This window comes from Tessaracoccus sp. OH4464_COT-324 (genome assembly GCF_003932855.1).
Lineage (GTDB): Bacteria > Actinomycetota > Actinomycetes > Propionibacteriales > Propionibacteriaceae > Arachnia.
This window is the reverse complement of the sequence record NZ_RQYZ01000018.1, coordinates 1-41,541: the sequence shown is the minus strand read 5'-3', so window position 1 is coordinate 41,541 and position 41,541 is coordinate 1. Positions and strand designations below refer to the sequence as shown.

Below are 41,541 nucleotides of genomic sequence, written 5' to 3'. Positions count from 1 at the left end.
CGTCATCAGCGATGACGTCAGTCGTGTCAGACACGGCCATCTCCTCTCGGATCAGGCCAGACCCTCACACACCGTTTTCCTTACAGTCTCCGCAAGAGCAGCGTCAATCAGGGCAGGGGACGTTCCCGGGTTAATCCGCCTGATTGCATCACGCAGCCGAGCCCAAAGGAAGACCTCCTCGTAGGAATCACGCTCCGCTCCCGATTCGCCTGGTGCGATGTCTGGGCCGTGCAGCGTTCCGTAGCCCAGTTCCCCGAAGTACTCCAGCGCTGCCAGCTCCACAGTGTTCTCGTTGAAGGCACTCACAGGGCGGTCTCCAGCGCTGACTCATCCACCCAGCGCGCTAACACGCTCAGCGCGGCCAAGTACTCCAAAGCCTGCTGTTCCGGCATCTCTTGGCCGGCCTCATGGGCAAGCGGGTTACGGATACCAGCGAACACTCCTTCGGCAAACGTCCGAGCACCCCGCTGAACGGACTTGAAAGTGCTGCTGCCGTCGTTCTTCATACGGTGGAGGCGAGGCTTACCCGCCGCGGGGTCCTGCTCACTGAAAGCCTCATTGAACAACTTCGTTTCGCTCACATCACGACGACCAAGCTTGTTCTGGGTCTCGGCGTTCAGCTTTCGAATCGCACCTTCCACAGCCTCGCGATAGTGTCTCGACTCCCACAGCGATGATGCACCACCCCAGACCCAAGGATGTAGCTTGGCTGCCGACAGCTCCGGGGCATCATCCCCAAGATTCTGCTCAATCTCTACCTTTCGTTCCAGCAGAGCTTTAGCCCGCAAGCAAAGCGGACGAACTTGTTTCCACTCACCCGTGGCGCTGCCCATCAAAGCCAAGTTCGAGAGCAGGTCAGTCGGGAGCACTCGGCGAACGATCATCACAACAATTTGCAGCTGCTGAGTGATCTCTTCGGAAGAGGCCACCGTCTCAAGGAAGACGATTCCAGACTCATTTACAGACTTCTCGACCGTCATTTCAATAAAGCGGTCAAGTTGCTGAATAGCCCACACAGCATTAAACCTGGTCATAGCAAAACATCTCCAACCGGCACGCTGGTACGACCCGAGAGTAACTCAGGGAGGAGAGCATCGCGCAGCCGCATGAGGGACTTCATCTCATCTCGGGCCTGGGTCACCTTACGGAACATCGGGACCGCGAAAGCATTGAATGCAGCCAGTCCAGCAGGGTCGGGCTTCCGAATACAGTACTCACCAAACCCACTCGCCTGAAATCGCCGACGACCAGATGACCCGGTCATTCTTCTTATCGCCCACTCACGGACCACCTCATGCCTCGTCAGCGCGTAGAGCCAAGGCGTAGAAAATTCTCCTCGCGGACTGAGCACAACGTATTCAGTTGACCCCCAGCCAACTTCCCCCTCACCGAGCATGTCCACAATTGCAGTCTTGCCATTCTCAAGACAAGGGGTAATGCGAGCCATGAGCACATCACCATTGATAAACTTCTGCCCACTTCCGAACGCTCGCTCCTCCCATTCCAGGACAACCGGCGAGAATTCAGGCAGCGAAGACATACCGAGGTAGGTCGCTTGCTCACCCCGAGCGAGCTTGCGGCGTGGATTGATTCCTACAAGTTCAGCAATAGCAATGCCATCACCGACTTGTTCAACGTCGAAATCACGGTCAAACCGTGCTCGCACTACCTCGTCGATAAGTTTTATAGTCCGCCGATTCGACTCGATCTTGTCATCGAGCGCCCCGAGCGTCGCGGCGATGACCTTCTGGGTCTCGAGCGGCGGAATCAAGACCGGCATCGCATAAAAGGCCTCCTTGCTCGTCGAGGGTATTGCACTACCCGAATCCATCGAGTTGATATCGTGAGTGAGTAGCTCATAGTACGCCCACCGAAGATCAAAGGGCTCGGTCGACTTAAGCCAAAAAGCGGTGTCAATCACAGCAAAAGGGGACTTCGTGAAATGGATACCTCGATACGCACCCTTACGTCCAACGATCACTCCAGGTCCTAGACTATGAGGCACGGAGGTTGCGTACCCGATAGGACCATTAGTCCCGAACACCTGGGTGACGCCACGACCCTCCCGGTAGTCACGGAGAGCCTTCCCGTACTCGAGTACAGCAATGTCCCCCCACTTCGCCTTTCTCCAGCCGTTCACGACGAAAGCCTCCCCAGCCGCCGCCGAATCTCATCCTCCAGTTCATGCCCGCGCTTGAACTCTGCGAACAACTCGTTGGTGAGTCGTTCGATCTTCTCGTCGATCGGTTCGTCGTGGACTTCTGCCTCTGCGGTGCCGACGTAGCGGCCCGGGGTGAGCACGAAGTCGTGCTTGGCGATCTCCTCGATCGAGGCAGCCTTGGCGAATCCGGGGGCATCCTCATATCCGCCATCGTGGTTGCGCCAGGAGTGGTAAGTGTCGGCGATTCTCGCGATGTCCTCGTCGGTCAGCACGCGCAGGCGGCGGCTCTCCATCCTGCCGAGCGTGCGGGCGTCGATGAACAGCACCTCGCCGCGCCGCTCCCGGTGCCCATTGCCGTGGCGGGCCTTGGACACGAACCACAGCGAGACCGGAATACCGGTGTTGAAGAAGAGCTTGTCGGGCATCGCGACGATACAGTCCACGAGGTCGGTCTCGACGAGTTTTCGGCGAATCTCGCCCTCACCCCCGCTTTTGGAAGACAGCGATCCGTTCGCGAGCACGAAACCCGCCGTCCCTCTGGGGCTCAGGTGGTGTACGAAGTGCTGCACCCACGCGAAGTTGGCGTTCCCCTGTGGCGGGGTGCCGTATTTCCAGCGCGGATCATCCGCGAGCTTGGCATCCCACCAGTCGGAGACGTTGAAGGGTGGGTTGGCGATAACGAAGTCGGCGCGCAGGTCCGGGTGCAGGTCATCGGTGAAGGAGTCCGCCGAGCGCGGCCCCATGTCAGCCTCGATGCCTCGCAGCGCCAAGTTCATCTTCGCGAGCTTCCACGTCGTGTCTGTGAACTCCTGCCCGTACACGGAGATGTCAGTGCGCCTACCACCATGCGCCTTTACGAACTCTGCTGACTGCACGAACATACCGCCGGAGCCAGCAGCAGGGTAATAAACTCGGCCCTTGTACGGCTCGAGCATCTCGACCAATGTCTTTACCACCGAACGTGGCGTGTAGAACGCCCCGGCTTCCTTGCCGGTCTCCTTGCCTGCGAACTGTCCGAGGAAGTACTCATACACCCGGCCGAGCACGTCATCGGCACCGTGGTCGTCTGTCTCCGTGAAGCCGATGGAGCCGATCAGGTCGACGAGCTCACCAAGCCGTCGCTTGTCGAGGCCGTCCCGCCCATAGTTGCGCGGAAGCACACCACGCAGCGACGGGTTCTCCCTCTCGATGATGTCCATGGCTTGGTCGATCTGCTGTCCGATCTCCGGCTGCTTCGCCACCGACCGGATGTAGCGCCAACGCGCCAACTCCGGCACCCAGAACACATTGTGGCTGGTGTACTCGTCGCGGTCTTCGAGGAAGTCTGGCAAACGCTCAGGCTTGATGCCCTCGGCGGCCAACTCAGCCTCCAGCGCAACGCGGCGCTCTTCGAAGCGGTCGGAGACATACTTCAGGAACACCAAGCCCAACACGACGTGCTTGTACTCACTCGGCTCCTGGTTGCCACGCAGCTTGTCGGCAGCCTCCCAGAGGGTCTGCGCGAGTGTCTTGGCCTGTCTCGGCTTCGCAGCACGTGCCATGTTGTACATCTCCTCTGCGCCGCAGAGCGCGATCTTGAGTTGTGCTCTCCGGTCGTGTCCTACGCTAGCGAGAACCTCTGACACTGCTAAATTGCCGCGCCGCATGCGATGTCAAGAGTATTCTCGTCAGACCGGCTCAAGCGAGCGTCACGATCCACTCCGGTTAGATCACGACCAGCCCCTTTCGTGGAGAATCGCGCCCCACACCCGCTTCGGCCACGTAGAGTTCTCCGTAAATTTGTGGATACGGCCCGCTGACACGGTTTGCCCCTCAGCGTCAGCGTCTGGGGGTGAGTGACGTTGTGCTCAAACGCTATCGGGCGTTCGTAGCCCGGCGCGGCGGTTGTAGACAACTTCAATCCAGTTCAATCCAGTTCAATCCAGTTCAATCCAGCGGGTAACTTCCCAGCGTGCTTCAGCCCCGGTGGGCCAGGAGCAATGGTGGTAGAACTCGTGTTTGAGGGTCGGCCAGAAAGATTCGGCCATCGCGTTATCGAGACACACCCCACTAGAGCCCGCATCGCCCGGTCCAACGCCCCCGGGCGTGGCCGGGACCCCGGTATACCAGATAAATGGCGGCGGTCATCGAGGTCTGACGTCCGCGCCAACATAAGCAAGTCGCCCATAGCTTGGCACGCCGTGAGGATTAGCTGACGTATGGGCTTAGGTTCGCGTCGAGTACCCAGAACCGCCGGAACGGATCAGCGCTGCGACAACCAATTAAAACCTGCGTCCTACGTCCAACTGACTTCGGCAACCCTGCTAGAGATCAGCCAGCTCACGAACGCCACCGGGACATGCGCCGATAACGCGATGAGCGAGTCGTCCTTCGCTTCCTCGAAGGCCACGCTCTGCTGTGGCGCAGCAGACCCACGCACGCCGCCAAAGCCCATCCCGAGGAAACCCGCTGAAGCGAGGCGGCCTGCCCCATCCCGCCATGCCCCGCGACCCCGCCAGTCGTTCTGCCCCTCCTCCGGTTCGCCCGTCTTGCGCGCACCTCGCCTGCCCCGCGAGGTGAGTGAGCCGGTCAGGCGGGGCCGAGTCGGAGACGGTCGTCGGCGGCGTGGGCGAGACCATCGTCGAGGAGGCTGGCGACGCAGCGCTCAAGTTGGGCGCGATCAGGCCACGCGATGTCAGGCAAGGCCACGCCCGCCTCGGCCCGGCGCAGGGCCCCCATGATGCGACCACGGCACTGGCGATCGGTGCCCACCCAGGCCTGCCCGCGACGTTCAGGCCCTTGCCAGGCGGGAGCTCCGGCCGCCAGCCAGACACAGTGCGCCCGCACCGGGCAGTCCCCGCACTGGGGCGACCTCGCTGTGCACACCACGGCCCCGAGTTCCATCACCGCCTCCGACCATGCCGCAGCCCGGTCGTCGTCATTTGGCAACCATTCCTCGGCTCGCGCGCGTTCGGCAGCGGTCTCGCTGCGTGCCGGAAACTCCTCGCCAACCGCTAGGCGTGCGAGAACTCGCCGGATGTTGGTGTCGAGCACCACGCTGCGACGGCGGAATGCGAAGGCCATAACCGCCGCTGCCGTGTAGCGACCGACCCCGGGCAGCTCCAGCAGCCGGGCCTCGTCGTCGGGGACCTCGTTGCCCTGCGCGGCCAGAGCCGTCGCGGCCGACGCGAGCCGAAGTGCGCGGCGCGGGTAGCCGAGGCTCCCCCAGGCCCGCAACACCTCGGCGGGCTCCACGGCGGCCAGGTCGGCAGGGGTAGGCCAGCGCGTCATCCAGGCCCGCCACGACGGCTCGGCTCGCGCCACCGGGGTCTGCTGGCTCATCACCTCGCTGACGAGCACACCCCACGGGCTGGTTCCCGGTTCCCGCCAGGCGAGCGGGCGGGCGTGGTCGCGAAACCACGCGACGACCTCGCCCCGAATCCGCTGCCTGTCCACCAGGCCACAGTAGTGCGCCTCCGCATCAGCGCCGCCAAGGCGAGGTCGACGAGTTTGAGGGCTGCCCGCGCCTGACTCGTCGATGTAGGCAGCCACCTGACTTCGCTCGCACCGCGCCCCGGTGCGCACCTCGTCGAGACGACCGCGAAACGTGTTCGGGCCCACCCCATTGATACGCTGAACCCCACCCAGGACCCTCGGGAGGAAGCGATGAGCAGGACAGCTGGCGAGTTCAGGGCCGTTACGTACTCGGGCAGCGGCCCCTACTGTTACTCGAACGCCCTGGCCATGACTCTTGGCCACCCAGTCGACGCACCGTTGATTGAGGCAATCACCGGGTCGGCCTACGGGTATCAAAGAATCGGGGAGTTTCCCCTGTTCGACCCACCCGGGTGGGACCCGGATAAGGGTATCGATCAGGCGCTGGGAATCATGGGCGTGGAAAGCCAGCGACGCACCTTTACAGACGAGAAGGAGGCGTTGGCGACGTTGCGCCGGCTGGCCAACCAGGGGCCCGTGTTCGTCGGGCCGCTGGATATGGGTTTGCTGCGGCATCAGGGACGCTCCGATCGCCCAACCGGGGCGGACCATTTCGTTGCGGTTTTGGATGTGAACGACGAGCGAGTCGTCATGCACGACCCCCAGGGGCACCCCTACGCGGCCTTGCCGGTGAGGGACTTCATGAAGGCCTGGGGATCGGATTCCATCGGCTATGCTGAGGGGAGATTCCCACTTCGCACCGGCTTCACAAAACCGGTTGGAACTGCGGCGCAGTGGGCGGCCGGTTCCCTTCCCCAAGCACTGAACTGGGCCCAGGGAGCCGAAGCGATCCCGGGCTTTCCCTCGGGAAACGAAGACGGGCTGCGCGAGCTTTCTGAAGAGGCCACCACCCGCGGCCTTTCGTTCGTCACGACCGCCGTGCTGCTCGACTTCTCTCTGCGGCTTGGCGCCAGGCGGCGCAGCGACACCGCAGATCTGCTCCGCGACTACCCCGAGCTAGCCAGCCTCCTGGCCCGCCAGGCGGCAGTCATCGGCGGCGCACAGATCAGCGTCATCGACTCGGATTGGGTTTCCCTTGCCCGGCGCCTCGACGACGCCAGCGCGCTGCATTCGGAGATCGTGGAAGAGTTGCGAAAGCTGGCCTGAGAGCTGGCGGCACCCTGCGATACTCCAACCGCAGAAGAACGAACAGCCCCGGTCGCGATCGCTGCGCCGGGCGGCCCGTCGTCGGTAGACCGCAACCCGGAAGACTGCGCAAGCGGACCCTGTCCTAACCTTCGAGATGCCTATAGGCTTCGCGCTGCGGAACGGTTCAGTCATAGGATTGGGTTGCGACGTTTCCTCGCGTCCGAGCAAACCCGACTGGAACAACCAAGGCGGAACCGTGGAGCACCTGCCCATGGCCTCGTGGAATCTGGCCAAAGCCAGCATCGACGGGCCTACCCTTGATAGCTTGATAGGAAGAACACCCTGCCACATGCTTGACACGGGACGGATGCAACTCGGAGCCATGCGGAACAGCTCTTCCGTGAGGCATCGCCAGCCCTGATGTCACGACAGTCTGAGAGACCACAATGACCCGGAAAAACAACGAAGCAGCGAAAGCCCTCACTCGGCTCTTGATTGACGGGGAGGGCGAGGTCGTCGAGTTCCGAGAGACTGCCACGCAGTTTTCAGTGGACAAGATCGGCGAGTACGTCTCCGCACTCAGCAACGAGGCGAATCTGCGGGGCAAACCCTACGGGTGGCTAGTGTTCGGCGTGTCCGACACCGGACGCGTGGCGGGCACGGATCACCCGCTTTCGGTGGAGCAACGACAAGACCTCGCCCATCAACTGCTTCAATCAATCGATCAGAAGTTGGCGATCCGCGACATCCACGAGATCCCTTACTTTGGCAAACGCGTGCTGCTCCTGGAGATTCCGGCCGCGCCGAGAGGGCTCCCGGTCTCCTGGCGAGGCAATTACCGGGCGCGCGCCGGACAGGATCTGGTGCCGCTTCCATCGGACAAGCTTGACGAGATCCGAGGCCAGGCGATCAACGACGACTGGTCTGCTGCCACAGTTCCCGACGCAACGATCGCCGATCTCGATCCGGCGGCGCTCGCCTGCGCGAGGCAGGGGTTCGCTGAGCGCCACGCTTCGCGCATTCCATCGGCTGAGATCGATGCGTGGGATGACGCTACCTTCCTGTCCAAGGCGGGACTCACCCGGGATGGTCTGCTCACCCGAGCCGCTCTTCTGCTGCTCGGCACCAGTTCCTCATCCCGGCTGCTCGCCCCGCACCCGGCGCAGCTGACCTGGAGGCTGGTTGGTGAGCAGCCGGCGGAAGAGCACTTCTCTCCGCCGTTCCTGCTCACCGCAGCCGCGCTGGTGAGCCGCATCGGCAACGGCCAACTCCTGCTCATGCCCCCCGACGGGCCGCCGCACCTGGAGATAAGCAAATACGTGGAGTCCAACCTGCTCGGAGCGCTCCACAACTGCATCGCGCACCAGGACTATTCCAAGAACTCTCGGGTCATCGTCACCGAACAAGCCGACCAGGTCACGTTCGAGAACGCCGGAGGGTTTTACGACGGCGTACCCTCCGATTACATGCTTTACGGGCGCACGCCCAGGCGATATCGCAATCCCTTCCTGGTCGAAGCCATGCTTGAACTGAACGTCGTCGACCGGATGGGCCACGCTATCCACCGGACAGTGCAAGACCAAATCAGCCGCTTCCTGCCGCTTCCCGACTACGATCTGAGCGCCCCCGACACGGTGAGGTTGACGATTCCTGGGACCGTCCTCGACGAGGCCTACTCCCATCTGCTCATGCAGAAACCTCGTCTCACGCTCGAAGACCTTCAAGCTCTGGACCGACTGCAGAGGCGGCTGACCATTGAGGAAAGGATGGTGCACCGCTTGCGCCGACGCGGGTTCGTCGAGGGACGCAGGCCGTATTACCACGTAAAGCCAAGGACCGCCGCCCCAGCCCCCGGGCTAGCCAGCTACGCGCGTAATCGTTCCGCCAAGGAAATACGCTATGCGATGCTACTCATCGATTTCATCCGGGAGCGCGGGCATGTGGATCGCCGCGAGGCGGAGAAGCTGATGTTCCCCCTTTTCAACGAAGCCTTCACCGACGAGCAGAAGTCGAACAAGACAGCGAGGCTGCTCACGATGTTGCGCAAGCACGGCGCCATCGTCAATCACGGAACCCGGCAAAAGCCGCTGTGGAAACTTTCTGAAGCGGTTGGCGAGGCCGCACACCCAGGGGCTGCGGAACAAGGAGACGATCGTGGCGGGGCGGCTCCACAACGGCCAGACCCGGCCTGAGCGCCGCGCTGCGCCCCGGGGCGCGACGGATGCTCCCGCGCAAAGCGCCCCCGCGACCCCGCCTGCGGCGACGAGGGTTCCGCGCCTTCGGGTTTCATGGCGGTCGCTAATCGGTGCGCGCCAGCCTCACCCAGCGGAGACACCCAGTTCCGTTTCGGCTTGCATTCGAGCGCGCTCGAAGTCGTAGCCTGCCTGACATGGATGCCGAGAGACTTGCCCATGCGCTGCGGCTCGCCGTTGATCCGCCGGGCGGCGTCAGCGTCGAAGCTCTTCAAGACCTCGTGCACGACGACCGCTCCACCAGTTGGGATATCACCACGACGGCGGCCCACCTTCGCGTTAGTCCGCACTCCCTGCGCTACTACGAACGCATCGGCCTGCTCACCGTGGCTCGTGACCGTGCAGGGCATCGCCGATACGACGCGGCGTCCGTGCGACGTCTGGTCTTCATCACGCGCATGCGGGCCTCGGGCATGTCGATTGCGGAACTGAAACGCTACATCGAGCTGGTTGATTCCGGGCCGGAGACCGTGTCGGAACGAGTTGACCTTCTGTTGAGCCACCGTGACGCGTTGCGCCGCCAGATCGCCCAGCTCCAACTCTCTTTGGCCGCCACCGAGTACAAGATCGCCGCCTACGTAGAAGGACCTCTGCCATGACCGCCGCCCAGCACGACATCAATACCCCAGAGAACATCTCCCGCAGACTCCACGGCCTAGACGTCCTCTCTCGCATCGATGGCCAGCAGGGCGAGGCTGTCATCGAAGCGCTGGCGGATATCAGCCCTGCGCTCGGTCATCACGTCGCCGCGTTTGCGTTCGGCGACGTCTACGGCCGTCCGGGCCTGGATCCCCGCAGCAGGCAGCTGGTGACCCTCGGCATTCTGACGGCGTTGGGCGGGTGCGAGCCGCAGCTCAAGGTGCACATCGGCGCGGCGCTCAACGTGGGCATAACCCTTGAGGAGATCACCGAGGCCATGCTCCACGCTGTCGTGTACTGCGGGTTCCCTAGGGCACTGAACGCTACTTTCGTGCTCCGGGAGGTGCTCCAGGCCCGGGCACGGAAACGAACCTCCTAGCCGGAGCGGGCGGTTCGCTGCTCGGCCCGCCACACCGGCGTAGGCACGCCGGGTCTCCGCGCCCGTCGGAAGCCATGGCCCGTTCGACGAGGTGGTCGCCGGATCGACGCCCCTCGCGTCGCGCGAGGGACGGCGGAGAACCGCCGCGTCCCGGCCGGTGACGCCAAGAGGATTCGCGCCGTCGTGAACCGCGACGACCGATGAGCATTCCCGCTTCAGGGGGTCCTCGGCTCGCGTCCGATCTCCTGCCACAGGGGACGGATATACCTCGCGTAGCGCAGCGCTGCGTCGGGGCCGAGGATCCGGGACCACGCGAAGAGGGGTTGGACGGCCGCCAGCTGCACGGCAACCGCTAGGGCCTCGCGAAGCTCAGCGGGTTCTCCCCAGCTTCACAGATAGGCGTCAGTCTTCGCCGCCCGTCGGGACCCCGAATACCCGGTCGAGCCAATCAAACATGACGAGGTGCGCGAGCCTCAGGTTGTTGACTTGGCAGTGCGCGTCCCCCTCCTCCCGGCAGAATCGACGCACGGTGACGTCATGCCCCGCTGCCCGCATCGCCGAGGCGAGGGCGGTCGTCTGCCTCTTGAGCTCGGCCGCTTCGCCGTCGCCGAGCAGGAACAGCGCGGGGCAGTCGATCGACCCGGGCGCGACGACGGGTGCCTCGGCCCGCACGCGACGGGCCACCTCCGCGAGGCTCGACGAACCGAACTGCCAAGCGTATTTCTTCTGTACGACGTTCCGGAGGTCGCTGACTTTCCCGATGATCCCTGCCGCAAAGTCGATCAGCCAACCGGGTGTACGCAACGCAGCGCCCATCTCCCGTTCGAATACCAGCCCTACGTCAGTGATTGGGGTGCTCGCAATCCACGCGTTGATTCGCGGGTCGACGGCGACCGCCTGCGCGGTGAGGTAGCCACCCCCGCTGAGTCCCTGGACCGCGATCTGGCTGCTGTCGAATCGCGAATTGGCCGCCAGCCAGTCCAGGCAGGCACTGATCGGCTCGGCCGCGTCGGCGCGAAAGGTCAGCCCCGAGGCGGGTGTGTTGCCCTGGCCCGGCAGATCCACGAGGAGGACGTTGTATCCGCGCTGCCAGCCCGGGTATCCGCCAAAGTAGAAGAGGTCTTCCCTAAACGTGTCCCCTCCCCCGATCACCAGCAGCGTCGGCCGCGACCGCTCGGTCGATTCCAGGTAGTATCCGGGCAACGAGTGTCCCTCGAATGGCACGCTCACTGCACGAACGGGGATGGACCAGCGGGTGGCGCCGCGCTCAAACTCGCGTTCCATCGCGGCGACGGTCGAGTTCCAGGTCGACGACGCCGGGTCCGCGAAGTGTAGCGACGCTCGCCGCGCGTACGTCGCGCCGAAGGCGCAGTGCCCAGCGGCTTCCGGATTCCCCTCGCGGTCGAAGGTGTCGGCAAGCTGGCTCAGGTGGTCGCCCTGGCGCTGGAATGCCGCCCGCCAGCTCCGGGGGTCGCCGTCTCTGATGGTGGACGCGGTGGCGAGCACTTCGCCCGGGCCCATTCCGATGATCTGGCCGATGCCGAGCACCCAGCTGAGGGCGAAGTCCATGTCCTCGTTCTTGAACTTGATGCGCGATGATTGCCGTTTGAGCAAAGCGTCCTGCCTACTCATGTCCGCCTCCCCGCGTCAAAGGTTTCGCTACAATAGTAGCACTACTATCGCAGCGACAGGAGGAGGAAACGCCGATGCCCCGCCAAACCAATCGTCGCGAAGTGCTTGCCGATGCCGTGATCCGAGTCCTAGCCCGCGACGGCGCGCACGGCCTCACCCATCGGGCTGTCGACGCAGAGGCGCAGGTGCCCGTCGGTACTACCTCTCGGTACTTCCGGACGCGCTCCGCGCTGCTCGAAGTCGCCGCGGAGACGGTTCGCAATCGCCACACGGCCTACGTGCAGCGAATCGCCGAACCGGTTGGCCGGAATCGTGCCGGCCTGATCGACGCGCTCGCGGCGCTCATCGCCGACTCGGAGACCACAAACCGTGACCTGTACGTCGCCCGCTTCGAACTCATCCTGGCGTCCCTGCGCAGCGACCGGCTCCGCGCGATCATGGGCGAGGTTCGCTCCGCCAGCCTGGAGGCCGCCGGTCGATTCATCCGGGCCGCCGGAATCGAACTGCCCAAGGAAAGCATCGACCTCCTCGGCTCCCTCCTGGTCGGCATCTCCCTCGACCGCATCACGCTGGAGAGGCCACACGTCGCCGACGAGGCGATCGCGGAGCAGCTCGTACAGGCCCTCATTCCGACGACGGGTCGGCCAGCGGAGTCGGCGGGTTGACGGACTCGCCCGCACGCCGTCGGGATGCCGACTCGCCGACCGTTTCCGCAGCGGTCCCCCCGGCCGCCCGCACCCGCTTCGCAGCCCTCAGAGGGTGCACAACATGACGCCGCCGCTCTCCCGCCCGGGCACGTCGGCGAACCCCTCGCTGAGGTAGAGCCGTTTGGCATAGTTGCCCTCCTCGACGGAAAGGCTCACCCGGGCGATCCCGCGCGCCCTGGCCTCGTCGAGCAGGCTGCGCAGCAGTGCCCGCCCCACCCCTCTACCCCGGTTGGGCTCGGCCACCCACAGGCTGAGCTCCGGAGTCGCTTCGTCGATAAACCCGTAGCCGGCATCGGTTTCCGGGAGAAACACCGCCCAGGCGACCCCCACCGCGTCGCCGTCTTCCGCCACGACGCCGAAGTCGCCCCTTTCGGGCACGATCCGGGTGTAGTGGGCGCAGTCGGGCAGGCTCAGGACCTCGTCGAGGCTCATCCGCTCCCCGCACCAGTTCATGTTGCCAAGGGTCGCCAGCTCCAGCAGGCCGGTCTCGTCGGGGCGAAGCGGACGGTATTCCATTCCCGGATCCTACTACCTCAAGCACCCCGGGCCTCGCCGGCCGGGTGCTGCGGGCCGGAGCAGCAGCGGACCTCTGCGATTACGCTCGACGCACCCCCAGCGCAGTGCTGGTCAAGCAGATGGCCGCGAGCCCCAGCATGCTGGCGAACGCACACTTTGCCCCCAGCTCAGAGGCAGCACCAAACTGAAGCGGGATTCCGAGCAGGGCAACACCGAGCGCCCCACCGATGTTGCGTGCCCCCTGGATGATGCCGGCTGCTTTGGATGCGTGCGCTTTGGTGGCGGCTCGCTCGACGAGGGCGAGTTGGGCAGGCAGACCCATCCCGACCCCAGCGGAGGCGATCGCGCTGCCGCTGGTGGCAGCCGTCGCGAAGGGAGTGCAAGCGAGCAGCAGGCCAGCCACGACGACGAGCCAGGAGACGCTGGCGACGTCGCGCCGCTCAGACAGCACACCGCCGATGACGGAACCGGCGGCGACGCCGATCAGTGTGGGCGTAGCCAGCACCGCGGTGTGGGCCAGATCGAGGTGGAACCGGTGTTGGAGCAGCAACGGCAGATATGTGGATACCCCGAAAGCGATAGCGGCCAGCAGCATGGTCTGGGCGACCGCGTGCTGTATCGTGGGCGATTTCAGGAGCCTCGTCGGCTGAGCCGCGGCTGGCTGCTGGGCGATCCGGGGAAGAGCGAACCAGCCAAGCAGGGCCGGGAGGGCGGCCACGGCAGCCACTATCTTGAGGGAATCTCTCCAGCCGAGATAGGCGCCCAGCCAGCCGCCGAGTGGCCCTCCCGCAAGGATGACGCTGGCTTGAACGCCCCCCATCAGGCCAACGAGCCGCCCGTACCGGTCGGGGTAGACAGCGGTGATAGCAGCGAATCCGGCGGGAACGACCGCGGCGGCCCCGGCCCCCTGTATCGCACGAGCCCCGAGGAGCCAGGTGATGGAACCGGATAGGGAGACCGCCCAGGTTCCCAGCGCCCAAGTGGTCATGCCTGCCACGTGGATGATGCGGGGGCCGAGCCGGTCGGAGAAGATTGCCCAAGGCGGGATGAAGAGGGTTGCTGTGGCTAAGTAGACGCCGGCGATCCAGCCATACCAGGACACGGCGTCGAGCTCGGTAGCCGCAGTGGGCAGGCTGACGGTGAGGAAGGTCTGCATCAGGCTGGACGCGACGGTGGAAAGCAGCACCGTGAGGACGCACAGCCCTTTGCGGGCGCTTCCCCAGCCGTCTGCCCCCGCTTTCATGACGTGGGCTGATCAATCAGGGTGGCGGTCCCGTTGCCCCCATCCACGAGAAGAGTTACGCCGTCGGGCAGGCTAGTGGCGTTTCCGGTGCCGAGCACCGCCGGGATGCCGTATTCGCGGGCGACGATCGCGGCGTGGGACAACGGCCCTCCCGAGTCTGCAACCACCGCCGCGGCCAGCGCGAACAGCGGCGTCCACGTCGGATCGGTATAAGGACAGACCAGAACATCGCCGACTTGGAGCCGATGGAACTCTTCGGGGGAACGAATCACGCGCGCGATGCCGGTGGCGCGCCCCGCGCTGGCCGGCAACCCACGCAATGTGCTGGCGTCGTCGACGGGGCGGCCGCGATCCCACCAAATCGCTTCGGCGGTGCCGCGCTTCAGCCGGCGCCGCAGCACGACCGGCCGGAGCTGCCGCCGGCTGCCTTGGAGAGCTTGCTCAACCTCAGGGAAGTACAGGAAACGAATGTCGCTGGGATCGTCCAACTGACGTCGGCTGACCATGCGACGAGCGGCCTCGTCCATGGCGGCACGGGCGGCGCAGAAAAACTCTTCGATCAGGTACACCGTCGCCTCGCGTCCCACGTGGCGGGCACGGAACCGGGCGGCATTGGTGCGCCATAGGCCGCGCAGGAACCGGGGCAGTCGCCGCTCCGTAACACCCACGGGGTCGACGGCGTGGTCCTGTTCCAGCGGTACCCCCTTAAGCGTGACCGCCAAGAGGGCATAAAGGGCTTCGGGATCTTCACGCCAGGAACGGTTCGAAAACGGCAAATATAGTCGCGCGGTACGGGCACCATGTGCGGCGAGGAAACCTGCCACCCGGGTTTGGAATCCCCGGCCAGCAGGCTCAGCCGCGAGCGCCCGTCTGACAGCGCCTTGCGGAGCCGAGACGATCGTCTCGGCGACACCGTCGTCGCGGGCCGCCTCGGCAAGGGCGATGATTGCTGCCGTGATGTCGGCGGTTTTGTAAGGCACACCGGCGAAAAGATCCTCAGGCGTGGTCGGCTGCCTGGAGCGCGACACCTTGATGAGCAGAAATGCCAAGAAGCGGTTGACAATCATCGGGGCGTTGTACTTGACGAACCTGTCCGAGGTGATGGCCGCGACCTGCCCGACGGCGTCACGAACGACGTCCAGGACCGCCTCGTCCTGTGCAGAACCCAGTTCACGGACTCTGACCTTCAGCTGATCAAGGTTCCGGCACCACGACATCTCTTCTTCGGGCCAGGCCAAAGGGTCGTGGCGCATCCCTGCGAAGAATAGGCGGGGAAGGCGCGTGAGAACAGTTGGGGTAAGACGCGGCGCGGCGCTGATGATGCGGATGATCCCGTCGTCGTCCCCCACGAGTAGTTTCGCGGCAGGGGCTGCGCGGAACCCCGCCGCGGTCATCAAGTCCTGGATCGCTCCCTGGACCTGATGCACGGCGTGCAGGTCCAACGGGAAGGGAGCAGGAAAGTGCTCAATCAGATCGTCGCGCAGCACGCGCTCAACGCGGTTTTTGACCGGGGAATGGCCCTCCACCGTCGTGGCTTTGGTGGTGATCGGACGCGCCTGGAGCAAATACAGCCTCTCGTCAGCGAAAGCCCACTCGATATCTTGACCAGCGCCGTAGTGGGTTTCGATTCGTTCACCGAGATCCGCGAGCCGCAGCAACTCGGCTTCGGTAAGGCTTTGCCTGGATTGGTCGGCCTTCGACACCTCGGTGGTCTTCGTCCCACCTTCAGGTTTCTGGTCTATCCGAGTCCGCTTTGAGCCAATTTCCCTGGCCACTACCGCTACGGGATCGCGTGAAAGCGTGAACATGTCTGGGGTGACCAGCGCCGCGACCACGGACTCCCCCAAACCATAGGAGGAGCTGACCAACAGCGACCCGCCATCGCCGGTGACGGGATCACGAGTAAATAACACCCCGGAAACATCAGCCGCCACCATCTCCTGTACCACCACGGCCAGCGCGAGGCCTTCGTCGGGCACGCCTCGCTGACGGCGGTACGCCACGGCTCGGTCGGTCCATAGCGAGGCCCAGCATCTCCGTACCGCATCCAGTACCGCCTCAACACCGACCACGCCCAGGTAGGTATCCTGCTGGCCCGCAAAACTCGCCTCCGCCAGATCCTCTGCTGTTGCGGAGGACCGCACAGCCACCGGCGGCTCGCCCAGCCGGGCGTAGGCTCTGCTGATCGCCGAGCGTACCGAATCGGGAAACGGGAGTTCCAGGATTCGCGCCCGGGCTGTGGCGGCATCGCCCCGCGCGGCTTCGGCCGCTAGGAGGCGACCAATTCCTTCAGTCGCCTCGCGATAGGCCTCGGTGCTCACACAGAAACCGGGCGGCACCGGCAGGCCTGCCCGAACGCACTCACCGAGGTTTGCGCCTTTGCCACCTACCAGTTCACCGTCACAGGCAGCCACATCGTCGAGCCATAGGATCATCGAACTCACCTCGCCAATCCTCTACGGTCGTAGAGCTCTTTCAGGATACTCTATGCTCGTAGAGACGGAGGTGGCCGTATCCGAAAGGAAGGTGGGCATGACCGAACGCCGCGCAGAGATCGCCGAAGCCGGGATCAGGATCCTGGCCGCACGCGGAGTGCGTGCGTTCACCCACCTGGGGATTGACCGCGAACTCGGCCTGCCCGACGGGTCGACCTCCTATTACGCCCGCAGCCGAAACGACCTGATCAACCTGGTGGTGGAACACCTTGCCGCGCGCAGCAGCGACGAGCTCACGGCACAAACCATCCCCGCGGAACTGACACCACCGATCGTGGCGTCGCTGGTGGTGGCAGGTCTCGACACGGCCATGCAGCGGGCCGACGACCACAGCGCGCGACTCGTGCTCCTGCTGGAATGTCGCAACAACGCAGAAATCCGAAAGGAACTCGTCACCCGGCCACAGGTAAGGAGCTCGTTCATCGCAATGGCCACCACCATGCTGCGGCGGTTGGGCATCCCCCATCCCGCAGAGCACGCCCACGACTTTGCGTCGCTGGTCGACGGGATGCTGATGCAGCGCATCCTTCGCGCCGCCCCCAGCAACGAGGCCGCAATCGTCACCGCATATCTCGACGGCCTCCTCGCCCGACGCGCCTGAACCCGGCTCCGGCTCCACCTCCCCAACGCGCGAGAGCCGAAACCCCGCCCAGCTACTCCGGCACCGAGACCAGGCAGAAGGGATGACCGGCTGGGTCGGCGTAGATGCGCCACGCCTTCGGCCCGGGATCCAGCACCTCGGTCAGCGCAGTCGCCCCAGCCGCCTCAGCCCTCGCACAGGCCAGCGCCAAGTCATCCACCAGCAGATCGAAGTGCAGCTGTTGGCTTCCGCCGCCGCCGGGCCAGGTGGGTGGCTCGTAGTCGGCCACCCGGTGGAAGGACAGCCTGCCGACCGGCGCCCACTCCAGGGTCCGCCACTCGTCGTCGCCTGTCGCCGGCGGGAGATCCAGCATCTGCTGCCAGAAGCGCGCCAGCTCGTGCGGATCGCCGCATTCGAGGATCAGCTGGACGAGGCTCCCAATCGCAGGCATACCCTCGATCCTAGCCGCCGCGGCGCGGCCCGCACTCGCCGGGAGAACGAGGCCGCCAACCGTCACTGCTGAAGCAGGCCGAGCAGTTCGTAAACCTGATCCGCCTCGACGCTCGCGCCGTACTCGGAGATCTCGTAGGCCTCCGCCGCAGAGGGGGTGCGCCCGTAACGCTCTCGCAGATGCGTCGCGTACTTTTCCGCGATTCGGTTGGCCTTCGACCGTTCACGCTGCCGCAGAAACTGGGTGCGAGCGGGTTCCTCAGCCGGCACATCGGCGGCGAACCCGTTGATGTGCGGCAGCCATTCGCGGACCTGGCTCTCGTGAGCCAGAATGGCGTCAATTTTTCTCTCCACTACCGGGTCGATATCGACCACGATGTCGGGGCGGAAGGGCCTCGGCTCGGTGAACGGGTCGTAGACGTGGAGGATGATCGGACGCTTTCCCGACACCGGAACGTCGGGAACGATGCCCGGCACCATGAGCAGATACCCCGCATCCTGCACCGCGGTCGCGATCGCCCGATGGTCGGGGTGGTAGTCGGAAGGGCGCGGGCACACGACGACGTCGGGCTCGAACGTTCTGATGGTGGAGATCACGGCCTCCCGCAACGCGCGATCGGCGAACAGCCACCCATCCGTGAATCCGAGGTTTGTCACGCTCGCCCGGACCACGGCGGCTCCCGCCTCAGCTTCCAGGCGACGACGCTCCACCAGCTCAGCTCCGGCCATCTGATGGTGCCCGCTAGAGCCATCGGTGGCGGAAACGAATCCGACGGTTCCACCCGCTTGGGTGACGAGGGCCGCCAAGCCGGAGCATTCGAACTCGCAGTCGTCGGGATGCGCCCCGAACATCAACACTCGCACACTTCTCACCGGTGAGTTCCTGCCTTTCTCGTTCCCGAGCATCATTCGTGGGGTGGCTCGGCCTGGCACAGCAGAGCCGCGCCGAAGAGCGAACCGTCCGCGACACGCCGGGAGACGGCCAGCTCAGGGGGGTAGGGGAAGCCTGCCACCATGTGGGCCCGGACGATGGGGGCCCAGCGGTCGAACGAGCGGGCCAAACCGCCACCGAACACGATGCGCGCCGGGTCCACCAGCGTGCACAGGTTCCCAAGCATCGTGGCCAGCAGCGCCGCCGCCTCACCGACGATGGCGCAGGCCAGCGGGTCGCGCGACGCGAATAATTCGTGTGCGCTGATGGCCTTGCCGAGCAGCCTCGACGCCCGCTTGGCCAGCGCGGGCCCGCCGAGGAGTTCTTCCAGGGGCGCGGGAGGCGTGCCCTCGTTCCTGACGGGGCTTGCCAAAGCGCCCGGACGCATGTAGCCGATCTCGCCCGCCGCCCGATGGGCTCCGACGACGATGCGGCCCCCGACGATCAGCGCGGCCGCCACGCCGGTCCCCAAGTTCACGTAAAGCCCCGGTTCGACGTCTCTCAGCCGCCCCGCGACCGCCTCACCGTATGCCGCGGCCCGCACGTCGTTCTCGAAGCGTGTTGGGAGGTCGCCGAGTTCTTCCCGCAACAGCCGCGCCAGGGCTGCGTCCTCCCAGGCTGGCGTGTTCGGGGACAGGTTGACCTCGTCGTGGTCCGCGAGCAGCCCGGGGCGCACCACGATGCACCGATCGAAGTGAGGGCCCCACCGCGCCGCGCGTCTGATGTGCCGCCTGAGTTCGCTTAGCGCAGCGTCGCGCGCTGTCATCGGCGCCGGCGTTGGGACCCGGAATGTTTCGCTGATCCGGCCACCGTCTTCCACCTTGGCGAACGCGGTTTTGGTGCCCCCGATGTCGATTGCCAAGGCGGGCGGCACCATCCGTGCTCGCTCCTGCGATGCCCCGCCCCGGGCGCCCGCCGGCGGGTGGGGCTCCTGCTGCTCGAGATCCATCGGAGTTGCTGTTCGATCAGGAGTTTCGCTCCGGGAGGCCCGGCACGGCCCTCCGGCACCCGGCAGCCGCAGCGTCGTAGAAGGCCCGGGCTGCGGCGAGGTTGCGCCAGGCGTCGCGGACGGTGCCGAGCGAGTTCTGTTCGCCCCGGATGCGGTCGATCAGGGGTTGGATCATGTCGGAGTCGTCGTCCAGCGGGGCGAGACGCTCCCAGCTGGGCCCTCCCTCTCCGCTGCTGAGTATCCGGATGCCCGGGTCTGTGGTGTCCATGGCCAGTGAGCCCAGGGTCCCGTTGATGGTGGTGGTGATCCGCCAGGCCCCGTCGGCCCCGGTCCAGGTGTCCTCCAACGTGGCGACGGACCCGTCGGAGAAGGTGAAGATGGCGTGCCCGTAGTCCTCGACGGGCAGCTCCGGGTAGCGCAGGTTGGCCACTGAGCCGAGCACTTCGATGGGCTCCGCCCCCAGCAGCCAGCGCAGTCGATCGATCTGGTAGATCGCGTGGTCTATCCAGCCACCGCCGGGTGCCTTGTCGGCTTCGACCCACCAGCCGGGCGATTCGGTGCCTTCCCAGGCCCTCGGCAGCACCCCGCACAGCGTGAAGTTGGCCGAGACCACCTGGCCCAGGCGGCCGGAGCGCACCAGTTCGAAGAGCCGCTGGTTCTGTTCAGTCATGCGCGAACGTGATTCTGCGGGGACGAACTGCACGCCGGCCTGTTCGACGGCGTGGACGATAGCGCTCGCCTCATCCAGGGTCCGCGCCAGCGGTTTGATGGAGACGATGTGTTTGCCCGCCGCGGCGGCCGCGATGCAGAGCTCCGGATTCCTGTCGACGCTGAAGAAACAGCCCACCGCGTCGATCTCGGCCGAGCCCAGGGCGTCTTCGACGGAGAGGGAGAAGGGCACCCCCAACTCGTCGGCGATGGTCTGCCCGCGCACTGGGTCGCGGTCGACGATGAGGCGCAGCGCGGCTTCGGGGTGCTGGTTCAGCCCCCGAGCCAGCGGCAGGGCGGAGTACCAGTGATCCAGCCCGACGATTGCGAAGTTGATGGTAGTCACGAGATTCACCTCAGGTAGTCGCCCCGTCCATGGGGCTTTTCTAAGGAGTATTCATTAATAGGCAAACTTTTGTCAAGAGGTGCCCTGCTGCAACCCCAACTCGAACGCGGAGTCACGAGCGACCCTAAGACCCAGGTCGATGGCCCCACGCAGTGTGGCGTCCGCATGGAGATCCGCGATGGCTAGGTCGACATGGAACGGGCTGCGCCGCGCCACGGCGTCGCCTATCTCGGCGACATAATCCTGAAGGCAGGTGCCGATGCCGCCGCCCAGGATGATGCACTCGGGGTCGAGCACGGCATTGATGGCGATCACGGCTGCCGAGATGCCCTCGATGAAGCGATCCATCACCCGTCTGGCCTTCGGATCTCCGGCAGCCGCCGATCGCAGCACGGCCTCCGGGGCGGGGTCCTCCAGCCCCACCTCCCGAGCCGACGAAGTGAGCGCTCGCGCCGAGACGATGTCCTCCAGCACTCGCACGCCACCGTCAGCCCCTGTCGTGGTCAGCAGATAGGCCAACTCGCCCGCAGCCCCATGAAAACCCCGGTGGAGCCTACCGTTGATGACGGTCGCTAGGCCTGCTCCGGTGCCGATGTGGAAGTAGGCAAAGGACTCGTAGCGGCTGGCCCGGCCGTGAATCGACTCGGCGAGAGCGGCCAGGTTTACATCATTCTCGATCTGCACCTGCATGCCCAGCTCCTCGACGAGCAGGCTGACGAGCCTGGGCCGATGCCAACCAGGCAGCTGGTCAGCGTAGTCCACCACCCCACGCTTCGGCGCGAACACCCCCGGCGAACCGATGACCGCATGCATTCGCCCCGGCTCCACCTGCGACTTAGCTTTGGCCTGGGACACCTCCGCAGAGATTAGCTCCACCAGGGAGGTCGCGCTTCTGGCCACGTTGCGCACGTCGTGACGGTAAAGCTCGCCGCCTGCAATGTCCACCACCGCCACTCGCACCCACACCCGACCGATGTCTATGGCGATCACCGACGCCGCCGCCGCATTCGCCTGGTAGAGCTTGGCCGGCCGCCCCAACTCACGCGCATCATTGCCCACCGGGACAACAAGTCGCGCCTCCACAAGCTCGTTCAGCGCAGCGATGACGGTGGGCTGGGAAAGACCCGACGCGCGCGCCAACTCCGGGCGCGTCGTTGGCCCCTGCCGCAGGAGCGAGTCGAACAGCACGCGCTGATTCATCTCGCGGATGAGCTTCGGGCCCTTGCCCGTCGGCTGGCCATCGGTCGTCGGCATGTCAATCCTCCCCGGGGTGTTGCCAACTCAAACGTCTTAGTTAATACTATTAATAATCTTGTGCAACGAAGCAAGGAGTGCCATGACCCAGCAAACGCCGCTAAGGTTCGGGATTCTCGGAGCCGGCATGATCGCGGGCGACGAGGACGGCTACCTGCCCAACCTCGGCCCCATTCGAGACAAAGTCGAGGTGGTCGCCGTGGCCGACGTCGTACCCCAGCACGCGCAACAAACCGCGCAGAAGTTCGGCATCGACACCGTCTACACTTCGCTAGCCCAGATGCTGCGCGACGACCGCGTCGAAGCAGTAGCAAACCTCACCCCCATTTCAGTGCACGCCGAGACCTCGCTGGAAATCCTGCGCAGTGGACGGCACCTGCTGAGCGAGAAGCCGTTAGCCACCACTGTGGCAGAAGCGAACGAACTCATTGAAGAGGCCACGCGACGAGACCTCGTCTTCGTGTGCGCTCCCCCAGACACACTCTACGCCCAATACCGCGAGGCCCGCCGCCTCATCGTCGAAGGCCGAATCGGGAAGGTGTGCTTCGCGCGCGTGCGCAGCTCCCACGGCGGCCCCGGGGGCGGGCCCGACGGCTGGCCATTTGACCCCACCTGGTTCTACCAGCCTGGCGGCGGCCCCCTGTTCGACATGGGTGTCTACGGCATCCAGGAAATCACCACGCTGTTGGGGCCGGCCCGGCGGGTCTCGGCGTTCGCCGGTATCACCGAGCCCGTGCGCACGGTGCGCGGCACTGGGCCTTTTGGAGGACTTGAGGTGCCCGTAACCACCCCGGACAACTTCCTTCTCATGCTCGACTTCGGCGAATCGACCTTCGCCGTGGTGGACGCGACGTTCAACGTACTGGCTTCGAAGGCTCCCAAAGTAGAGATTTTCGGCAGGCGCGGCGCGATGGCAATCTACCATCGCGATTCCGACCCGCTCGAAGTCTTCGTCCAAGATCTGACCCCCGGTGTCGACGGCTGGCTGGATCCGGGCGAACTGACGCAAGCCGACAACGTGCGAGAAAAGCAGCTGCACCGCGCGATGTTGATGGAACATTTGGTCGATTGCGTCCGCAGTGGCGAGCGCCCCGTCGCCGATGCCCACAAGGCCCGACACGCATTGGAGATCATGACCGCTGCCATCGAGTCTGCCCGCTGCGGGCAGGTCGTCGAGCTGAGCACTTCTTTCTAGCCCGACCATGTCTAAGCCAACCCGAGCAGACGACGCAGCACAGCTCAGCCCAGAGCTGGCGCGGGAATCCGGCGGGCCACCACGGCCCAGCCTCGGCCACCGCATCCGGCACAACTACGCCCTGGGCCGCATCCTGAAGAGCCTGATCACGATCTGGGCGGTGGCCACCCTGTCTTTCGTGTTGGTGCGTTGGATGCCCGGGGACCCGCTCCAAGCCTACGTGCAGCGGCTCATGAGTCAGCAGGGCCTGAGCCGCGAGGAGGCGCTGGCCCGCGCCTCGTCGCTGTTGTCCTACGATCCGAACGCCCCACTGCTGGAGCAGTACCTCGACTACCTCACCGGCCTGCTCAGGGGCAACTTGGGCCAGTCCATCGTCGCTCCCGGCACCTCGGTGACCGACTACATCCTGGCTTACCTGCCTTGGACGCTGTTCAGCGTCGGGCTCGGGCTGCTGCTGTCCTTCCTGATCGGGGTTGCGTTCGGCGTACTGATCGCTTACAAGCGCGGCAGTTGGCTCGACCACCTCGTCACCAACATCTCCTCAGCACTGAACGCCGTGCCCAACTATATGTGGGCCATGCTGGTGATCGTGGTATTCGGCGTCCAGTTGCGCTGGTTCAACGTGAGCGCTCTGCGTGGGACGGTCACCCCGGGAGTCCACCCTGGGTTCACGGCAGAGTTCATCGTCGATGCCTTGGCGCACGCGGCCCTGCCGATCGCCGTCTACACCCTCACCTCCGTCGGGGGATGGATCCTGCAGATGAAATCATCCACCACCCAGGTTCTGGAGGACGACTACGTGGTGAGCGCCAGGGCCCGCGGGCTCCCCAGCTCCCGCATCCACGTGAGCTACGTCGGCCGAAACGCCATCCTGCCGTTGTTCACCCAGTTCGCGGTTCAACTGGGCTTCGTCGTCGGCGGATCGACCCTGGTGGAGCAGATCTTCAAGTATGACGGCGTCGGCTACTACTTCTACGACGCGATCGAGGCCCGGGACTACCCCGTCGTTCAGGGATTCATCCTGATCATCACGGTTTCGGTGGTGTTAGCCAACCTGCTAGCTGATCTGCTTCTCTCCCGGATTGACCCCCGGATTCGCGTGGCGGGAGCCCATTGATGAGCCAGACATTCTTTCCGAGCGACGACCCAGCGGCCCGAGCAGGCGTCCCCCAAACAGGCAGGCACGGCGGCAGGTTGCGCACCGCGCTGCGTTCCAGCATCACCGGAACCGTCGGTGGGCTGGTGTTCCTGCTCATGTGCTTGGCGGCGCTGATCCTTCCCTGGTTCGTCGAGGTCCCGCCCGCCGACTCGAACCTCGTTTATACCCCGCCATCCGCCGAGTATCCGCTCGGTACGGACGCCGACGGGCGCGACGTCTTCACCATGATCCTGCTCGGCGGCAGAGACGTCATCATCGTCAGCGTCCTCTCCGCCACGGTGTCCACGGGTATCGCCGTTGTGCTGGGAGCTCTGGCTGCTTACCTGCGCGGCTGGGTGGATTCCTTGGTGATCCAGCTGACCGACTTCATGCTGACGATTCCCCAGTTCGCGTTGCTGGTAGTGCTGGCAGCCTACGTGCGAATGGACAGTCCGGTGATGCTGGCCCTCCTGCTCGGGGCCCTCGGCTGGCCGGGCCTGCTTCGCGCGGTTCGCGCCCAGGTGCTCTCCCTGAAGGAGCGGGAGTACGTAGAGGCCGCGCGCATCGTCGGGCTCTCGACCCCGGTGATTATCGGACGGGAAATCCTGCCGAACATGGCCAGCTACCTCATGATCCATTTCATCTTCGCGATGACGGGCGCCACGTATTCGATGGTCGGACTCTATCTGCTTGGGCTAGCGCCGATGACGGGAATCAACTGGGGAATCATGATCAACAACGCCTGGGCCAAGGGGGCTTTGTTCTTCACCAACGCCGCGTGGTCAATCATGGCTCCGCTGCTGGTGGTGAGCGTGCTCCAACTCTCCGCAATCTGGTTCGCCCGTACCCTGGAGCAGCTCCTGAATCCACGGCTGGCAGGACAACAACAATGAACACTTCGACGACTCGCGACCGGCCGCTGCTGGAGGTCTCCGGGGTGGAGATCACCTACACCGCCAACCGGAGCCCGGTGACGGCGGTGGAGGGTGTGAACTTCACATTGCACCCTCAGGAGACCTTGGTTCTAGCCGGGGAAAGCGGCTGCGGCAAGACCACCCTGGCACTGGCGATCCTGGGGCTACTGCCCAAGGGGGGCCGGGTGGCCGCAGGCAGCATCTCGTTCGAGACGAAGAACGGGCAGCAGGTGGAGTTGACCACTCTGTCCGGGGAGGCGGAGCGTGTCCTACGGTGGACAGAAATGTCGGTGGTGTTCCAGGGCGCAATGAATTCGCTGAATCCACTGCTCACCGTTCGCCAGCATTTTGTCGAGACTGCCCACGCTCACGCAGGTAGCCCAAAGGGCGCCGAGCTAGAACGATGGATGACCGAGTTGCTGGAGATGGTGATGCTGGAGCCCAAACGCGTCCTCGCCTCGTATCCCCATCAGCTCTCCGGCGGTATGCGGCAGCGGGTGCTGATCGCCCTCGGCCTACTGCTGTGCCCCCGGCTGGTGGTACTCGACGAGCCAACCACCGCGTTGGACGTCCTGACCCAGAAAGCCATCATCGGCATCCTGCGCTCGCTGCAGGAGCGCATCGGTTTCGCGATGATCTTCATCACGCACGACCTGGCACTGGCTGCGGAAATCGCCGACCGGGTGGCGGTGATGTACGGCGGCCACATTGTGGAGCTAGGCACCGCGCGGGAGGTGTTCACCCAGCCTGAGCATCCTTACACCCGCGCGCTGCTGGAGACAATCCCCCGCTGGGATGGAGAACCCGGTCGACTCCGGACCATCCGGGAGTCGCTGGCGGGCTATGGAATCGCGACTCAGGAGGGCTCGACCCAGCACATCACACCGGTGACGCGCTCAGCGGTGTGGCTGAGCGGCTCCCACTACGTCGCCTATCTCCCGAAGGAGTGTTCGGAGGAGCGTGACGATGGCTGAACAGCTGATGGAGATCCGCAACATCACACAGCGGTTCCGGACCGCCTCTCGCACAGTGACGGCGGTGTCGGATGTCACTGTGCAAGTCGATGCCGGGAGCGTGACCTGCCTGGTAGGCGAATCTGGCTCAGGCAAAACCACCCTGGCTCGGATCGCTGCCGGGCTTGATCGGCCCACCGCAGGCAGCATCCACTATCGCGGGCGAGACATCGCTTCGCTGCGGGGGGCAGACTTCTCCGGTTTCCGGCGAGAAGTGCAGTACGTGCATCAGGATCCCTACGCGTCGCTGAATCCCACCCGCACCGTCCTCAGCACGGTGCGGTCCGCGCTGGGCGCCCGACGAAACAGAACACGCCAGCGCGCGGCGGAGTTGCTCGAACGCGTCGAGCTGACCCCAACCGACTCGTTCCTGAACCGCTACCCCCATCAGCTCTCAGGCGGTCAGCGCCAGCGGGTGGCATTGGCCAGGGCGCTCGCCACCGATCCCGCTCTGATCATCGCGGACGAGACCACGTCGATGCTTGACGCCTCCATTAGGGGCAGCATGATAAACCTGCTGTCCGAACTGCGCGACGAGTTGGGCGTCGGTTTCCTGTTCATCACCCACGACTTCACTTTGGCACGGCATTTCGCCTGGGAGGGGCGTACTGCGGTGCTCTATCTCGGTCACTTGGTGGAGTACGGCCCCACACCCGAAGTCATGGATTCCCCCAGCCACGCGTACACTCGGGCGCTCATCGATGCGCTGCCCATGATCAGGTTCGACGACGGCCCGGCTGGGGGTACGTCGTGACCGGAGAGCTGGCCCGGCAGGCAATCGTGGCCGGGCTTTCGATCAGTTTCTTGGCGGGCATCAGCTTGCTGACGGTTCCCAGCGGAAGCGCCGCTGGGGTAGTGGCCGTCCTATCTCTCACGATCGGCGCACTGCTGGCTGGCTGTAGCGCGCTGCTCGTTCGACTCGGCGGACGAAGCTCGGCTAGTCCCAGGAAAAACCCCCGAACAGGAGAAGAACAATGACCCACACCTCACCACGACGAAGGCTCGGCCGCCGCATCGTTGCGGCGGTGAGCGCAGCGTTGGCTTCGTTGCTGCTGCTGGCCGGCTGCTCGGCTGGTGGCGGGACTGGCGACCGTGGAGACACCGCTGGCGGCGGAGGAAACCGCAACTTTGGCGCGGACCAGTCCTTCGACCTGCCGCCCAAGGGAAACTTTCACACCCTCTCGGGCGTGACCGGTTCGATCCCGACGAACCTCGGCTACCTCAAGGATCTGATCATGCTGCCCGGCGGCATCTACAACTGGGACAAGCAGGAGTATTACCACCTGCTCGCCGACGAGTCCTCGGCGCTGTCCGACGATGGGCTCACGTTCACGTACAAGGTACGCCAAGGCCTGAAGTGGAGCGACGGCTCGGCCCTCACCGCGAAGGACGTGTACGACACGTTCGCGATGCGCTATGCCATGCAGCAGCCAGTCTTCCACTACATCAAGGACATCGAGCTGGTCGACGATTCCACCGTGAATTTCATGCTGAACGCCCCGGCACCCATCGCGGTGTACTGGATCATGCGCGAACGACCAGCCGCGAGTGCCCAATACAGCGAGGTGGTGGACGAGGCCGTCCAACTGTTCAAGAAGAAGACGGCCGCGGACTCCCCCGAGGCGAAGGCGCTGACGGCCCGCATCGCGGAGATCAAGATTGAGACGCCCATCGTCTCCGGCCCGTTCACGATCAACACCTCCGCCATGACCAACTCGCAGTTGACTCTCGTGCTCAACAAGAACGGATATCGCGCCGATTCCATTGGATTCGACACCATCACCGTCTACAGCGGATCCACCGAAACCATCACGCCGTTGGTTCTTTCCGGCGATGTGCACTACGCAACCGACGGGTTCCCCGTCGCAACCACCAAACAGTTCGAGCAGCAGGGCTACCGGATCCTCCGCCCCCCGACCTACACCGGCCCGGCACTGTTCTTCAACTACGCCCAGCTGCCCGAATTCCAGGACAAGCGCGTGCGGCAGGCCTTCGCGTTCTTCCTCGACCGCGACGAAATGGGGGCGATCTCGCTGGGCGAGTCCGGCAAGGGCGTCCGTTTCCTGACCGGGCTGTCGGACAACGCAATCGAGAACTGGGTTTCGCCCGACGCCGCCAGCAAGCTGACCGCCTACGACCTCGACCTGAACCGGGCCGAGCAGCTGCTCAAGGAAGCGGGTTGGACCAAGAGCGGCGACCAGTGGATGACCAAGGAAGGCAAGCCCGCTCAGTACGATCTGGTCTTCCCCGGCGACTACGTCGACTGGGCCGCCGCGGGGCAGAGCCTGGCTGAGCAGGCGAACGCATTCGGCATCAGGATCACCCCCATAGGCGTGGACTCCAGTCAGCAGGAGGTGGATGTCCAGGACGGCAACTTCCAGCTGGCCATCCAGGCGTGGGGTGCGTCAAACCCCTTCCCGACGGACTCCTACAACGCGGCCTTGATCAACTTCAACTACCCGAAGCTCGGCGAGGGTAAGGGTATGGGCTTCAATCTGCAGGTGGAGACTGATGTCCTGGGCGCGATGGATCTGGAGAAGGAGGTTCGTGACAGCGCATTCGGCCGGCCGGAGGAGCAGGTGGCGAAGACCACCAGGCTGGCCCAGGCATTCAACGAGCTGCTGCCCGTGCTGCCGCTGGTGGAGAGGTTCGGCAACAACCCAGTGGTCACCAGCAAGGTGGCCGGGTTCCCAGAGCAGAGCGACTTCTATCTGAACTCTTTCTACTCCGACAACTTCGTTCCCGTGTTCATGTACGAAGGCAAGCTTTCGCCCGCGAAATAAGCCACGCAGGCCCCCGAACGCGGCGGGTGGCCGATCTGCCAATCCGATCGGCCACCCGCCGCACTTTCACGACTTTTCGACCGCCTCTCCCCCTCCTTGAGCAGCGCCCCGAGAGGCCCCGACGGCCAGGGTCGATAGCCCCGGGAGGGGCTAGAGTTGGGCTGACTGCCCGACGATTGCGAGGCCCGATGAGAGATGACGGACACGGCTTGCCCGTGGATCCACTAGAGATATTCAGCTACTGCCTGGCCACCATTGCGCTAAGCACGCTGATGATGACGCCGATCCTGTTGAAACTGATCGACGAAGCTGACGCAGGCGTGCTCGTGATGCTTGCCTACGCGAGCCCGCTGTTGACCGCACTGCTCATGGGGGCGGGGCGCGGCCGAGGCGATTTCATCGGTCACCTGGCCCTGCGCTGGTCCGGCAAGGGCGCGCTGCTCGCCGTCGGGATTGGCACACTGATCCCTGCACTCGACCTGCTCGCGCCTTTCCTATTCACGAGTTGGCGGTTGTCCTCCTGGCAGGAAGTGCTGCCCTGGCATCCGTTGATGCTGCTGGTCTTCGGGGCGGGCGCCGTGGCGGTGGTCATACCCGAGGTTGGCTGGTGGGGATGGCCGGCGAGCCGCACCGCGTCGTGGGGGTTCTGGCCAGTCGCGCTGCTCATGGGCCTGTCTTACGGCCTTTGGAAGCTGCCGATCGTGGCCGCCACAAGTCTGTCTCCAGTGGACCCGACGCGCCTGCTCCTGAACATTGGTGATGCGGTGTTCGTCGTCCCATTGCTGCTGGCGCTGCGCCGACGCTTTCACTCAGTCTGGCCTGCCGTGCTCGTGGTGATTACACTCCGCCTGTTCTCCGAGGTCATCGTGATCCGATTCCCCGATCCGTTGCTTCTCGCCCCATGGTGGCCGGTAGTTTCTTGGGCCTTCTACCTACTTTTCGCCTGGCTGGTCGCCTCTGGCGCCCCGAGAATCCCGCATGCCCCTACCGAAAGGACAGCCAGATGATCCAGTTCACCAGCGCGGTGGCGGTGCACCCGGTGAGCCAACTTCCGGCCGCGCTCGCCTGGTACTCGGCGCTGCTGGGCCGCGAGCCCGACGTGGTGCCGGCCGACGACACCGTCGAGTGGGAGATTGCGCCCAACGCCTGGCTGCACGTGTCGACATCGGATCGGCCGGGGAGCGCCTCGACCATCCTGGGGGTGCCCAGCCTCGACGATGCCCTCACCCACTGCGCCGCCGCAGGCCTCGCCGTCGGGGAGGTGGAGGACTACGGCGTAGTGCGCATGGTCACGCTGCTGGATCCGGACGGCAACCAGGTGCTGCTCGCCCAGGAGGTCGAGTAGCGATGGCCTCCACCGCGGACCACCTCGCGTGGGTGCTCGACCTGCTGCGCGAGCTCGACGGCGTCAGCAGCCGCAGGATGATGGGGGAATATGTCCTCTACTGCGACGGCAAAGTGTTCGGCGGCATCTACGACGACCGCTTCCTCGTCAAGGACATCCCCGCCGCGCGGGAACTCCTGCCCGACGCCCCTGCGGAGGAGCCCTACCCGGGCGGCAGCCCGATGCTGCTGGTGACCGTTGAGGACCCGACGCTCGTCGCGCAACTGGTAAGGGCCATGCTGCCGCAGCTTCCCTCACCGAAGCGGAGGCGCTAGCCCCACATCTCCACGTAGGGGTGCGAGCACAGCTCCAGCACCGTGCCCCATGGATCCTCCAGGTAGACGATGCTGTACCCGCGTTCCGGGTCGACGGTGAGCACTTCCGTCCGCGCCCGCCCTCCGGCGGCCACGATGCGCCGCGCCGCGTCGTGGATGTCGGGGGCGGTGAACCCGACGTGGTGGTAGCGGGCCACCCAGTACTCGACGTTGTTCTCGCGGGGTGCTGTGCTTCGCTGGAGTCGACTGGCCGTTGCTCGACGGCTGGCCCCGAACCCGCAGCGTGCTCGTTGCGCCGCCCAAGGACGTACGCAAGGTGCTCAGCGTCTCAACCGGCGATGTCGCCGCGGCCGCAGCTTGACCGGCGCTGGCCAGCCACTTCCCGTGGCCTGGACGCTACTGGCCTGCCACGCGCCGAAACGACAACGGGCGGGATTCCTCAGCTTCGGCGTCGGGGTGGTCTGCCGTCGGCACCAGGGGCATCGATTCCACTACCGGGCTGGACAGGTCGATGGTGCGCACCGTGCGCGGCAGGAGCGGCTTCTGCACGTAGGTGGGTGCCGTCACCGGCACTGGATCCCAGAACGATCCCTGCGGCACTGGTGCCGCGAGATCGACGGAGAACTCCGTCGAGTGGGTCTCCTCCGCCTCCACCTCAATGACCACGGTGTCCTCCTGCTCCTGGAACCCACGGTCCAGTGCGGCCGCGTAGGCGTCGAGTTTGCGGTGCATTTCCACCACCGTGAACCGGGCGATCCCGAGGAACACCACGCTCAACGTCACAGGGATCAGCGCGGACCACCAGGGCAGCCAACCGAAAGCGCTCACCAGCCCCAACACCGACGCGACCCCGAGGAGGGTGAGCAGCACCGTCAGCCGACGCCTCGCCGCCCGCTTAGCGGTCATCCGCAGGCCCTGCCGTTCCGCGGCGCGCGTCAGCGGCGTCGAGACGGCGCCCGTGTCACCCATCTCGATCGAATCCACGGGCACGATCCGCATGGAGTCCGAAAAACGCTCAGCGGTGGCGTCATCCTCGTACTCGTCAGCGCGTTGCTCGGACATCCAGGGGATGGCGACAACCAGGCCTCCGATGAGGAGGACGGCGATGAGGATCCCAGCGAGCATGTGCCAACGTTAAACAACAAGTCCAGTTTTGCACTCGTGACACGTCGGCAAGAGCGAAATCCCACAAAGTGTGTTCAGTTGAGTTCCCAGAAGTAAACATGCTGCCCGGTCGCGACGGACTGGGTGTCGGCGTCCAGCACCACGAGGACGTCTGTTTCCCGCAGCTCTGCCAGAGCGTGCGGGCGGGACACCTGAGTGACCCGATTGATGCCCGATTCGGTGGCCGTCGTGGCGCGCAGCAGGTGTGTGTGGCCCGGAACGGAACGAATGTTCATCGTGGTGATGCCACGAACCAGTTTCCGGCGCGGATCCGCACCCGCCAGCTTGCGGATGATCGGCCAGCAGAACGCTTGGAAGGTGACGTAGGCGCTGACAGGATTGCCGGGCAACATCAGGACGGGGATGCGGTCCTCACCGATCAGCCCGAAGGTCTGGGTGCGTCCCGGGGTCATCGCCAGCTGCGCGGAGTCAATCTGCCCCAGCGTGCCGAGCGCAGCCGCCATCGCCTCATAGTCCTCGCGCTTTCCGCCGGTGGCGGAGATCACCAGGTCGGCCCGGATCAGCTGATCGGTCACCGCCTGGGCGAGCGTCACCTCGTCGTTGGTGCCGACGATGGTGTGGAACACTGCGGCCCCAGCGGCCTTGGCGGCGGCCGCGATCAGGTACGAGTTCGCGACGCTGGCCTCGCCTTCGCCGCCCGCGCGCCCCGGCTCCGCGAGCCCCTCGCCGGAGCCGATCACCACCACCCTGGGACGCGGGCGCACGAACACCTTGTCGATGCCGCCGCTGGCCAGTAGACCGATGGCCCGGTCGTCGAGCACGTCTCCCCGGCGCAGCAGCGGCTGGCCGGCCGCGAGGTGTTCGCCCTTGCTGCGCACGTATTCTCCGTCCACGACCGTCTCGAAGACCCGCACCTGCTCACCTTCGAGCGCGACGTAAACCTCCGGCAGCACCGCGGTGGCGCCCGGCGGCAACCGATCGCCCACCCCGACGCGCTGGACCGCGCCGACGGGCAGCCGCCCGGAGAGCTGGAACAGGTGCATGGTCTCGACGCGCTGGCCTGACTCGTCGTGGAGATCCGCGGCCCGTACCGCGTAACCCTCAACGAGAGCGGTGGAGTGGGCGGGCACGTCGACGAGCGACTCGACGTCTTCGCAGATCACCTGACCCCAGGATTCGAGCAGCCCCATGCCGAACGGCCTGAGTGGCTCGACGAGACCAAGCAGGTACTCGGCGTGGTCCTGCATGGAACGCTGCCCGGCCTGATTCGTCGCGGGTGGCGGAGGCAACATCGGCTCCTCAACCACCTCTTCGGGGGCCGTGTTTTTCACTTTGTTCTTGCCAAACCAAGCCATGATCAAACGATAGTCGCCAACCTCGTTGCTGGATAGTCAGGGCACGCCAGCGCGTCGTAGCATTTCGCCATGCGATCCAAAGCTCAACTGCGGGAGGCCGTGCGGCTGGCCCGGGTAGATGCGGCGCTGGCGCAGGAGGATCGGGCGAGGCTCGCACACTTCAGGCCGTGGCTGGCCGAGGCCGGGATTGCTGCGGTCTACGCCAGCACCCCCGGCGAGCCGGGCACCACCGCGTTGGTCGACGAACTGTTCGCCGGCGGCTGGGAGGTCCGGCTGCCGGTGCTCACCCGGGAGCCCGACTGGGCCCGCTTCACTGGCTGGCCGGACACCCGCCCGGGCTGGCGGGGCATCCCGGAGCCGACGGGGCCGCGCCTGGGGTGTGGTTCCCTGGCCGAGGCGGGTCTCGTCGTCGTGTCCTGTCTCCTGGTGGATGTGGCGGGCTTCCGGCTCGGAGTGGGCGGCGGCTGGTACGACCGCGCGCTCACCCACCGCAGCCCGGGGTCGCTCGTCGTGGCGTGGGCCCGCGACGCTGAGGTGGTGGCGGAGGTGCCGCGCGAGCCGTTCGATCTGCCGTGCGACGGCTGGGTGACCGAGTCCGGCTGCCACGGGCCGGCGTTCACCAGTCGTTGATTCGCTCGGTCTGGGGCTACACTTGCCCAGGCCGTTTTAGCTTGTCTTGAGAGGTTCAATTGCCCAAGTACCAGTACCGCTGCGCCCAATGCGCGGGCGAGATCGAGGTAACCCAGAAGTTCACCGACGACCCGCTCACCGTCTGCCCGGAGTGCTCCGGCGAGTTGCGCAAGGTGTTCAGCGCTGTCGGCGTCGTGTTCAAGGGCAGCGGCTTCTACAAAACCGACTCCCGCTCCAGCCCCGCCGGCAAGTCTGCGGCTGCATCCTCGACGGTGAAGCCCGCCACCACCACTTCCTCGGCCCCCGCGGCAGCCGCGCCCGCTGCCGCCAGCTGACCGGGCTGTGGGAAACCGGGCGCCCGGGGTTTCGGGCCGCCAGTAATTGGGTATGCAACTGATTCCCCGCCTGGTTTCTTTCGTGCGCTGGCACCGGCGTTGGCTCGCCGCGCTGTGTGCTGCTGCGTGCCTGTATGCGCTGGGCTCGGCGCTGGTTCGTCCTGCCGAGCCCACGGCCACGCTTCCCGTTGCGGCTCGGCGGATCGCCGTCGGCGAGGCGTTCACACCCGACGTGGTGCGCGTCGAACAGGTCCCCCTGCGGCTGGCGGGCGACGGTGAGCCGCTCGATCTGGAGCAACTGGCCGGGGCGCACTCGGCGGTGCCGTTGAGCCCCGGACAGATCATCTACCGCTCTGCCGTATCTTTTCCCGGCCAAGCCCGCCCCGACCATGTGCTGGTCCCGGTGAGCATCCGCGACGATGGGTTGCGTGAGCTGCTCACCCCCGGTGCGCGCGTCGACCTCGTTGTGGCGCTGCACGAGACGGCGGAAGTGGTCGCTTCCGGCAGCATTGCCGCATCACCCGCTAGTTCTGGGTCCCCGACGCGGCTCACCGGGGCGGGTGGCATGGTGTTGGTGGAAATCCCAGCAAGCGAGGCAGCTGGCGTTGCTGTGCTGGGCCAATCCGGTCAGCTCTCCGTGGTCTTGACTCCAAGCTTAAGCAAGTAAAAAGCGCATTTTCCTCGGAGTTGGCGAAACCGCTGGTGTCTGCCCAGTGTTTGAACCGATAAGCAGGTATATTCCGCTGCGTTAAGGCGGTCGTCGGTTTGACGCGCCGCAACAGCTACCCCGCGGATCGCGGGTGGAAAGGAAGCACTATCATGCAGGGCTTCAAAGAGTTCATCATGCGGGGCAACCTCATCGAGCTTGCCGTCGCTTTCATCATGGGCACCGCATTCGCCGCGGTCGTTGACAGCTTCACCAAGCTGATCATGGACCTCATCGGTCTGATCGGCGGCAACCCTGACTTCTCCCAGGTGACCGTCGGCCCCATCAACATCGGCAACTTCATCACTGCGCTCGTCGGATTCCTGATCGTTGCCGCCGTGCTCTACTTCTTCGTGGTGAAACCGTACAACTTCGCCAAGACTCGCTTCATGAAGGCCGAGGAGGAGAAGCCTGAAGAGCCCACCGCCGAGGAGAAGCTCCTCGAAGAGATCCGTGACCTGCTGGCCAAGCGCAACGCCTGAGCAGCACCGTCAAAGCAACTGAATGGTGGGGAGGGGCAGCAAGCTCCTCCCCACTTCCCGTTTCCCTTCCCCCGGCTGCTGAAGGCCCGGAGGTCAGCCCCAGTGCGGCGGGCGTTCGGCACTCAGCCGCCGCTCGTCGGCGTTGAGCGGGCGGCGCGCCGGGCGCTGCAGACTCAACCCGGTAAGATCCAGCAACTCCTTGAGCTTGGCCAGCCGGGCGGAGAACACAGCGAACCCCACCTCGCTGACCACGTCACTACGCACGGGGAATGGCCAGGGCTTTCCGCTCTCCTGACGCTCGCGGCGCACAGCGGCCAACTGGTCCGGGCCCCAGCCGAGGTCGGCGAGTTCGCTCGTCAGATCCTCGGTTTCCGCAGTGGTCAGCGGCAGTTCCTCCCCCGTCAACGCTCGGCCTAATTCGACGCCGAACGCGGCAGGATCGTTCACTTCAGCTCAGCCCCGTCTTCGAGCACCCGTGGCGCGCCTTCGTCGGTGAGGGTTACGTCGCCCACGACGGTGACCCGGCCCGCGAAGGTCCAGTCGCCCTGCACAGCGAGCCTGGTGGCGTCCTTCAGCGACGGCGCAACCGGGAAGCGGGCAGCAAAGTCGTCGATCTTCTTGTAGTACCTGCCGTCCAGGCTGATCTCCGGCGACTTGTCGCCCTCAGCCACCAGGTGGCCCTCGTCGTCGAGGGAGTAGACGTCGGAGCGCAGCAGAAGAAGCTCGTTGGTGGTCTTCACCGGCTGGAAACGATCGCGGCCCACGCAGATCGCCGTCGCGCCCTCGAATACCTCGATCGCCGCACCCATGGCGGACTCCACCTGGATCACCGGAATGGAGGTGGGGTCGGTGGGGTCGACGGTCTTCTCGTTGCGGATCAGCGGCAGGCCTAGGACGGAGTTGCGTTCCCGCAGCGTGGCGCGCAGCACCTCCAGGTCGAACCACAGGTTGTTGGTGTGGAAGAACGGGTGGCGGTGTTCGTCGGTGAAGAAGTCCATTTCCTCAGGCGCGGTCTGGGCGGTGTCTCGCAGGATCAGCTGCCCGTCGGACTTCCGCACGGCCAGGTGCCCGCCCTTCTTGTCGTTGACGGTACGCAGACAAACCTCGGCCGCGTAGGGCGCGCCCGACTTCGCGAACCAACCGGCGAGGCGCGGGTCTGGGGAAGCGCCCAGGTTGTCGCCGTTTGAGACGCAGGCATACCGGAAACCCTCGTCGAGCAGCCTATCGAGGATGCCGGAGCCCTCCAGCGCGGTGTAGAGGTCGCCGTGGCCCGGCGGGCACCATTCGAGCGACGGGTCGGCCGGCCACTCAACCGGCGTCAGGTCGTCGGCCCGCAGCTTGGGCTCCTGGTTCTGCTGGAAGGTGAGCGGCAGGCCCGGGACCGGCAGCCGGTCGTATTTGCGCAGGAACTCGATCGTGTCCGCATCGGTGCGGAAGCTCGTCATGAACAGCAGGGGCAGCCGTGCGCCGTGGCGCTCCCGAGCGGACAGCACCTGTTTGGCCAACAGATCCAGGAAGGTGAGGCCGTCACGCACCTCAAGCAGCGTCTTGGCCTTGTCCAGGCCCATCGATGTCCCCAGTCCGCCGTTCAGTTTGATGATGACCAGCTTCCCGAGCGCGTCGCGGGCTTCCTCGTCGGAGACCTCCACCTCGTCGAGGTGGGGAACCTGTGTGAGCGGGCTGATCGTGTCTTCCCGGATGAGCCCGGTGGCACCCGATTCGAGCTGTCCGTAGAAGTTAGCGAAGACCTCAATGGCGGGCGAAGCCACCCCAGCGTCCGTCATCTTCTGCCGGGCGGCGGCGAGTCCTTCTCGCGACATTGTTTCCTCCTGAGCTAAGGGGACACGACAAACCTACCGTGTGCCCGCGGCCCTCGTCCCCCGGGGTGCCGCTGCCGATAGGGTGTGCCACGGGCTCTCGGGTGGTGAAGGAGGAAAGCGTGCTGCTACATCTGGTGCGACACGGTGAATCGACGTGGAATCTTGAACGCCGGCTCCAAGGCCAGACGATGCACGTGCCGCTGACACCGCTCGGCGTCGAGCAGGCCCAACGTGCGGCTGAGCGGCTGGCTGAGCACCCCGTCGCCAGCATCTGGACCAGCGACCAGCTGCGGGCGACCCAAACGGCGGAGATCATCGCGGCCCCCCACCGGCTAAAGCCCCTGCGCTCTCCCCTGCTGCGCGAGCAGGCGCTGGGCGAGCTGGAGGGCCGGCACGTGGACGAGCTGACCGAGCAACCCACGCCTCCCGGCCTGCACGTCACCGAGGTCGAGTGGGGTGGAGGTGAGTCGATCCGCCAGGTGCACGCCCGGCTGCGGGAGTTCTGCCAACGGCTGCTGGCCATACAGCAGCCCGGCGACGAGGTGGTCATCGTCTCGCACGGGGACACGCTGCGGGTGCTGCTGGCGGTGCTCGACGGGCGGGGCCACCGGGACGTCGTTTGGCGGCGCATCGCCAACGCGGAGGTGGTCAGCCGAAACCTGACCGGCCCCAGCCTCCCCGACGACGGTGTTGGTGGCGCACGCCACTCACAGGCTAGGATGTGCCCGTTGGCCCTGTAGCTCAGTTGGATAGAGCACCGCTCTCCTAAAGCGGGTGTCGGAGGTTCGAATCCTCTCGGGGCCGCGTCGGCCCGGAGCATCTCCTCGATGCCCCGGGCTTTTCCGTGGCTTTCTTCCCGGTACGGAGGATGCCGAGAACCGCCGTCCGGCAACGCGCCACACGGGCAACCCCCGAATGCGGCGACGTGGTGCCCGGCGGCGGTTCGCCCGCCTCGCTCTCCGGCCCGCTGTCGACGCGGGATCGAGGCGGCTACCGGCTCAGCTCCGCTTCTTGTTCGGCAACAGGGGGAACGCCAGCGGCGGCTGGTACACCTCACCGCGATCGTAGGCGCTCGGGGCGTTGATACCGGTGATAATCGCCAGCACGCCATAAACCATGCAGGACAGCAGCCATGGCAAAATCATGATTTCGCTGAACACCGCTGAACCCAGGAAAAGTCCGCCACACACGATCAGAGCGGTCAGGTGCAGGTTAGCGATTGAACGCAGGTTAGCGCGGGCGAGCCGGTTGCCGCCATGCGTGCTCAGGCAGCCAACCGCCCCGATCCAACCGAAGAAAATGGAGAGTATCCCAGAGGTCATCACAGCCGAGCGTCCCTGCGGCGTCGCCGGGCCGTATTCGCCACTCACCTGGGGCACAGGCTGGTACACGGGCTGCTGCTGGTAAGCGGCAACCGGCATCGGGGCGGGGGCAATCCCTGCACCGTAATCCTCTACCGGCGCCCCATAGGGGGCGGGCGCCAGAGAAGAAGCCGAGGTCAGTTGAGGGTCCAACGGCTGCGGGCCGAGAAGCTCTTCCTCGGCGTAAGGGTCGTAGCCGCCCTCGGGCTGCTTCATCGCGTCAGACATCCGCTCTCCTAACTCGGGCCGCTTTCCGGCGACGCCCACTAATCCTTGCTCACCTCCGCCCCCGCAGGCGCGGAAGCCGGGCTGGCGGCCTCCCGCGACGTGCCCCGCCACACAGAGATCGCCCGCATCACATGGTAGATCAGGATCGAAGCAAACGAACCCAAGGCGATGCCCTCAAAAGTCATCTCCCCGACGGCCCACGTGTAGTTGGCGATCGCCACCACCATCGCCACTGCGGCAGTGTTCAGATTCACCGGGTCGGCGAAACTGACCCGGTTCTGCACCCAAATCCGCACCCCGAGCATGCCGATCATGCCGTAGAGCACCGTCGCGGCCCCACCCAGCACGCCCGGCGGGATGGTGGCGATCAGGGAGCCAAACTTTGGCAGCATCGACAGCCCGACAGCGATTACCGCCGCCACCACATAGGCGGCCGTGGAGTACACGCGAGTGGCCGCCATGACACCAATGTTCTCCGCGTAAGTAGTGGTGCCAGAGCCGCCGCCGGAGCCGGCCAGCGCGGTGGACAGGCCGTCGGCCAACAGCGCACGGCCGGTCACGTCGTCGAGTTCCCTGCCAGTCATCGCTGCAACCGATTTGACGTGCCCGACGTTCTCCGCGATCAGCACCAGCACCACGGGAACGAACAGCCCCAGGAGGGTCACGTCGAAGGAAGGCGCGCGAAAGACGGGCAGCCCCACCCAGCCGGCGGACGAGATCGCGTCGAACTGCACCTCGCCGCGCACAATAGCGACGCCGTAGCCCACCAGCACGCCGATCAGGATGGAGAGCCGGCCGATGATCCCCTTGAAGAACACGGTCACGAACAGGATGGACGCGATGGTCACCACCGCCGTCACCGGGGCCTGCTTCACGTTATTCCATGCCGCCGGAGCCAGGTTGAATCCGATCAGGGAGACGATGGCGCCAGTGACGACGGGCGGCATCAGCTTGTCGATCCAGCGAGCCCCCGCGAAATGCACCACGCCGCCCACCAACGCCAGGGCCAGGCCCGTCGCGATCACCCCGCCCTGGGCCAGCGAAGCCTTCTCCGGGTCCAGGACCCCGCCCCCGCCCGCGACATAACCGGTGACCGCCCCAATCGGCGCCAAAAGCGCGAACGACGATCCCAGATAGCTGGGCAGCCGCCCGGCGGTGATCAGCAGGAAGAGGATGGTGCCGACGCCGGTGAAGAACAGCGTCGTCGCCGGATCAAAGCCCGTGATGAGCGGCACCAGGAACGTGGCCCCGAACATGGCCACGACGTGCTGGGCGCCGATGCCGACCGTCAGCGGCCAGGCGAGCCGCTCGTCGGGCTGCACCACCTCGCCCGGCGGAATATGCCTACCGTCGCCGTGAACCCGCCACCCGAACACGCCCATTCCTAAGCTCCTTCAATCGCTTCCGGCGGGAGTCTAAAACAATCCGACCAGTTGCCGCGCGCCGGGCGCAGAAACGCGCAACCGCAGCAGCCAATTCAGGCGCCTACGACAGCAGCCCGCGCACCGTCTCCAGCGCCGCCTGGGTGTCCGGAACCGCCAGCCGCATCGTGCCCTGCGGGGCCGGGGTCCTCGCCGGGTCCAGGTGATTTCCAACGACGATGGCGAAGGCCGCGCTGCCGAGCATGCCCAAATCGTTCTCCGAATCCCCCACCGCGAGCACCTCGCCCCAACCGATCCCGGTCTCGGCCAGCACCACGTCTCCGCCCTTGGCGGCAAACGCCTCCCGGGTCACGATGTCCGCGTAGTGTGGCCCCGACTGCACCAGCACCGTCTCCGGCGAGTGCACCAGTTCCTTCAGCTCGTCCAGCCGGTCCCCGGCGCCCAGAAACAGCATTTTCCCGATCCGCGGCGCGGCATGGAAGTCAGCCACCGTGGCACGGTCCTCCACAAGCCAGGTTTCGCGATCAATGATCGGTGTGTGGCGGGTAATCAACCACTGCTCGTCGGTGTACGCCCACAGGTCCAGCCCCAGTTCCCCGGCGACGCAGACGGCCCGTTCAATGATCGCCCGCGGCAGCGGGCGGTGCGCGACAAGTTCCCACCCAGCGCTCGCACGGCGCCACACCGCCGAACCGCTGGCTGACGCAAAGTAGCTCACCTCCGGCAGATCGGTTGTGATGCGCCGCATCGAGGTGGCCCCTCGCCCGGAGCACAGCGCCACGACGGCTCCTGCGCCGTGCAGGAGCCGGATCAGCTCCACCGCGCCGGGATTCCACTGCCTCCCTTGACGCAAGGTGCCGTCCACATCCAGCAGTGCCAGGCGAATTGGCATAGCGCCCCCTTTCCTCGCTGCAAGCCTACGGCCCATCCCGACGACGCACACAGCCCCTGCCGAACTTCACTCGGCGGCAAGGACAGAAAGGATCGGCCCGACGCACGTCGGACCGATCCCTGCGGCTTTGAGTGAGGCGTTACTTCTCGGCCTCCAGCTTCGCCGGATCCAACTCCTTGATCTGGGCCACCAGCGAATCCAGCTGGCTGCCATTCAACATCCCGGACTGGCGGAACACCAGTTTGCCCCCGCGGAAGCCCATGATCGTCGGAATCGACTGGATCTCCATCGCGCCAGCCAGGTCGCGCGCGTCCTCGGTGTCTACCTTGGCGAACACCACGTCGGTGTGCCGCCCAGAGGCGTCTTCGTAGATGGGGCTGAAGCGCTTGCAGGGGCCACACCATTCGGCCCAGAAGTCCACCAGCACCACGTCGTTACCCTCTACGGTCTCCACGAAGTTCTCGGCCGTCAAAGCAACAGTCGCCATAGTCTTTCCTTCCTGTTCTCTGAGGGCTACAACGCCGGTGGCCGAGAAGATATTCCCAACTCCTTGCTTCGAGAGTCACGTGGTTCCGGCAGGCCCGCACCGGGTCGGTTCCCCGACGAGTTGGCGGGCCCGCGATGGTGGCGGGGTCTGTCCGAAATTCGGTGTGTGGGGTCCGGCGGTTTTCATCAGTGAGTGGTTCTCTCGAACCGTCCGGCGAAGGTGATCGCGAAC

Annotated in this window: 45 protein-coding genes and 1 tRNA gene; 22 read left to right on the top strand and 24 right to left on the bottom strand. The window is 65.4% G+C overall.

The annotated features are described in order from the left end of the window. Nucleotides 1–51: 51 nt before the first annotated feature. From EII42_RS09730 to EII42_RS13520, 6 genes are all read right to left on the bottom strand, one after another. Entirely contained in the window at nucleotides 52–306 is a 255-nt protein-coding gene (locus tag EII42_RS09730; protein ID WP_199729850.1) for a type I restriction endonuclease, read from the bottom strand. Beyond that, on the bottom strand, nucleotides 303–1,034 hold the full coding sequence (locus EII42_RS09725) for a TIGR02391 family protein (protein ID WP_125171934.1): 732 nt from the start codon (nucleotides 1,032–1,034) through the stop codon (nucleotides 303–305). The genes EII42_RS09730 and EII42_RS09725 overlap by 4 nt, the downstream gene beginning before the upstream one ends. Further along, a complete protein-coding gene (locus EII42_RS09720; protein WP_125171933.1) occupies nucleotides 1,031–1,921 on the bottom strand; it encodes a restriction endonuclease subunit S in 891 nt (296 codons plus the stop codon). Before EII42_RS09720 ends, EII42_RS09725 begins: the two co-directional genes overlap by 4 nt. A gap of 215 nt (nucleotides 1,922–2,136) precedes the next feature. Further along, nucleotides 2,137–3,702, bottom strand: a complete 1,566-nt coding sequence (locus tag EII42_RS09715) for a class I SAM-dependent DNA methyltransferase (protein ID WP_125171932.1) — start codon at nucleotides 3,700–3,702, stop codon at nucleotides 2,137–2,139. Nucleotides 3,703–4,077: 375 nt separating this feature from the next. Next, nucleotides 4,078–4,206, bottom strand: a complete 129-nt coding sequence (locus EII42_RS13870) for a hypothetical protein (protein WP_370318116.1) — start codon at nucleotides 4,204–4,206, stop codon at nucleotides 4,078–4,080. Between the two features lie 523 nt (nucleotides 4,207–4,729). Next, entirely contained in the window at nucleotides 4,730–5,761 is a 1,032-nt protein-coding gene (locus EII42_RS13520; RefSeq protein ID WP_370318115.1) for an A/G-specific adenine glycosylase, read from the bottom strand. 45 nt (nucleotides 5,762–5,806) lie between these two features. Here EII42_RS13520 and EII42_RS13515 point away from each other — a divergent pair, with 45 nt between their 5' ends. From EII42_RS13515 to EII42_RS09685, 4 genes are all read left to right on the top strand, one after another. Beyond that, the gene (locus tag EII42_RS13515; protein ID WP_233558344.1) at nucleotides 5,807–6,742 is read left to right on the top strand and encodes a hypothetical protein; all 936 of its coding nucleotides are present in this window, start codon (nucleotides 5,807–5,809) and stop codon (nucleotides 6,740–6,742) included. Between the two features lie 428 nt (nucleotides 6,743–7,170). Continuing rightward, the gene (locus EII42_RS09695) at nucleotides 7,171–8,916 is read left to right on the top strand and encodes an RNA-binding domain-containing protein (protein ID WP_125171928.1); all 1,746 of its coding nucleotides are present in this window, start codon (nucleotides 7,171–7,173) and stop codon (nucleotides 8,914–8,916) included. Nucleotides 8,917–9,113: 197 nt separating this feature from the next. Further along, nucleotides 9,114–9,575, top strand: a complete 462-nt coding sequence (locus tag EII42_RS09690) for a MerR family transcriptional regulator (RefSeq protein ID WP_125171927.1) — start codon at nucleotides 9,114–9,116, stop codon at nucleotides 9,573–9,575. Next, entirely contained in the window at nucleotides 9,572–9,994 is a 423-nt protein-coding gene (locus tag EII42_RS09685; protein WP_125171926.1) for a carboxymuconolactone decarboxylase family protein, read from the top strand. The genes EII42_RS09690 and EII42_RS09685 overlap by 4 nt, the downstream gene beginning before the upstream one ends. A gap of 402 nt (nucleotides 9,995–10,396) precedes the next feature. On the opposite strand, the gene EII42_RS09680 is transcribed toward EII42_RS09685, so the two are convergent. Further along, entirely contained in the window at nucleotides 10,397–11,626 is a 1,230-nt protein-coding gene (locus tag EII42_RS09680; protein WP_125171925.1) for a S9 family peptidase, read from the bottom strand. Nucleotides 11,627–11,700: 74 nt separating this feature from the next. Here EII42_RS09680 and EII42_RS09675 point away from each other — a divergent pair, with 74 nt between their 5' ends. Beyond that, entirely contained in the window at nucleotides 11,701–12,291 is a 591-nt protein-coding gene (locus EII42_RS09675) for a TetR/AcrR family transcriptional regulator (RefSeq protein ID WP_125171924.1), read from the top strand. Between the two features lie 87 nt (nucleotides 12,292–12,378). On the opposite strand, the gene EII42_RS09670 is transcribed toward EII42_RS09675, so the two are convergent. From EII42_RS09670 to EII42_RS09660, 3 genes are all read right to left on the bottom strand, one after another. Continuing rightward, nucleotides 12,379–12,849 (bottom strand): GNAT family N-acetyltransferase, encoded by a 471-nt coding sequence (locus tag EII42_RS09670; protein WP_125171923.1) that lies wholly within the window; start codon nucleotides 12,847–12,849, stop codon nucleotides 12,379–12,381. 79 nt (nucleotides 12,850–12,928) lie between these two features. Beyond that, complete coding sequence (locus EII42_RS09665; RefSeq protein WP_125171922.1) at nucleotides 12,929–14,092, bottom strand: MFS transporter; 1,164 nt, start codon at nucleotides 14,090–14,092, stop codon at nucleotides 12,929–12,931. Continuing rightward, the gene (locus EII42_RS09660; RefSeq protein ID WP_233558345.1) at nucleotides 14,089–16,527 is read right to left on the bottom strand and encodes a PEP/pyruvate-binding domain-containing protein; all 2,439 of its coding nucleotides are present in this window, start codon (nucleotides 16,525–16,527) and stop codon (nucleotides 14,089–14,091) included. Before EII42_RS09660 ends, EII42_RS09665 begins: the two co-directional genes overlap by 4 nt. 52 nt (nucleotides 16,528–16,579) lie before the next feature. Between EII42_RS09660 and EII42_RS09655 the strand changes: the two genes are divergently transcribed. After that, entirely contained in the window at nucleotides 16,580–17,188 is a 609-nt protein-coding gene (locus tag EII42_RS09655; protein WP_125171920.1) for a TetR/AcrR family transcriptional regulator, read from the top strand. A 52-nt stretch (nucleotides 17,189–17,240) separates the two neighbouring features. On the opposite strand, the gene EII42_RS09650 is transcribed toward EII42_RS09655, so the two are convergent. From EII42_RS09650 to EII42_RS09630, 5 genes are all read right to left on the bottom strand, one after another. Then, the gene (locus tag EII42_RS09650; protein WP_125171919.1) at nucleotides 17,241–17,618 is read right to left on the bottom strand and encodes a VOC family protein; all 378 of its coding nucleotides are present in this window, start codon (nucleotides 17,616–17,618) and stop codon (nucleotides 17,241–17,243) included. A 62-nt stretch (nucleotides 17,619–17,680) separates the two neighbouring features. Continuing rightward, nucleotides 17,681–18,490, bottom strand: a complete 810-nt coding sequence (locus tag EII42_RS09645) for a PIG-L deacetylase family protein (RefSeq protein ID WP_158676474.1) — start codon at nucleotides 18,488–18,490, stop codon at nucleotides 17,681–17,683. A gap of 32 nt (nucleotides 18,491–18,522) precedes the next feature. Continuing rightward, complete coding sequence (locus EII42_RS09640; protein WP_125171917.1) at nucleotides 18,523–19,497, bottom strand: ROK family protein; 975 nt, start codon at nucleotides 19,495–19,497, stop codon at nucleotides 18,523–18,525. A gap of 16 nt (nucleotides 19,498–19,513) precedes the next feature. After that, nucleotides 19,514–20,551, bottom strand: coding sequence for a Gfo/Idh/MocA family protein (locus EII42_RS09635; RefSeq protein WP_125171916.1), 1,038 nt, complete (start codon nucleotides 20,549–20,551; stop codon nucleotides 19,514–19,516). 72 nt (nucleotides 20,552–20,623) lie between these two features. Next, nucleotides 20,624–21,805, bottom strand: coding sequence for an ROK family transcriptional regulator (locus EII42_RS09630; RefSeq protein ID WP_125171915.1), 1,182 nt, complete (start codon nucleotides 21,803–21,805; stop codon nucleotides 20,624–20,626). 82 nt (nucleotides 21,806–21,887) lie between these two features. Between EII42_RS09630 and EII42_RS09625 the strand changes: the two genes are divergently transcribed. The 9 genes from EII42_RS09625 to EII42_RS09585 all read left to right on the top strand — a co-directional run bounded on the left by EII42_RS09625 (nucleotide 21,888) and on the right by EII42_RS09585 (nucleotide 30,507). Further along, nucleotides 21,888–23,000: a Gfo/Idh/MocA family protein gene (locus EII42_RS09625; RefSeq protein ID WP_125171914.1), complete on the top strand. Its 1,113-nt coding sequence runs from the start codon at nucleotides 21,888–21,890 to the stop codon at nucleotides 22,998–23,000. Nucleotides 23,001–23,007: 7 nt separating this feature from the next. Beyond that, a complete protein-coding gene (locus EII42_RS09620; protein WP_125171913.1) occupies nucleotides 23,008–24,117 on the top strand; it encodes an ABC transporter permease in 1,110 nt (369 codons plus the stop codon). Then, nucleotides 24,117–25,031 carry an ABC transporter permease gene (locus EII42_RS09615; RefSeq protein WP_125171912.1) on the top strand — a complete coding sequence of 305 codons (915 nt, stop codon included), beginning with the start codon at nucleotides 24,117–24,119 and terminating at the stop codon, nucleotides 25,029–25,031. The genes EII42_RS09620 and EII42_RS09615 overlap by 1 nt, the downstream gene beginning before the upstream one ends. Further along, a complete protein-coding gene (locus tag EII42_RS09610; RefSeq protein WP_125171911.1) occupies nucleotides 25,028–26,026 on the top strand; it encodes an ABC transporter ATP-binding protein in 999 nt (332 codons plus the stop codon). The genes EII42_RS09615 and EII42_RS09610 overlap by 4 nt, the downstream gene beginning before the upstream one ends. Beyond that, complete coding sequence (locus EII42_RS09605) at nucleotides 26,019–26,819, top strand: ABC transporter ATP-binding protein (protein ID WP_125171910.1); 801 nt, start codon at nucleotides 26,019–26,021, stop codon at nucleotides 26,817–26,819. The genes EII42_RS09610 and EII42_RS09605 overlap by 8 nt, the downstream gene beginning before the upstream one ends. A 220-nt stretch (nucleotides 26,820–27,039) precedes the next feature. Continuing rightward, complete coding sequence (locus tag EII42_RS09600; protein ID WP_125171909.1) at nucleotides 27,040–28,848, top strand: ABC transporter substrate-binding protein; 1,809 nt, start codon at nucleotides 27,040–27,042, stop codon at nucleotides 28,846–28,848. 188 nt (nucleotides 28,849–29,036) lie between these two features. Further along, a complete protein-coding gene (locus EII42_RS09595) occupies nucleotides 29,037–29,855 on the top strand; it encodes a hypothetical protein (RefSeq protein WP_125171908.1) in 819 nt (272 codons plus the stop codon). Further along, nucleotides 29,852–30,193, top strand: a complete 342-nt coding sequence (locus EII42_RS09590) for a VOC family protein (RefSeq protein WP_125171907.1) — start codon at nucleotides 29,852–29,854, stop codon at nucleotides 30,191–30,193. Before EII42_RS09595 ends, EII42_RS09590 begins: the two co-directional genes overlap by 4 nt. Before the next feature lie 2 nt (nucleotides 30,194–30,195). Further along, a complete protein-coding gene (locus tag EII42_RS09585) occupies nucleotides 30,196–30,507 on the top strand; it encodes a TfoX/Sxy family protein (protein ID WP_125171906.1) in 312 nt (103 codons plus the stop codon). On the opposite strand, the gene EII42_RS09580 is transcribed toward EII42_RS09585, so the two are convergent. Continuing rightward, nucleotides 30,504–30,704, bottom strand: a complete 201-nt coding sequence (locus tag EII42_RS09580) for a VOC family protein (protein ID WP_125171905.1) — start codon at nucleotides 30,702–30,704, stop codon at nucleotides 30,504–30,506. The two genes, EII42_RS09585 and EII42_RS09580, sit on opposite strands and share 4 nt — an antisense overlap. A 26-nt stretch (nucleotides 30,705–30,730) precedes the next feature. Between EII42_RS09580 and EII42_RS12965 the strand changes: the two genes are divergently transcribed. After that, nucleotides 30,731–30,868: a hypothetical protein gene (locus tag EII42_RS12965; RefSeq protein WP_158676473.1), complete on the top strand. Its 138-nt coding sequence runs from the start codon at nucleotides 30,731–30,733 to the stop codon at nucleotides 30,866–30,868. Between the two features lie 35 nt (nucleotides 30,869–30,903). Here EII42_RS12965 and EII42_RS09575 read toward each other — a convergent pair whose 3' ends face one another. Further along, nucleotides 30,904–31,632 carry a hypothetical protein gene (locus EII42_RS09575; RefSeq protein WP_125171904.1) on the bottom strand — a complete coding sequence of 243 codons (729 nt, stop codon included), beginning with the start codon at nucleotides 31,630–31,632 and terminating at the stop codon, nucleotides 30,904–30,906. Between the two features lie 74 nt (nucleotides 31,633–31,706). Continuing rightward, complete coding sequence (gene glp / locus EII42_RS09570; RefSeq protein ID WP_125171903.1) at nucleotides 31,707–32,987, bottom strand: gephyrin-like molybdotransferase Glp; 1,281 nt, start codon at nucleotides 32,985–32,987, stop codon at nucleotides 31,707–31,709. Between the two features lie 69 nt (nucleotides 32,988–33,056). On the opposite strand from glp, the gene EII42_RS09565 reads away from it, so the two are divergent. The 4 genes from EII42_RS09565 to mscL all read left to right on the top strand — a co-directional run bounded on the left by EII42_RS09565 (nucleotide 33,057) and on the right by mscL (nucleotide 35,140). Further along, the gene (locus EII42_RS09565; protein ID WP_125171902.1) at nucleotides 33,057–33,617 is read left to right on the top strand and encodes a 5-formyltetrahydrofolate cyclo-ligase; all 561 of its coding nucleotides are present in this window, start codon (nucleotides 33,057–33,059) and stop codon (nucleotides 33,615–33,617) included. 59 nt (nucleotides 33,618–33,676) lie between these two features. Beyond that, a complete protein-coding gene (locus tag EII42_RS09560; RefSeq protein ID WP_125171901.1) occupies nucleotides 33,677–33,952 on the top strand; it encodes an FmdB family zinc ribbon protein in 276 nt (91 codons plus the stop codon). A 52-nt stretch (nucleotides 33,953–34,004) separates the two neighbouring features. Beyond that, on the top strand, nucleotides 34,005–34,619 hold the full coding sequence (locus EII42_RS09555; protein ID WP_125171900.1) for an SAF domain-containing protein: 615 nt from the start codon (nucleotides 34,005–34,007) through the stop codon (nucleotides 34,617–34,619). A gap of 152 nt (nucleotides 34,620–34,771) precedes the next feature. Further along, nucleotides 34,772–35,140 carry a large conductance mechanosensitive channel protein MscL gene (mscL, locus tag EII42_RS09550; RefSeq protein WP_125171899.1) on the top strand — a complete coding sequence of 123 codons (369 nt, stop codon included), beginning with the start codon at nucleotides 34,772–34,774 and terminating at the stop codon, nucleotides 35,138–35,140. A gap of 93 nt (nucleotides 35,141–35,233) precedes the next feature. On the opposite strand, the gene EII42_RS09545 is transcribed toward mscL, so the two are convergent. Both EII42_RS09545 and EII42_RS09540 read right to left on the bottom strand, forming a co-directional pair. Beyond that, complete coding sequence (locus EII42_RS09545) at nucleotides 35,234–35,587, bottom strand: hypothetical protein (RefSeq protein WP_125171898.1); 354 nt, start codon at nucleotides 35,585–35,587, stop codon at nucleotides 35,234–35,236. Next, entirely contained in the window at nucleotides 35,584–36,960 is a 1,377-nt protein-coding gene (locus EII42_RS09540; RefSeq protein WP_125171897.1) for a UTP--glucose-1-phosphate uridylyltransferase, read from the bottom strand. Before EII42_RS09540 ends, EII42_RS09545 begins: the two co-directional genes overlap by 4 nt. Before the next feature lie 119 nt (nucleotides 36,961–37,079). On the opposite strand from EII42_RS09540, the gene EII42_RS09535 reads away from it, so the two are divergent. Then, on the top strand, nucleotides 37,080–37,700 hold the full coding sequence (locus EII42_RS09535; RefSeq protein WP_125171896.1) for a histidine phosphatase family protein: 621 nt from the start codon (nucleotides 37,080–37,082) through the stop codon (nucleotides 37,698–37,700). Next, nucleotides 37,691–37,764 (top strand) — tRNA-Arg (locus EII42_RS09530). Before EII42_RS09535 ends, EII42_RS09530 begins: the two co-directional genes overlap by 10 nt. Before the next feature lie 194 nt (nucleotides 37,765–37,958). On the opposite strand, the gene EII42_RS09525 is transcribed toward EII42_RS09530, so the two are convergent. The 4 genes from EII42_RS09525 to trxA form a co-directional block, all read right to left on the bottom strand. After that, nucleotides 37,959–38,549: a hypothetical protein gene (locus EII42_RS09525; protein ID WP_125171895.1), complete on the bottom strand. Its 591-nt coding sequence runs from the start codon at nucleotides 38,547–38,549 to the stop codon at nucleotides 37,959–37,961. A 38-nt stretch (nucleotides 38,550–38,587) separates the two neighbouring features. Continuing rightward, a complete protein-coding gene (locus EII42_RS09520; protein WP_125171894.1) occupies nucleotides 38,588–39,931 on the bottom strand; it encodes a uracil-xanthine permease family protein in 1,344 nt (447 codons plus the stop codon). 103 nt (nucleotides 39,932–40,034) lie between these two features. Next, nucleotides 40,035–40,823 carry an HAD hydrolase family protein gene (locus tag EII42_RS09515; protein ID WP_158676472.1) on the bottom strand — a complete coding sequence of 263 codons (789 nt, stop codon included), beginning with the start codon at nucleotides 40,821–40,823 and terminating at the stop codon, nucleotides 40,035–40,037. A 139-nt stretch (nucleotides 40,824–40,962) separates the two neighbouring features. After that, complete coding sequence (gene trxA, locus EII42_RS09510) at nucleotides 40,963–41,310, bottom strand: thioredoxin (RefSeq protein ID WP_125171892.1); 348 nt, start codon at nucleotides 41,308–41,310, stop codon at nucleotides 40,963–40,965. Nucleotides 41,311–41,541: the final 231 nt, after the last annotated feature.

Coding starts and splice junctions, on each gene's coding strand:
- EII42_RS09665 (WP_125171922.1), bottom strand. CDS start 14,092: ATGAAAGCGGGGGCAGACGGCTGGGGAAGCGCCCGCAAAGGGCTGTGC.
- EII42_RS09540 (WP_125171897.1), bottom strand. CDS start 36,960: ATGTCGCGAGAAGGACTCGCCGCCGCCCGGCAGAAGATGACGGACGCT.
- EII42_RS09670 (WP_125171923.1), bottom strand. CDS start 12,849: ATGGAATACCGTCCGCTTCGCCCCGACGAGACCGGCCTGCTGGAGCTG.
- EII42_RS09695 (WP_125171928.1), top strand. CDS start 7,171: ATGACCCGGAAAAACAACGAAGCAGCGAAAGCCCTCACTCGGCTCTTG.
- EII42_RS09655 (WP_125171920.1), top strand. CDS start 16,580: ATGCTCGTAGAGACGGAGGTGGCCGTATCCGAAAGGAAGGTGGGCATG.
- EII42_RS09555 (WP_125171900.1), top strand. CDS start 34,005: ATGCAACTGATTCCCCGCCTGGTTTCTTTCGTGCGCTGGCACCGGCGT.
- EII42_RS09575 (WP_125171904.1), bottom strand. CDS start 31,632: ATGCTCGCTGGGATCCTCATCGCCGTCCTCCTCATCGGAGGCCTGGTT.
- EII42_RS09640 (WP_125171917.1), bottom strand. CDS start 19,497: ATGGATCTCGAGCAGCAGGAGCCCCACCCGCCGGCGGGCGCCCGGGGC.
- EII42_RS09650 (WP_125171919.1), bottom strand. CDS start 17,618: ATGCCTGCGATTGGGAGCCTCGTCCAGCTGATCCTCGAATGCGGCGAT.
- glp (WP_125171903.1), bottom strand. CDS start 32,987: ATGGCTTGGTTTGGCAAGAACAAAGTGAAAAACACGGCCCCCGAAGAG.
- EII42_RS09585 (WP_125171906.1), top strand. CDS start 30,196: ATGGCCTCCACCGCGGACCACCTCGCGTGGGTGCTCGACCTGCTGCGC.
- EII42_RS09520 (WP_125171894.1), bottom strand. CDS start 39,931: ATGGGCGTGTTCGGGTGGCGGGTTCACGGCGACGGTAGGCATATTCCG.
- EII42_RS09615 (WP_125171912.1), top strand. CDS start 24,117: ATGAGCCAGACATTCTTTCCGAGCGACGACCCAGCGGCCCGAGCAGGC.
- EII42_RS09625 (WP_125171914.1), top strand. CDS start 21,888: ATGACCCAGCAAACGCCGCTAAGGTTCGGGATTCTCGGAGCCGGCATG.
- EII42_RS09515 (WP_158676472.1), bottom strand. CDS start 40,823: ATGCCAATTCGCCTGGCACTGCTGGATGTGGACGGCACCTTGCGTCAA.
- EII42_RS09680 (WP_125171925.1), bottom strand. CDS start 11,626: ATGAGTAGGCAGGACGCTTTGCTCAAACGGCAATCATCGCGCATCAAG.
- EII42_RS09605 (WP_125171910.1), top strand. CDS start 26,019: ATGGCTGAACAGCTGATGGAGATCCGCAACATCACACAGCGGTTCCGG.
- EII42_RS09610 (WP_125171911.1), top strand. CDS start 25,028: ATGAACACTTCGACGACTCGCGACCGGCCGCTGCTGGAGGTCTCCGGG.
- EII42_RS09595 (WP_125171908.1), top strand. CDS start 29,037: ATGAGAGATGACGGACACGGCTTGCCCGTGGATCCACTAGAGATATTC.
- trxA (WP_125171892.1), bottom strand. CDS start 41,310: ATGGCGACTGTTGCTTTGACGGCCGAGAACTTCGTGGAGACCGTAGAG.
- EII42_RS09725 (WP_125171934.1), bottom strand. CDS start 1,034: ATGACCAGGTTTAATGCTGTGTGGGCTATTCAGCAACTTGACCGCTTT.
- EII42_RS09690 (WP_125171927.1), top strand. CDS start 9,114: ATGGATGCCGAGAGACTTGCCCATGCGCTGCGGCTCGCCGTTGATCCG.
- EII42_RS09600 (WP_125171909.1), top strand. CDS start 27,040: ATGACCCACACCTCACCACGACGAAGGCTCGGCCGCCGCATCGTTGCG.
- EII42_RS09565 (WP_125171902.1), top strand. CDS start 33,057: ATGCGATCCAAAGCTCAACTGCGGGAGGCCGTGCGGCTGGCCCGGGTA.
- EII42_RS09675 (WP_125171924.1), top strand. CDS start 11,701: ATGCCCCGCCAAACCAATCGTCGCGAAGTGCTTGCCGATGCCGTGATC.
- EII42_RS09715 (WP_125171932.1), bottom strand. CDS start 3,702: ATGGCACGTGCTGCGAAGCCGAGACAGGCCAAGACACTCGCGCAGACC.
- EII42_RS09525 (WP_125171895.1), bottom strand. CDS start 38,549: ATGTCTGACGCGATGAAGCAGCCCGAGGGCGGCTACGACCCTTACGCC.
- EII42_RS09660 (WP_233558345.1), bottom strand. CDS start 16,527: ATGATCCTATGGCTCGACGATGTGGCTGCCTGTGACGGTGAACTGGTA.
- EII42_RS09685 (WP_125171926.1), top strand. CDS start 9,572: ATGACCGCCGCCCAGCACGACATCAATACCCCAGAGAACATCTCCCGC.
- mscL (WP_125171899.1), top strand. CDS start 34,772: ATGCAGGGCTTCAAAGAGTTCATCATGCGGGGCAACCTCATCGAGCTT.
- EII42_RS09590 (WP_125171907.1), top strand. CDS start 29,852: ATGATCCAGTTCACCAGCGCGGTGGCGGTGCACCCGGTGAGCCAACTT.
- EII42_RS09620 (WP_125171913.1), top strand. CDS start 23,008: ATGTCTAAGCCAACCCGAGCAGACGACGCAGCACAGCTCAGCCCAGAG.
- EII42_RS13515 (WP_233558344.1), top strand. CDS start 5,807: ATGAGCAGGACAGCTGGCGAGTTCAGGGCCGTTACGTACTCGGGCAGC.
- EII42_RS09630 (WP_125171915.1), bottom strand. CDS start 21,805: ATGCCGACGACCGATGGCCAGCCGACGGGCAAGGGCCCGAAGCTCATC.